The organism is Pseudomonas sp. NBB, from assembly GCF_032701105.1.
GTDB lineage: Bacteria > Pseudomonadota > Gammaproteobacteria > Pseudomonadales > Pseudomonadaceae > Aquipseudomonas > Aquipseudomonas asiatica.
Genome location: NZ_CP103994.1, coordinates 1,878,248 through 1,935,423, shown reverse-complemented (window position 1 = coordinate 1,935,423; position 57,176 = coordinate 1,878,248). Strand labels below are relative to the sequence as shown.

Sequence of the window (57,176 nt, the reverse complement as noted above, 5' to 3'; positions counted from 1 at the left end):
GGGTTTTGTGCCGTTTGCTGGAGTCAATTCACCCAATGAAACTGCTGATCGTCGAAGACCAGGCCCGTACCGGCCAGTACCTGAGCCAGGGTCTGAACGAGGCCGGCTTCGCCACCGAACTGGCCACCGACGGCGAGACCGGCCAGTTCCTCGCCCTGACCGGTGACCACGACCTGCTGATTCTCGACGTGATGCTGCCCGGCCGTGACGGCTGGCAGATCCTCCAGGCCGTGCGCCAGGCCGGCCTGGACACCCCGGTGCTGTTTCTCACCGCCCGCGATGCCGTGGAGGACCGGGTACACGGCCTGGAGCTGGGCGCCGATGATTACCTGGTCAAGCCGTTCGCCTTCTCCGAACTGCTGGCGCGGGTGCGCAGCCTGCTACGCCGGGGCACCAGCCCCAGCCAGGACACCACCCTGGGCCTGGCCGACCTGCGCCTGGACCTGATCCGCCGCCGCGCCGAGCGCGCCGGCCAGCGCATCGACCTGACCGCCAAGGAGTTCGCCCTGCTTGAACTGCTGCTGCGCCGCCAGGGCGAGGTGCTGCCCAAATCGCTGATCGCCTCGCAGGTGTGGGACATGAATTTCGACAGCGACACCAATGTGATCGAAGTGGCGATCCGCCGCCTGCGCCTGAAGATCGACGACCCACACCCCAACAAACTGATCCATACCGTACGCGGCATGGGCTATGTACTCGAAGAGCGCGGGGAGTGATGCGTCGGGTCTCCCTCGGCAGCCGCCTGGCCCTGCTGTTCGCCGCATGCACCGCCGCTGTCTCGCTCGGTGCCGGCCTGATATTCAGCCGGGCCAGCGAGCAGCACTTCGTCGAACTGGACCAGCAACTGCTGGACTCGCGCCTGTCGCTGTTCCGCACCCAGTTGGCCGGCATCTCCACCCCGGCCGAGCTGCAGGCGCGCCTGCCCGCCTTGCGCGATGAACTGGGCCACCAGGCCGACCTGGCCCTGCGCATCAATGGCAGTGACGGCGCCACCTGGTTCGAAAGCCGCACAGGCCTGCCCCGGACACCGCTGCCCGACGGGCTGGCAACCCTGCATGCGCAAGGCACCGACTACCGCAGCCTGGCCGTGCACCTGGCGCAAGGCGCCCCGCAGTCGCCACAACTGACCCTGTACCTCGACATCACTCATCACCAGCATTTCCTGCAGGGCATGCAACGGCTGATCTGGCTGACGGTGGGCCTTTCGGCGCTGGCCACTGCGCTGCTCGGTGCCTGGGCTGCACGCCGCGGGTTGCGCCCATTGCGGCAGATGGGCCAGGTGGCTGCCAGCGTATCGGCGCGCTCGCTCACCACCCGCCTGCCGGTGGCACAGATGCCCGAAGAGCTGGCCGAACTGGCGACGGCCATGAACGCCATGCTGCAGCGCCTGGACGATGCCTTCCAGCGCCTGTCGGCATTCTCTGCCGACATCGCCCACGAACTGCGCACGCCGCTGTCCAACCTGCTGACCCACACCCAGGTCACCCTCACCCGCCCGCGCAGCCTCGAAGAGTACCGCGAAGCTCTGCACGGCAACCTCGAAGAGCTGCAATGGATGGCGCAGATGATCAACGACATGCTGTTCCTGGCCAAGGCCGACCATGGCCTACTGGTGCCGGGGCAAGCACCGCTGGTGCTGCATGAGGAGGTGGATGCGCTGCTGGAGTACTACGCGCCGCTGGCAGAGGACAGCGGCGTGCAGATGCTGCGCGAGGGTGAGGCGCTGCTGCAGGGCGACCGGCATATGCTGCGCCGGGCGCTGTCCAACTTGCTGGACAATGCCTTGCGCTTCACCCCGTCGGGTGGGCAGATAAAGGTGACATTGGGGCCAGGGCCGAGGATTGGCGTGGCCAATACCGGGGCGGCTATCGAGCCGGCGGCGCTACCGCGATTGTTCGACCGCTTCTACCGGGTGGACCCGGCGCGGCGGGAAGGCAGTAGCGAGCATGCCGGGTTGGGGTTGGCGATTACCCGGTCGATCGTGCAGGCCCATGGTGGGCGCATCAGGGCGGAGTGTGCGGACGGGTGGACGCGATTCGTGATCGATTTCACTGAAGACCAGTGACATCGGGGCTGGCACGCCACCCTGTGGGAGCGGGTTTACCCGCGAACACCGGCGAAGCCGGTGCCATGCAACGTGCTGGATTCTTCGCGGGTAAACCCGCTCCCACAGAGCCGCTCAATAACCTGAAGTAGACATTAAACCGCCAGGCCAATCGCCGGCTGCACCTGCGATGCCCGATAAGCCGGGTAAATGGTCGCCAGGAAGCTCATCACCAACCCGGCAGTGCAGATGATCGCCACATCGCCCCACTGCAACTGCGACGGCAAGCTGCTGACGAAGTACACATCCGAAGTAAAGATGTGCTGCCCGCTCACCCGCTCCAGCCAACCGACGATCTGGCTGACGTTGAACGCCGCAACCACCCCAAGCACGCCACCGATCAGTGTCCCGACAATACCGATCAGGCTGCCCTGGACCATGAACGTGCCCATGATCTGCGCCGGCGTGGCGCCCAGGGTGCGCAGGATGGCGATGTCCGGCCCCTTGTCGTTCACCACCATCACCAGGGTGGCGATGATGTTGAACGCTGCCACCGCAATGATCATCAGCAACAGCAGGCCGATCATGGTCTTTTCCATCTTCATGGCGCTGAACAGGCTGCCCTGGGTATGCGACCAGTCATCGGCACGGTAGGCATCACCCAGCCCGGCAGCGATGGCCTTGGACACCTGCGGTGCGGCATACAGGTCGTGCAGCTTCAGGCGCACGCCCTGCACCTGGCCCGGCGCCCAGCGCTGCATGGCGCCAGCATCGGCGACATGGATGTAAGCCTGCGAGCCGTCCAGCTCGGCGCCGACCTTGAAGATACCGACCACGGTCAGGCGCTGCATGCGCGGGGTGATGCCGCCCGGCTCCTTGCTGATTTCCGGCACGATCAGGGTCAGTTTGTCGCCGGTATTCAAGCGGAAGCGCCGCGCAGTCAGCTCACCGATGACCACGCCGAACTCACCCGGCTGCAGGTCCTGCAGCCGGCCCTGGACGATATGCTGGCCGACGATCGAGACCTTGCCCTCTTCGGCCGGGTCGATACCGCCGACCTGGATCGGCTGCATCGCGCCCTTGTACGACAGCATGCCTTCCATTTCGGTAATCGGCGCTGCCGCCATCACCGCCGGGTCGCGCATGGCCGCGTCGGCCACCTTGTGCCAGTCGTCCAGTGGCTGCACGCCGAGGATGGCGGCATGCGGCACCAGGCCGAGGATGCGCGAACTCATTTCGCGCTGGAAACCGTTCATCACCGACAGCACCACGATCATCGCCAGCACGCCCAGCGACAGGCCGATCATCGAGGTCATCGAGATGAACGAGATGAAGTGGTTGCGGCGCTTGGCTCGGGTGTAGCGCGCGCCGATGAAGATGGGCAAGGGTCTGAACATGTACGAAAACACCCAATGAAAACAGGAAAACGGGGCGGCACCGGCCACCCCGTGCAGTCGATCAGATCGCCACCAGGTGGCCGTCGTCGAGCTTCAATACACGGTCCATCTGGCGTGCCAGGTTGAGGTCGTGGGTGACCACCAGGAACGCCGTGCGCGACGCACTGGACAGCTCCTGCATCAACTCCTGGATGCCCTGGGCGGTGTGGTGGTCGAGGTTGCCGGTCGGCTCGTCGAGCATTACCAGGCCGGGGCGGTTGACCAGTGCCCGGGCAATCGCCACCCGCTGGCGCTCACCACCGGACAACTCGGCCGGCTTGTGGTTGAAGCGGTGGGCCAGGCCAACACGCTTGAGCAGCGCCTCGGCACGCTCACGGGCCTCGGGGATGGGCGTGCGGCCGATCAGCAACGGCATGCACACGTTTTCGATGGCCGTGAATTCCGGCAGCAAGTGGTGGAACTGGTAGACAAAGCCCAGCTCGCGGTTGCGCAACAGGCCACGGGCACGCTCGCCCAGTGCCGACAGCTCCTCGCCGGCCAGCCAGACGCTGCCCTGGGTCGGCCGGTCGAGGCCGCCCAGCAGGTTGAGCAAGGTACTCTTGCCCGAGCCGGAGCTACCCACGATGGCTACCCGCTCACCGGCGTGCAGCTCGAGGTTGAGCCCGGACAGCACCTGCACCGACTCCGGGCCCTCGTCGTAGGACTTGCCCAGGTTGCGGCAACTCAGAACGGCTTTATCACTCATGCGCGACTCACTCATAACGTAGCGCCTCTGCAGGCTGGGTGCGGGCCGCACGCCAGGCCGGGTACAGGGTGGCGAAGAAACTCAGGACCAGTGCCGCGCCACAGACCATGTACACGTCCTGGGCCTGGATCTGCGACGGCAGATAATCGATGAAATACACGTCGGCGTTGAGGAACTTGTGCCCGATCAGTTTCTCGATGCCGGCGATCACCGCGCTCACGTTCAGCGCGGCGACGATCCCGACCACGGCGCCGATCAGGGTACCGATCACCCCGATCACCGTGCCCTGGACCATGAAGATGAGCATGATCTGCCCGGGCGTGGCGCCCAGGGTACGCAGGATGGCGATGTCGCCACGCTTGTCGTTGACCACCATCACCAGGGTGGAAATGATGTTGAACGCCGCCACCGCCACGATCAGCAGCAACAGCAGGCCGATCATGGCCTTTTCCATGCGGATTGCCTGGTACAGGTTGCCGTGGGTACGGGTCCAGTCACGGCTGTAGAACTCCTGGTCACCCAGGCGCTGGGCGATGTCCCAGGCCACCCGCGGCGCCTGGAACAGGTCGTCGAACTTCAGGCGCAGGCCCTGGACCTGGTCAGGCTTCCAGCGGTGCAGCCGGGACAGGTCGCTGATGTTGGTCAGGCCCAGGTAGCCGTCGATTTCGCCCGCGCCCACGTGGAAGGTACCGACCACGGTGAAGCGCTTCATGCGCGGGAACATGCCGGCCGGGGTCACGCTGACCTCGGGGGCGACGAAGGTGAGCTTGTCGCCGATGCCCACGCCCAGCTTGGCCGCGGCCTTGTCGCCGATCATGATGCCCCACTCGCCCGGCGCCAGCCGGTCCAGGCGGCCTTGCAGGACGAACTTGTCGATGATCGACACTTCGCGCTCGCGGGCCGGGTCGATGCCGTTGAGCAGCACCTTCTGCACCTTGCCTTCGTGGGTCAGCAGGCCCTGCATCTGGGTGAAGGGCGCAACCGCCACCACCTGCGGATTCTGCTTTACTTGTTGGGCAAGGGCCGGCCAGTCGGCAATGGGCTGGCCGCTCTCCAGCGTGGCATGGGGGATCATGCCCAACACGCGGGTACGCATCTCGTGGTCGAAACCGTTCATGACCGAGAGCACCACGATCATCACCACCACGCCCAGGGCGAGGCCGATCATCGAGGTCAGGGAAATGAACGAGACGAAGTGATTGCGACGTTTGGCACGGGTATAACGCGTGCCGATGAATGCGAAAAGAGGTCTGAACATGTCGGGGCTTGTTCGGATGAAAGGGAACGTCCTTGTGGCGAGGCGCCTACGGCGGCTTTACACTCGGACCACCGCCGCTACCTTGGGTTCGCCATGACGACATTAGACGAAGAAGATCGCCGCGAATACTACCGCATCGAAGATCGGATCGCACTTCAAATCAGCCCCCTCAGCGCGGCCGAAGCCCTTGACCCAGATGTGTTGCAAGATGATTCGCCTCTGTTCAACCTGCTCAGCGAGCTGCACCTGTCCGACTTCGAGTCGCAGCACCTGCTGCGCCAGCTGAGCGAGAAGGACCGCACCCTCGCCGCTTTCCTGCGCGCGCAGAACAAACGCCTCGACCTGCTTAGCGCAGTAGTTGCCCAGACCCTGCTCGGCGAAGTTGGCCAGCCCCAGCCGGTTGTCATTTCCGAAGGCGGCATCGAGTTCGCACAAGCCACAGCGGTTGCCCCCGGCACCCGGGTGAAGGTGAAGATGGTGCTGATGCCGCGCGCCCACGGCCTGCTGCTGCGCGGCAAGGTCACCCATTGCGACCCGCGCCCGGAGGGCGGCTTCGAGGTCGGCACCGAATTCACCGACATGACCGACGCCCAACGGCAATTGCTGGCCCGCTACATCCTGCAACGCCAGCAGCAGCAACGGCGCCAGCAGCTGGAACAGAACGACCCCGCCTCCTGAGCCCATTTTTCTCTGATTTGAAGGAACGAACGTGACCCTGATCTACGGCCACCGCGGCGCCAAGGGCGAAGCGCCCGAGAATACCCTGAAGAGCTTCCAGCAATGCCTCGCCCATGGCGTGACCCGCTGCGAGCTGGACTTGCACCTGTCGGCCGACAACGAGCTGATGGTGATCCACGACCCGACCCTCAAGCGCACCACCGGCAAACGCGGCAAGGTGGTCGAGCACCCGGCCGCAGACCTGGTCAAGATAGATGCCCGCAAAGGCGGCCCGGGCCATGTCCAGCCCTGCCCGATTCCGAGGCTGGAAGAACTGTTCCAGAAGTGCCCGTTCGAGCATTGGCAGCTGGAAGTGAAAAGCGCCTCGCGTACCCGCGCCGCGACCACCGTGCTGGCGATCCGCGAACTGGCCCAGCAGTACGGCCTGCTGGACAAGGTGACCATTACCTCCAGCTCACGCGAAGTGCTGGGTGCCGCCCTGGAGCTGGTGCCGGACGTCAAACGCGGGCTGGTAGCCGAATACGCCTGGCTCGACCCATTGAAGGTGGCACAGAACTACGGCTGCAACCTGCTGGCATTGAACTGGACGCTGTGCACCCCCGAGCGCCTGCTGAAAGCCCAGGCCCAGGGTTTGCACGTGTCGGTGTGGACGGTCAACGAACCGGCACTGATGCGCCGGCTCGCTGACTTCGGTGTGGACAGCCTGATTACAGACTTTCCCGGTTTGGCCAGGACCACCCTCGGGCAGGGTTGAAATCGGTCTCTCCGACCGGCTCAGGCCACCGGTCGGAGCCGCTCAAAAAAGCCGGTTCAGGCCATCGTAGGCAGCTACCCGATAGGCTTCGGCCATGGTCGGGTAGTTGAACGTGGTGTTGACGAAATACTTCAGGTTGTTCAGCTCGCCCGGCTGGTTCATCACGGCCTGGCCGATATGGACGATTTCCGAAGCCTGGTAGCCGAAGCAGTGTACGCCCAGCACCTCCAGTGTTTCGCGGTGGAACAGGATCTTCAGCATGCCTTGCGGCTCGCCGGCGATCTGTGCACGAGCCATGCTCTTGAAGAAGGCTTTGCCCACTTCGTACGGCACCTTGGCCTGGGTCAGTTCCTGCTCGTTCTTGCCGATCGAGCTGATCTCCGGAATGGTATAGATACCGGTCGGCACATCATTGACGAAGCGCCAGCTGCCATTGTCCACGATGCTGCCAGCTGCCGAACGGCCCTGGTCATGGGCAGCACTGGCCAGGCTTGGCCAGCCGATCACGTCGCCGGCACCGTAGATGTTCGGCACGCTGGTGCGGTAGGCCTCGTCGACCTCGATCTGGCCGCGGCTGTTGACCTTGATGCCGATGTTTTCCAGGCCCAGCTTGTCAGTGTTGCCGGTACGGCCGTTGCACCACAGCAAGGCGTCGGCCTTGATCTTCTTGCCCGACTTCAGGTGCAGGATCACCCCGTTGTCCAGGCCTTCGACGCGCTCATACTCTTCGTTGTGGCGCACGGTGATGTTGTTGTTGCTGAAGTGGTAGCTCAGCGCCTGGGAAATTTCCGAGTCGAGGAAGCTCAGCAACTGGCCACGGTTGTCTACCAGCTCTACCAATACACCCAGGCCGCTGAAGATCGAGGCGTATTCGCAACCGATCACGCCGGCTCCGTACACGATCAATTTGCGTGGGGTGTGGCTGAGGCTGAGGATGGTGTCGCTGTCGTAGACGCGCGGGTGGTGGAAGTCGATATCGGCCGGGCGGTACGGGCGCGAGCCGGTGGCGATGATGATGTGCTTGGCGTTGAGCTTTTCCACCACACCGTTCGGGCAGACCACTTCGACGGTCTGCTCGTCGGCGAAGCTGCCGGTGCCGAAGAACACATCCACGCGGTTACGTGCGTAGTAGCCGGTGCGCGACGCTACCTGCTTGGCGATGACCTTTTCGGCGCTTTTCAGCACGTCGGGGAACGAGAACCAGCGCGGCTCACCGATGGCACGGAACATCGGGTTGGTGTTGAACTGCATGATCTGCCGCACCGAGTGACGCAGTGCCTTGGACGGGATGGTGCCCAGGTGGGTGCAGTTGCCCCCGACCTGGCGACGGCTATCGACCATCGCCACCTTGCGCCCTGCTTTGGCGGCGTTCATTGCCGCACCTTCCCCGGCCGGGCCGGAACCCAGCACCACTACGTCGTAGTTGTAGACAGCCATGCGTACTCCTTCAGAACTGGCCCGCAAGCCACGGTCGCTCGCGGGGCGCGATCATGCCGCCGGGGCGTCATGAGAAAATTCGGGTGCAGTCTAATCAAGCGTGAACGCCGCGCACATTAACCCTTGGTCGCGTCGTAGGCCAATTTTGCCCGCACTACATATGTGAACCATTCCCTGGCGGCGATCATCCCTGCTTGTGCTTTCACTCGCCTTTCACTGCCCGTTCGAATGCGGGCGTAGCTCGGGAGACGAAGCCACCCTCGGCCCGAGTCACCAATACCGCGGCAAGGCCATGCGCCACGGCAAAATCCCAGCCACGTTCCGGGCCCAGGATCAACAGCAGCGTCGAATAGCCGTCGGCCTGCAGCGCCGAGGCATCGAGCACGGTGACCGCGGCCAGGTCGTGCTGCACCGGGCGCCCGAGGCGGGCATCGAAGGTGTGCGAATAGCGCCGGCCATTCTCCTCGAAATAGTGCCGATAGTCACCCGAGGTCGATACCGAAAGGCCATTGACCGGGATGATCTGGCGGGCTATCTGGCGATCTTCGCGGGGTAGCTCCAGGGCGATGCGCCAGGGGCTGCCATCCGGTTTGCGGCCGGCGGCCTTGAGCTCGCCGGTGGCTTCGGCGACAAAGTTGGCCACGCCCATGGCCTGCAGGCGCGCGGCGATCAGGTCGACGGCATGGCCGGCGGCGATGCTGTTGAAGTCGAGCTGCACCGGGGCGTCCTTGCACAGGGCCTGGCCGTCGATGTTCAAGTGCCGGTAGCCCACGCGCTGGCGCACCTGGGCCAGGGCCAGCGGGTCGGGCACCTGTTCGTGACGGGCCTGGGGGCCGAAGCCCCACAGGTCGAGCAAGGGTTCGACGGTAAGGTCGAAGGCGCCGCCGCTCTGCTCGGCCAGGTGCTGACCAAGGCTGACCAGTTCGAGCATGTCGGCCGGCAGCACCAGGCACTGGTTGGCGGGCAACTGGTTGAAACGGCTGATGGTGGAGTCGCCGCGGTAGGTCGAGTAGTGCTGATCGATGTCGTGCAGGATGGTTTCAACTGCCGCCTGCACCTGAACCGGCGCCGGGCCGCCGGGTTCGCGCACGTACTGGATGCTGTAGCTGCTGCCCATGGTCGGGCCGCCCAGGCGCTCCAGGGTGGGGCCCTGGTTGCAGGCGGTGAGCAGCATGAGGATGAACAGCAAGGCTGTGCGCAAGGTTCGGACTCTCGGTTGCCTGTGCCGGCTTCTTCGCGGGTAAACCCGCTCCCACAGGTATACCACTGCCCTCACGGACGACGCGGCCCTGTGGGAGCGGGTTTACCCGCGAAGAAGCCGGCACAGGCAACACAAATTCTGGATAAAAAAAAGGGAACCCGAAGGTTCCCGTTTTTTCATTGCCTTACAAGCGTATCAGTGCGGAAACGCTGGCGGGTTCACACCGGCCATCTCTTCCATCACACGAACCACCTGGCAGCTGTAACCGAATTCGTTGTCGTACCAGACATACAGAACAACGCGGTTGTCATTGCAGATGGTCGCTTCGGCGTCAACCACACCGGCGTGGCGCGAACCGACGAAGTCGGTCGAAACCACTTCCTGCGAGCTGACGTAATCGATCTGCTTGTGCAGTTCCGAGTGCATGGCGGTCTGGCGCAGGTACTCGTTGATCTCGTCGCGGCTGGTGGCCTTCTCGAGGTTCAGGTTGAGGATGGCCATCGAAACGTTCGGCGTCGGTACGCGAATGGCGTTGCCGGTCAGCTTGCCCTTCAGCACTGGCAGTGCCTTGGCGGCAGCAGTGGCGGCGCCGGTTTCGGTGATGACCATGTTCAGCGGCGCGGCGCGGCCGCGGCGGCTGCCCTTGTGGAAGTTGTCGATCAGGTTCTGGTCGTTGGTGAACGAGTGAACGGTTTCGACGTGGCCGTTGACGATGCCGTACTGGTCGTTGATGGCCTTGAGCACCGGCACGATGGCGTTGGTGGTGCAGGAAGCGGCCGAGATGATCTTGTCATCGGCAGCGATGTCACCGTGGTTGATGCCGTGCACGATGTTCTTCAGCGCGCCCTTGCCAGGTGCGGTGAGGATCACGCGGGCAGCGCCCGGGCAGGCCAGGTGCTGGCCCAGGCCGTCGGCATCACGCCATACGCCGGTGTTGTCGACGATCAGCGCGTTTTCGATGCCGTACTGGGTGTAGTCGACTTCGCTCGGGCTCTTGGCGTAGATAACCTGGATCAGGTTGCCGTTGGCGGTGATGGTGTTGTTGGCTTCGTCGATGGTGATGGTGCCATCGAACGGGCCGTGCACCGAGTCACGGCGCAGCAGGCTGGCACGCTTGACCAGGTCGTTCTCGGCGCCCTTGCGCACGACGATGGCGCGCAGGCGCAGGCCGTCGCCGCCACCGGTCTTCTCGATCAGGATGCGCGCCAGCAGGCGGCCGATGCGGCCGAAGCCGTACAGGACAACGTCGGTGCCTTTGCGCGCCGAAGCGTTCTGCTGGCCAACCACTTCTGCCAGTTCTTCACGGACGAACTGCTCGGCAGTGCGGCCATTGCCTTCCTGCTTGAACTTGTTGGCCAGCTTGCCCAGGTCGACCGAAGCGGCGCCCAGTTTCAGCTCGCTCATGGCCTTGAGCAGGGGGAATGTCTCGTGGACGGACAGTTCGGTTTCGTCGGCTTGACGATGACGCGCAAAGCGGTGCGCCTTGAGGATCGAGATAACCGAACGGTTGATCAGGCTACGGCCATAAATCGAGCTCACCACGTTGTTGTTGCGGTAGAGCTGACCGATAAGCGGGATCATCGCTTCAGCCAGGGCTTCACGATCGATCCACTCACCAAGACACTGGTCGGGCTTCTGAGTCACGGGAACCTTCCACATGTAGGGACAGAAAAAAGGGGCTACATTATGACGCCCCAACGCGTTGCGGGCAATGAGTGCCTGTCGCGGCCACGCAAGCCAGCGTTCATGCCCTTTCGAACCTGACAGCCGGCACCGTCACCGGTACAATCGATCTCTTTGCCGCAACGCTTGGAGTGCAATCTCCCGTGTCAGTTCTGCGCCTACCGCAAATGTCGGCCACGGCCGGCAAACAAACCTGGGGCAATCTACCCGGTGCCGCCCTCAGCCTGGCCATCGCCGAGGCCGCCAGCAGCGCGGGCCGCTTCACTTTGCTGCTGACTTCCGACAGCCAGGCTGCCGATCGTCTGGAACAGGAACTTCGCTTCTTTGCCCCGGACCTGCCGGTGCTGCCGTTCCCTGATTGGGAAACCCTGCCCTACGACCTGTTCTCGCCGCACCAGGACATCATTTCCCAGCGCATCGCCAGCCTCTACCGCCTGCCCGAGCTGAGCCACGGCATCCTCGTGGTGCCGGTCACCACCGCCCTGCACCGCCTGGCGCCGACCCGCTTCCTGCTGGGCAGCAGCCTGGTGCTGGACGTGGGCCAGACCATCGACGTGGAGCAAATGCGCCTGCGCCTGGAGGCCAGTGGCTATCGCTGCGTCGACACCGTCTACGAGCATGGCGAGTTCGCCGTGCGCGGCGCGTTGATCGACCTGTTCCCGATGGGCAGCAAGCTGCCCTACCGTATCGACCTGTTCGATGACGAGATCGAGACGCTGCGCACCTTCGACCCCGAGACCCAGCGCTCGATCGACAAGGTGGATTCGGTGCGCCTGCTGCCGGCGCGCGAGTTCCCGATGCAGAAAGAGGAAGTGACCCGCTTCAAGGCGCGCTTCCGCGAGCGCTTCGATGTCGACTTCCGCCGCAGCGCGATCTTCCAGGACCTGGCCAGCGGCATCATCCCCGCCGGCATCGAGTACTACCTGCCGCTGTTCTTCGAAGAAACCTCGACCCTGTTCGACTACCTGCCGGCCGACACCCAGGTGTTCTCGCTGCCCGGCGTGGAACAGGCCGCCGAACACTTCTGGAACGACGTGCGCGGGCGTTATGAAGACCGCCGTGGCGACCTGAGCCGGCCGCTGCTGCCGCCGGCCGAGCTGTTCCTGCCGGTGGAAGACTGCTTTGCCCGGCTCAAGCAATGGCCACGGGTAGTGGTCAGCACCGAAGACCTCGACCCGGGCGTGGGTCGCGAGCGCTTCCCGGCACGCGCCCTGCCCAACCTGGCAATCGAAGCCAAGGCCAACCAGCCCCTGGCCGAACTGGCCAACTTCCTCGACCAGTTCCCCGGCCGGGTGTTGTTCACCGCCGAATCGGCGGGCCGCCGCGAAGTGCTGCTGGAGCTGCTCGAGCGGCTGAAACTGCGCCCGCATACCGTCGACGGCTGGGCCGACTTCATCACCGGCAGCGAACGCCTGGCAATCACCATCGCCCCACTGGACGAAGGCCTGCTGCTGGACGACCCAGGCCTGGCCCTGATCGCCGAAAGCCCGCTGTTCGGCCAGCGGGTCATGCAGCGCCGGCGCCGCGACAAGCGCGGCGAAACCGCCAACGACGCGGTGATCAAGAACCTGACCGAGCTGCGCGAAGGCGCGCCGGTGGTGCACATCGACCATGGTGTGGGCCGTTACCTGGGCCTGGCCACCCTGGAAATCGACGGCCAGGCCGCCGAATTCCTCACCCTGGAGTATGCCGAGGGTGCCAAGCTGTACGTGCCGGTGGCCAACCTGCACCTGATCGCCCGCTACACTGGCAGCGACGATGCCCTGGCACCGCTGCACCGGCTGGGCTCGGAGGCCTGGCAGAAGGCCAAGCGCAAGGCCGCCGAACAAGTGCGCGACGTCGCCGCCGAACTGCTCGATATCTATGCCCGCCGCGCCGCGCGCAAAGGCTATGCATTTGCCGACCCGTCCGCCGACTACGCCACCTTCAGCGCCGGCTTCCCGTTCGAGGAAACCCCGGATCAACAGGCTGCCATCGAAGCCGTGCGTGCCGACATGCTGGCGCCCAAGCCGATGGACCGCCTGGTGTGCGGCGACGTCGGCTTCGGCAAGACCGAAGTCGCCATGCGCGCAGCGTTCATCGCCGTACACAGCGGCCGCCAGGTGGCCGTGCTGGTACCCACCACCCTGCTCGCCCAGCAGCACTACAACAGCTTCCGCGACCGCTTTGCCGACTGGCCGGTGACCGTGGAGGTGATGAGCCGCTTCAAGTCGGCCAAGGAAGTGGCCAACGCCGCCGCCGAGCTGGCCGAAGGCAAGATCGACATCCTTATCGGCACCCACAAGCTGCTGCAGGACGATGTACGCTTCAAGGACCTTGGCCTGGCCATCATCGACGAAGAGCACCGCTTTGGCGTGCGCCAGAAGGAACAGCTCAAGGCCCTGCGCAGCGAAGTGGACATCCTCACCCTCACCGCCACGCCGATCCCGCGTACCCTGAACATGGCGGTGGCGGGCATGCGCGACCTGTCGATCATCGCCACGCCACCGGCGCGCCGCCTGTCGGTACGCACCTTCGTCATGGAGCAGAACAAGAGCACGGTCAAGGAGGCGCTGCTGCGCGAGCTGCTGCGCGGTGGCCAGGTGTACTACCTGCACAACGATGTGAAAACCATCGAGAAATGCGCCGCCGACCTTGCCGAACTGGTGCCAGAGGCGCGCATCGGCATCGGCCACGGGCAGATGCGCGAGCGCGAGCTGGAACAGGTGATGAGCGATTTCTACCACAAGCGCTTCAACGTGCTGGTGGCCTCGACCATCATCGAAACCGGCATCGACGTGCCCAGCGCCAACACGATCGTCATCGAGCGTGCCGACAAGTTCGGCCTGGCCCAGCTGCACCAGTTGCGCGGCCGTGTTGGCCGAAGCCACCACCAGGCCTACGCCTACTTGCTGACGCCAACCCGGCAGAAGGTCAGCGCCGACGCCGAAAAACGCCTGGAGGCGATCGCCAACACCCAGGACCTCGGTGCCGGCTTCGTGCTGGCCACCAACGACCTGGAGATTCGCGGCGCCGGTGAGTTGCTGGGCGAAGGCCAGAGCGGGCAGATCCAGGCGGTGGGCTTTACCTTGTACATGGAAATGCTCGAACGCGCGGTCAAGGCGATCCGCAAGGGCACCCAGCCCAACCTTGAGCAGCCGCTGGGCGGCGGACCGGAAATCAACCTGCGCCTGCCGGCACTGATCCCCGAGGACTACCTGCCCGACGTGCATGCACGGCTGATCCTGTACAAGCGCATTGCCTCGGCTGCCGATGAAGAAGGCCTCAAGGACATGCAGGTGGAAATGATCGACCGCTTCGGCCTGCTGCCCGAGCCGACCAAGAACCTGATGCGCCTGACCTCGCTCAAGCTGCACGCGGAAAAGCTCGGCATCAAGAAAGTCGACGCCGGCCCCAACGGCGGCAAGATCGAGTTCGAGGCCGAGACCCCGGTCGACCCGCTGACCCTGATCAAGCTGATTCAGGGCCAGCCCAAACGCTACAAGTTCGAAGGCGCCACCCAGTTCCGTTTCCTGGTGCCCATGGAACGCCCCGACGAACGTTTCAATACCCTGGAGGCGCTGTTCGAGCGCCTGACCCCACAGCCTGCCTAAGGAAGACCCATGCGTGCCATCCGTTGCCTGACCCTGCTGCTGGCGCTGTTCGCCCCGGCCGCCTTCGCCGAAGGCCTGTATCAGGTAGAAATGATCCTGGTGCGGCAGAACAGCGTGCCCGCCTTTACCAGCCCGTTCGCCCCGGAAGACTGGAGCGCCGGCGCTCCGCGCCTGGAAAAGGACGCCGAGCGCCGTCTGGCGCTGGAAGACGAAGCCACCCGCCTGGAAGCCACCGCCGACTACACCGTGCTGCTGCACAAGGCCTGGCAGCAGCAAGTGGGCAGCGAGCCCAGCCGCATCGCCTTGGGTGAAGGCGTCGAGCAGTTTGGGCACTTCCCCATCGAAGGCAACCTGAGCATCGCCGAGGGCCGTTTCATCGCGGTCGAGGCCAATTTCTGGGTCAACCAGCTGGACGGTAACGGCAGCGTGCTGCAAAGCGAGCAGTTCAAGCAGAGCAACAGCAACGTCAAGGGCGGCCAGCTGACCTTCCTCGATGGCGGGCACCTGGCGGTGCTGCTGAAGGTGACACCACCAGGTACGCCTAAAATGCCGGTAATGGACCCGGAGATGATGGAGCAGTGATGCAATGAGCCGTGACGCTCTCCAGTTGCTGCGCGAGTACCCGAACTGGACCCAGTCGTTCACCGGCCCGGTCCTGCAACGCGGCGAGCGTTACGCCCGGGAAGACCGGGTAGAGATCGAAAGCTGCATCGGCGCGCTCGTCGAAGCCAGCTGTCGTGGCAGCGAGGGCAGCCCTTATCGGCAGAAGATAACCCTCACCGCCCTGGCTGGCCGCTGCCATGTACGCGGCCAGTGCAGCTGCCCCGTGGGGCATAACTGCAAGCATTGCGCCGCCGCGCTGTTCGTCCTTAGCGAACAACAGGCAACGATAAAAAGTCATGGTGACGCATTACCGGCCGATCTGCAGCGCTGGCTGAAAGGTCTCGAACAGCCTGCGCAGGAGCCTGCCGAAACCCAAGACAAACGTGGGCGCATGGTTTGCTACCAACTCAGGCTGACCGATGAGCCCGGCTGCGCGCTGCGGGTACGCAAAGGCACTCGCGAAGACCAGGGCGTTCGCTATAGCCGTGTGCAGTCACTCTACGATTTCCTTTACGAACCCCCGCGCTTCGTCAAGGAAGACGATATCCGCATCTTGCGCCTGCTTTCGGCGCTCAATCAGGCCGGCAGCCAGGACCGCGGCTACCAGCTCAAAGGCCGGGAAGGCGGCGAACTGTTCCAGCGCGCGCTGGATACCGGCCGCATGCTCTTTGACGAAAACAAGCCCCTGCTGCGCGAGGGCCCTACGCTTGCGGCCGAGTTTCGCTGGGTGCGGCTGGACAATGGTCACTATCGGGGCATCTGGTACCACGGTGAAACGCCGCTGAACTGCGTGATTGCGCTGCTGCCACTTTACTATTTCGATTTCACCGGCAGCGTGGTGGGCAAGCTCGAGCACAGCCTCGATCCGCACATTGCCCTGCAACTGACCATCGCTCCTGACGTTCCGGAACACCTTGTCGTGCCCCTCAGCCACAAGCTCAACGCCTTGAACCACCAACTCCCTACGCCGACCACGCTGGACGAACAACTCATTGACGACCTGCAACCCAGGCCGTACCTGACCCTGGGCAGCCTCGAATTCAGCGCCTACATGCCCAAGACCGGCCGCATGCAACGGCAGATGCAACACCGTGCCGCGCTGGCATTCGACTACGACGGCCTGCGAACCAGCGGCAGCGACGACAAGCCGCTGACCCGCCTGGTCGGCGATACCTGCCAGCGCATCCGCCGCCAGCCCCAGGCCGAACAGGCGCTTCGCAAGGTGCTGCGCGACCTCGGTTTCAAGGCCGCCACCCGGCAGAGCAAGGCCCTGCCAGACAGTGCCGGCGAGATGCTCCAGTTGCCCGATGACGAAGCCTGGCTGCGCTTTGCCCGAGAAGGCCTGCCGCGCCTGCGCGAAGCAGGTTGGGACATCGACATCCACCGTGACTTCGCTTTCAACCTGCAGGAGGTGGATGACTGGTACGCCACCATCGACGAAGCGCCCGGCCATGAATGGTTCGACCTGGAGCTGGGCATTGTGGTCGATGGCCAGCGCCACAGCCTGCTGCCGATCGTGCTGCAGCTGCTGCGCAGCAACCCGGAACTGCTGCGCCCTAGCGAACTGGCCCGGCGCAGTGACGACGAGCACCTGCTGATCGACCTCAACCGTGGTCGCCTCGATGCCCCGGCCCTGCGCGTTGCCTTGCCCTATGGCCGCATCAAGGCAGTGATGGGCACCCTGGGCGAACTGTACCTGCACGAAGACGCCGCTGGCCCCTCCCTGCGCCTGGACCGTGCCGATGCCGCACGCCTGAATGAAATCGACAGCCTTCCTTTGCACTGGGAAGGTGGCGAGCATGTACGCGACCTGGGCCGACGCCTGCGCGATGCCCGTGACTTGCAGGTAGAACCGCCGACCGGGTTGCAGGCAAGCCTGCGCCCTTACCAGCAACAGGGCCTGAACTGGCTACAGGCGCTGCGCGAGATGGGCACCGGCGGCATCCTCGGCGACGACATGGGGCTGGGCAAGACACTGCAGGCCCTGGCACACCTGCTGCTGGAAAAACAGTCCGGGCGCCTGAGCGCTCCAGCCCTGGCGGTGATGCCGACCAGCCTGGTGCCCAACTGGCTGGACGAAGCCCAACGCTTCGCCCCCGGGCTGCGCGTGCTGGCCCTGCAAGGCCCGGGGCGCAGCAAGCATTTCGCCAAATTGCACGAATACGACCTGGTCCTGACCACCTATGCCCTGGTGCCGCGCGACCTCGAGCACCTGCGCGCCCATGCCTGGCATGTGCTGGTGCTGGACGAGGCGCAGAATATCAAGAGCAGCACTAGCAAGGCCGCCCTCGCAGTTTGCGAGCTGCGGGCCAATCAGCGCGTCTGCCTGACCGGCACGCCAATGGAAAACAACCTGGGCGAGCTGTGGTCGATTTTCCACTTCCTCATGCCTGGCTGGCTGGGTGACCTGAAGCGCTTCAACCAGGACTACCGCACACCGATCGAGCGCCACGGCGACAGCGAGCGCATGGCCCACCTGGCCAGCCGCATCCGCCCGTTCCTGCTGCGCCGCACCAAGGAGCAGGTGGCGACCGAGCTGCCGGCCAAGACCGAGATGGTGCACTGGGTCGAGCTTAGCGATGCCCAGCGTGACACCTACGAGGCCGTGCGGGTGGCCATGGACAAGAAAGTCCGCGATGAAATCGCCCGCAATGGCGCCGCGCGCAGTCAGATCGTCATCCTCGACGCCCTGCTCAAGCTGCGCCAGGTATGCTGCGACCTGCGCCTGGTCAAAGGGGTGGAAAGCAAAGGCAACCAGGCCGACAAGGGCAAACTGGGCGCGCTGCTGGAAATGCTCGAAGAGTTGCTGAGCGAAGGGCGCCGGGTGCTGCTGTTCTCGCAGTTCACCTCGATGCTGGCGTTGATCGAGCAGGAACTGGAGAAGCGCAAGATTCGCTACAGCCTGCTGACCGGCGACACCCGCGACCGGCGCACGCCGGTGCAGCAGTTCCAGCAGGGTGACAGCGAAGTGTTCCTGATCAGCCTCAAGGCGGGTGGCGTGGGCTTGAACCTGACAGCCGCGGACACGGTGATCCACTTCGACCCCTGGTGGAACCCGGCCAGCGAAAACCAGGCTACCGACCGCGCCTACCGCATTGGCCAGGACAAGCCGGTATTCGTGTTCAAGCTGATCACCCGGGGAACGGTGGAAGAAAAGATCCAGCTGTTGCAGCAGGAGAAGGCGGCGCTGGCGGCGAGCCTGCTGGATGGCGGGCAGGCCGGGCAATGGCGGCTGGGGGATGAAGAGATCGAAGCGCTGTTTGCGCCGCTGCCCGGGAAGCGCGGGCGGTAGCCCAGAATCCTTCGCTGCCTGTACCGGCCCCTTCGCGGGTAAACCCGCTCCCACAGGGAGATCAGTGCCCTCAAGGGCGGTGCCGTACCTGTGGGAGATTCTATGGTTTTCAGCAAGCCAGTTTCGCGCCTTTAGTGACGTATTCGTCCTGATTTTTCATCAGGGCGAATGCCACCCGCGCGAGCTTTCTTGCCAGGATTACCAACGCTTGGGTTGTTGCTTTACCACTGCTCCGATGCTGTTCGTAAAGCCCTTTCCAGGCTGCCGATCTGCTGGCCGCCATCGCAGCGTTGTGCAATAAGCGACGAATTTCTGAACAACCTCGCTTGGTGAGGCGACGTCGCCCATTCTTCTGTCCGGAATCACTGACTCGTAAATCCATTCCTAGGAATGCAATGTACGAGTCACTGCTTTTGAACTCGCCCCTTGTAAAAGCCATCACCAATGCTGCGGCGGTGAGAAAACCAATGCCCTCTACTGCCTGGCAGCGAGCGACTTGTTCCTGCAGCCCAGCGTCTCGCAGTACTTCTTTAATCTTCTTTTGAATCAACTGATCCAGCCGATCTATCGACTTCACAAAAGTTTCGAAGGCGGCTTTCAAAAGGCTTTCGTTAGCCCAGCTCTGAGTCATTGCAGTACGAGCAGTCACCAAGGCGGCTCTGCGTCGCAAGAGGCTCTGAAGCTTGCCGTAGACAGCGGGAGGCGGGCTCCAAGGGCGAAGGTCCTCGCCTTCATTTTTTAAAAAACGGGACAGCAACCGAGCATCGGAGGGGTCGGTTTTAACCCGTCCCCCAACACTCTTCCGGTAGTTGCTCAATTGAAAACCATCGATGACATAGACCTCGAAGCCTAGGCTGTGGGCCAATTCAACCAGGTCCAAGTGATAGACGTTGGTCGCCTCAACAGCGATAGCGGTGTTGAGGGGTTGTTGCTTGAGCCACCTTCTGATCTCGAGTTTGGAGTTTTTGAGCCTGATGATCTCGTCGCGATCATCGTGGTGGATAACCAGCTCAGCTTTCGCGACATCCGCACCCACGATCAACTTACCTACCTGCATTGCCATGGGCCGCTCCTCACGTTATGGTTTTTCGGCTTGAAGGGGTTTCACCAAGAGGCGCTGGCTTGTTTCTATCGTCGCTTGCAAACGATGCATTCTTTATCGGCGCTTTGGTGGAAGGGGTGGGGCGATGTCTCCCACGGTCTGTACTGCTGTGAACAGTCAGAATCGGGCATTTAGTCCCACCACCCCTTCAAGTCTAACCATACAAGCGGGCATGCCCGCGAAGGGGCCGGCGCGGTCAATCGACCAACTGCGCCTCTCGCAACGCCCCCAACGCCTCCAGCCACCGCGGCTGCTGGCGATAGTCAGTGCGCGCAAAACTGAAGCCTCGCATCCGAGCAAGGCGCGGCGATGGCTTGACTTTCAAGCGCTGCGCAGCCAGCAGAGCGAGCTCTGCCGAAGCCCGGTCATTACATACCAGGCCCACGTCACATCCCGCACCGAAAGCAGCCTCGACGCGACCAGCAACATCTCCGACCACATGGGCACCGGCCATGGACAGATCATCACTGAAAATCACGCCATCGAAGCCAAGCTCCCCCCTGAGAATGTCCTGAAGCCAGCGCCTCGAAAAACCGGCGGGCTTACTATCGACCTGGGGATAGATCACATGTGCAGGCATCACTGCCGACAGCTGGCGTGCCAATCGGGTAAATGGCACCAGGTCCGTCTTGCGCAGTTCATCCAGGCTGCGATCATCTACGGGAATGGCCACATGCGAATCGGCCTCAGCCCAGCCATGCCCAGGAAAATGCTTGCCGCATGCTGCCATGCCCGCTGCAGTCATGCCACGGATGAACGCCCCACCCAGCTGAGTAACACGCTGAGGATCACCATCGAAGGCACGCGCACCAATGACCGCACTGCGCCCATGATCCAGATCGAGCACTGGAGCAAAACTCAAATCCAGCCCGATCGCCAGCACCTCGGTTGCCATCAACCAGCCACAATGCCCGGCCAAACGCTCGGCATCATCGCTCTGGGCGATCTGCCGCATGGATGGCAACCTGACGAACCCTTCACGCAAGCGTTGCACCCGCCCACCTTCCTGATCGACCGCAATGATCAGGTCAGGGCGCAAAGCACGTACGGAAGCGCACAGCTCCCGCACCTGACGCGGGTGGGCAATATTACGAGCAAAGATGATCAAACCAGCTACTTCAGGCTGGAGCAATAACCGACGATCCTCAGGTGTCAGCCCCGTGCCTTCGATATCGACCATCAAGGCCCCCTGCATACAAACTGTCATTACAAAATCCTCTAATCGAATATCAGAAACCCATTACGGGCGAAGCGGAGAAATCTCCGCTTTGCCCGAGTCTCTGGAATGCGTGCTGCCTGGTACACCGGGGCACATTTCCCGGTGTACTCACGCAATACGCACATCGAAAACGCAGGATCCTGTCTCGGACCGAGCAGGGTGGAGACTCGTCAGTCGACCAGTTGAGCGTCCTTCAACGCGGACAATGCCTGCTGCCAACGAGGCTGCTGACGATAGTCAGTCCGCGCAAACCCTTGCCCGCGCATGCCTGCGATGCGTGGCGAAGGTTTTACCTTCATGCGTTGTGCCGCACTCAGTGCCAGCTCCGCAGCCGCCCGATCATTGCAAACCAGCCCCATATCACAACCGGCGCTCAGTGCTGCTTCGATGCGGCTCGCCGCATCCCCGACAACATGTGCGCCGGCCATCGACAAATCGTCACTGAAGATCACCCCGTCGAAACCCAGCTCGCCACGCAGGATGTCCTGCAACCAGCGCCGCGAGAAGCCAGCCGGCTGGTTGTCAACCTGCGGGTAGATGACATGCGCCGGCATCACTGCCGCCAATTGCCCGCTCAGGCGGGTGAACGGCACCAGGTCGGCCTGGCGCAGCTGTTCGAGGCTGCGCTCATCGGTCGGGATGGCCACATGCGAGTCCGCTTCGGCCCAGCCATGCCCCGGGAAGTGCTTGCCACAAGCCGCCATACCCGCCGCATTCATGCCACGGATGAACGCCCCGGCCAGTTGCGTGGCACGCAGCGGGTCACCCTCGAAGGCGCGGCTGCCCACCACGGCGCTGCGCTGGTGGTCCAGGTCGAGTACCGGGGCAAAGCTGAGGTCCAGGCCAACCGCCAGCACCTCGGTCGCCATCAACCAACCGCACTGCTCGGCCAGGTACTCGGCGTTGTCATTGTCCGCTATCGCCCGCATGGCCGGCAGGCGCACAAAGCCCTGGCGCAGGCGCTGCACCCGGCCGCCCTCCTGGTCCACCGCCAGGATCAGGTCGGGCCGGATGGCACGGATCGACGCGCACAGTTCACGCACCTGGCGCGGGCTGTCGATGTTGCGGGCAAAAATGATCAGGCCAGCCACTTCAGGTTGGCGTAGCAGGTGACGGTCTTCGGCGGTCAGCCATTTACCGGCGATATCCACCATCAGGGAGCCTTGCAGGCTGACAGTCATGGGTAATCCTTCATTGAAGACTGAGAGAAGCCCACTGGGGGCAGGCGGCCTGCTCGATGCGCACCGGGCAATGGGCCGGCACCTGCTCGAACAGGCTTAGCAAATCGATGTTGCGCAGGCGTATGCATCCATGGGACAGCGCTACGCCCAAGGGTTCCGTATCCGGGGTGCCGTGCAGGTAGATATAACGGCGGAAGGTGTCGACCGCACCCAGGCGGTTGACACCCGGCTCGCAGCCACTAAGCCAGAGGATGCGGGTGAGGATCCAGTCCCGGCCGGGGTATTGCGCATGCAAGGCCGGCGACCACACCTCGCCGGTCCAGCGCCGCCCGGCCAATACCGCATTCAGCGGCAAGCCCGCGCCGATCTTCGCTCGCACCTGGTGCAAGCCACACGGCGTGCAACCCGAGCCGTTGCGCTCGCCGGCGCCGTTGCGCGCCGTTGAAACCGGCAGGCGTACGCGCAGCTGGCCATCGGCAAAACCATAAAGGCGCTGATCGGCGAGGGAAATGTGCAGGAAGTCGAGGTCAGGCATGGGCGCTAGCTTAGCCGAAGCGCCCTGCCCCGCCCAGCCTTCAGGCCTTGGCGGTGGTGGCGCCTGCGCTGGTCTTGGTGCGCGGGCGCAGCTGCGCGGCGGCCATGGCGTCGTCGGTTACACCGCTATCGGCACGCATGCCCGCAGCCAGGAACGGCACCATCAGGCGCATTACCTGCTCGATCGAGGTATTGATGCCGAAATCGGTTTCGGCAATCGCCCGCAGGGCCTTGATACCAGACATGCTGAAGGCGGCAGCACCAAGCATGAAGTGCACGCGCCAGAACAGCTCCAGCGGAGGAATGCGCGGCGCGGCCTCGTTGACCAGTAGCATGTAGCGGCGGAACACCTTGCCGTACATGTCTTCCAGGTAACGCCGCAGGTGGCCCTGGCTCTGGCTGAAGGCCAGGCCCAGCAGGCGCATGAAGATCGACAGGTCGTTGTTGCTGCGCGGCTGCACGGCCAAAGCCTGCTCGACCAGCATTTCCAGCAGCTCCTCGAGGCTCGGCTTGTGCTCAGGCTTGGCCTGGCGCCGCTCCAGCTCACGTTCGAGGCTGGCGCAGAACGGCCCGAGGAAGCGCGAAAACACTGCCTGGATCAGGGCCTTCTTGGAGCCGAAGTGATAGTTGACCGCCGCCAGGTTGACCCCGGCCTTGCTGGTAATCAGCCGCAACGAGGTTTCTGCGAACCCCCTTTCCGCGAACAGCTGCTCGGCAGCATCGAGAATGCGTTCAACGGTTTCCGATTGGGCCATGACTACTCCGACTACTCCGCCAGACAAACAGGTGTTTGAAACATACGTTTCAGCCCTGCTTCTGTCAAGGCTCGGTGACCGGCCGGTCGCCATTTAAAAGCGCCAGGAGGGCGGCTGCAAGCGCCATTGCTGCTGTTTATTGCAGGTTTTGGCTTGCAGCGCATCCAGTACTGTATATAATTCCAGTCACTGTACAAAAAGACAGAGCGCTCACCATGTTGAAACTGACGCCACGCCAAGCCGAAATTCTCGCGTTCATCAAGCGTTGCCTGGAAGACAACGGCTTCCCGCCGACGCGCGCCGAGATTGCTCAGGAGCTGGGCTTCAAGTCGCCCAACGCCGCCGAGGAACACCTCAAGGCCCTCGCCCGCAAGGGCGCGATCGAGATGACCCCGGGCGCCTCCCGTGGTATTCGCATCCCCGGCCTGGAAGCCAAGGCCGAAGAAAGCGGCCTGCCGATCATCGGCCGGGTTGCCGCCGGTGCGCCGATCCTTGCCGAACAGCACATCGAGCAATCCTGCAACATCAACCCCGACTTCTTCCACCCCCAGGCCGACTATCTGCTGCGCGTACACGGCATGAGCATGAAGGACGTCGGCATCTTCGATGGCGACCTGCTGGCGGTACACACCTGCCGCGAAGCCCGCAATGGCCAGATCGTCGTGGCCCGCATCGGCGACGAAGTCACCGTCAAGCGCTTCAAGCGCGAAGGCAGCAAGGTGTGGCTGCTTGCCGAAAACCCCGAATTCGCCCCCATCGAAGTCGACCTGAAAGAACAGGAGCTGGTGATCGAGGGCTTGAGCGTCGGCGTCATTCGCCGCTGATCCAGGAGGCGTCATGCAGCAGTTCATTCACGTACCCGAGCAAGCTCAGTTGCCATTGTTCGAAGCATTCCTCGCCCAGCCCGTACTGCCTGGCCTGAAAGCCAGCGAAGTGGCGCGCAAGAGCAGCCAGCCCGAGCTGTTCAGCGAACTGTCGCTGCGCGGAGCCCCCGGGCATTGCCAAAGCCTGCTGGCACCCGTACTGCGCGAACTGAGCGAAGAGGACGAGACCCGCTGGCTGACCTTGATCGCCCCGCCGTCGAGCCTGACCCAGGCCTGGCTGCGCGATGCCGGGCTCAACCGTGAACGCATCCTACTGCTGCAACCTCGTGGCAATCAAAGCCCGCTTCAACTGGCCTGCGAAGCCTTGCGTCTGGGCCGCAGCCACACCGTCGTCAGCTGGCTGGGCAATGTCAACGCCACTGCGCGCCAGCAATTGCTGCGCGCTGCCAGTGCCGGAAACGCACAAAGCCTGAACATCCGCCTCGGCTGATGTTCAGGCTTTGCCTGTCACTGCATGAAACCTGATGCCCTGCTGCACCTCAGTGCAGCACACGCGGCCCTTCATCACGCTCAAGCTCGCCATCCATCAGGCGACCGGCCATCTGTACGCCCACGCTGAGCATGGCCTTGGCCACTTCCACATGCTGACCCTGCAGGAACGCCTTGGCGTCTTCCGAGAAATCCAGGGTTACCAGAGAGCCCTCATCCTCGGCGCGACGCAGTTCGATGCGGCCATCAGGCAACTCGACAATTTCCAGAAACGACGTAGACATAAATGGCAGTTCTCCGCGAAAGGCCAGCATTGTACCAGCCGTAGCAGCTATCAGCACTCACTCAACGCGTCACGGAAACGTCTCACCAGGCCTTTGAGGTCGCTGCGCCAGCTTTCCAGTTCGGCACGCGACAGCGCCGGATGCTCGGGCTCATCGAGATTGACCGCCTGGATCAATGGCTGGGTAACGTCGGTTTTCGGCGTTTTTTTCGCGACCGGTGGTCGGAACAAATCGGCATAAGCACCAAGCATTTGTGCCAGCCAGGTTTCGCGCTGGCGGGCCAGCTCCAACAGCTCGGCCACTTCCGGGATGGCGATGCCATTCAGGGCATCGTCGGCCAGTGCCTGCTCGACCGTTGCAACAACTGGCAGGCGGTAGAAGCCACCAATTTCATGACACAGGCCCAGCAATGCGCCGTAGAGATGGAACAGCGCCGACTCGCGTTCGGCCTGGACCAGGCCTTGTGCATTCATGGCCTGGCTTTGTTCGGCCTTGGCCATGGACTCCAGGGCGAGGCCGGCAAAGAACAGTTTCTGATTGGTGCGGGTGTAGAGTTCCTGGGCCATTTCAGTGACCTCCCTAAGGCTGCAAGGCGGATAGCTGCATCATAAATGATTGGGGCCGCTTTGCGCCCCTTCGCAGGCTTGCCTGCCCCCACAGGAATTGCATCAAGCCCAAGGCCTGCGCTGTACCTGTAGGAGCGGGCAAGCCCGCGAAGGGGCGCAAAGCGGCCCCAATTACAGCACTGACAGATCAGCGCTTGTCTTCAACCTTCCACGCATTGCCGTCGTAGAACGCCTTCCAGCCGGTCGGCTTGCCATCAACCTCGGACTGCACGTACTGCTCCTTGGTCTTGCGGCTGTAGCGGATCACTGCAGGGCGGCCTTCCGGGTCTTTCTGCGGCGCATCGCACAGGAAGTGGTACTTCGGATCAATCTCGTGTTTGTGTGGAACGATTTCCAGCACCAGCGGTGCACGGGTTTCGCGATTCTTGGGGAACTGGCTGGCTGCCAGGAACAGCCCCGAAGCGCCATCACGCAGCACGTAGGTATCGTCGACCTTCTCGCACTTGAGCTCTGGCATGTCCACCTTGTCCATCTTCGGTGGCGCCGCCTCGCCGCTCTTGAGCAGTTTGCGAGTGTTCTTGCACGCCGGGTTGGTGCAACCGAAGAACTTGCCGAAGCGGCCAGTCTTCAACTGCATCTCGCTGCCACACTTGTCGCACTCCAGGCTCGGCCCTTCGTAACCCTTGATGCGGTAGTTGCCTTCCTCGATCTCGTAGCCAGCGCAATCCGGGTTGTTACCGCAGATGTGCAGCTTGTGCTTCTCGTCCAGCAGGTAGGCATCCATCGCCGTGGCGCAGATCGGGCAGCGGTGCTTGCCCAGCAACACGCGGGATTCCGATTCGCCCTCGTCGTCGGCGGCAATCTCGTCGCCCGGCACCAGGTTGACGGTGGCCTTGCAGCGCTCTTTCGGCGGCAGGCTGTAGCCCGAGCAACCGAGGAACACGCCGGTGGAAGCGGTGCGGATCATCATCGGCCGGCCACATTCCTTGCACGGAATGTTGGTCATGGTCGGCTGGTTGGCACGCATGCCGTCTTCGTTGGACTCGGCAGTCTGCAGCTTCTTGCTGAAATCGCCGTAGAACTCGTCGAGCACGTTCTTCCAGTCACGCTCGCCCTGGGCCACGTCGTCGAGGTTCTCTTCCATGTCGGCGGTAAAGCCGTAGTCCATCAGGTTGGAGAAGCTTTCGGACAGGCGCTCGGTGACGATGTCGCCCATCTTCTCGGAATAGAAGCGGCGGTTGTGCAGAGTCACATAGCCACGGTCCTGAATGGTCGAAATGATCGCCGCATAGGTCGACGGGCGACCGATGCCACGCTTTTCCATTTCCTTGACCAGGCTGGCTTCGGTGAAGCGCGCCGGTGGCTTGGTGAAGTGCTGGCTCGGGTCGATCTGGATCAGCTTCAGCGCTTCGCCCTGGACCATTTCCGGCAACACGTCGTCTTCGCCAGGCTTGCTCTGTTGCGGCAGCACACGGGTGTAACCGTCGAACTTGAGGATACGGCCCTTGGCACGCAACTCGAAGTCGCCTGCAGCCACGGTGACGCTGGTGGACAGGTATTGCGCCGGCGGCATCTGGCAGGCCAGGAACTGGCGCCAGATCAGCTCATACAGGCGCTCGGCGTCACGCTCCATGCCACTGAGCTTGCTCGGGTGGGTGTTTACGTCGGAAGGACGAATCGCTTCGTGCGCCTCCTGGGCGCCTTCCTTGCTGCCGTACACCAGCGGTGCCTCGGGCAGGTACTGCTTGCCGAACTCGCGCTCGATGTAGCTGCGCGCCATATCCAGGGCGTCGGCCGACAGGTTGGTCGAGTCGGTACGCATGTAGGTGATGTAGCCGGCTTCGTACAAGCGCTGGGCCATCATCATGGTTTTCTTCACACCGAAGCCCAGGCGGTTGCTGGCGGCCTGCTGCAAGGTGGAGGTAATGAACGGTGCCGAAGGCTTGCTGCTGGTCGGGCGGTCTTCGCGCTTGACCACGCTGTAGCTGGAAGCCTTGAGCTTCTCCAGCGCGGCCATGGCCTGGGCTTCGTTCAGCGGCTTGAAGGCCTCACCCTTCTCGCGGGCCACTTCGAAACGCACCTTGGCGTTCTTGGCGGTGCCGAGGTCGGCGTGGATTTCCCAGTACTCTTCCGGGATGAACGCGCGGATTTCACGCTCGCGCTCCACCACCAGCTTCACCGCCACCGACTGTACACGGCCGGCGGACAGGCCACGTGCGATCTTGGCCCACAGCAGCGGCGAAACCATGTAGCCGACCACGCGGTCGAGGAAACGCCGCGCCTGCTGCGCGTTGACCCGGTCGATATCCAGCTCGCCCGGCTGCGAGAAGGCTTCCTGGATGGCCTTCTTGGTGATTTCGTTGAACACCACGCGCTTGTAGCGGGTGTCGTCGCCGCCGATGGCCTCGCGCAGGTGCCAGGCAATGGCTTCCCCTTCGCGGTCCAAGTCGGTTGCGAGATAGATGGTGTCGGCATCCTTCGCCAGGCGGCGCAGCTCTTCGATCACCTTTTCCTTGCCAGGCAGGATCTCGTACTTGGCCTTCCAGCCGTGGTCGGGGTCGACGCCCATGCGTGCCACCAGCTGGCGGCGGGCCTTTTCCTTCGGCGACAGGGCCGGAGCCTCACCCGCGGCCTTGCCACGCTTGGCGGCTGGCTCTTTGCTGGCGCTGGCCGAACCGCTGGTGGGGAGGTCTCGGATATGGCCGATACTCGACTTCACCACGTACTGGTTGCCCAGGTACTTGTTGATGGTCTTGGCCTTGGCCGGGGATTCCACAATGACCAGCGATTTGCCCATGGATCGGAGTATTCCTGAATCTGAAGATGAAAAACGCGTCAGGTGCCAGACGCGGCACCGCTATATATAGTGGCAAAAGTGTGAGGTCAAGTTCGGACTATCACTCGTGCGACTTGCCCAGCAACCCGGGCAGCCCCTCTTCGGCCTTGACCAAAGCAAAGCGTGGCACCTGCTCGCCGTCAACCTCGACGGACTCCTGGAACATCGAAAGTGGCCGTACCCAGAAGCTGTAATCACCATACAGGCATTGGTAGAACACCATCCACTCTTCGCTCTCGGAGTGCCGCGCAACACTGAAGACACGGTACTCAGGCCCTTTGTAATGCCGGTATACGCCTGGTTGTATCTGCATGTTGCCCACCCTCTTGAATAAAACCTGTAAAAAACAAAACCGGGGCACAAGGCCCCGGTCGCTGTCCCGCTACGCGATCAGACGCGTTCGAAGACAGTGGTGATACCTTGGCCGAGGCCGACACACATGGTCGCCACCCCCAGGGTACCGCCATTCTGCTTCATGACGTTGAGCAGGGTGCCGGAAATCCGTGCCCCGGAGCAACCGAACGGGTGGCCCAAGGCAATGGCGCCGCCGTGCAGGTTAACCTTCTCATCCATCTTGTCGAGTACTTTCAAGTCTTTCAGCACTGGCAGGGCCTGTGCAGCGAAGGCTTCGTTGAGCTCGATGAAGTCGATGTCGGCCATGGTCAGGCCAGCACGCTTGAGGGCTTTCTGGGTCGACGGCACCGGGCCGTAGCCCATGATTGCCGGATCGACACCAGCTACCGCCATGGAACGGATGACCGCCAATGGCTGGATACCCAGGTCCATGGCGCGCTGGCCGGACATGACGATCATGCACGATGCACCGTCGGTGATCTGCGACGAGGTACCGGCAGTGACGGTACCGCCTTTCGGGTTGAACGCCGGCTTCAGCGACGCCAGGCCTTCGAGGGTGGTTTCCGGGCGAATGGTTTCGTCGAAATCGAACACCTTCAGGAAGCCGTTCTCGTCGTAGCCCTGCATCGGGATGATTTCATCCTTGAACTTGCCTTCTACCGTGGCCTTGTGGGCCAGCTGGTGCGAACGCAGGCCGAACAGGTCCTGCTGCTCACGGGTGATGCCGTGCATCTTGCCGAGCATTTCCGCGGTCAGGCCCATCATCCCGGAAGCCTTGGCGGCATGCAAGGACAGGTGCGGGTTGGGGTCGACGCCATGCATCATGCTGACGTGGCCCATGTGTTCCACGCCACCGACCACGAATACATCACCGTTGCCGGTCATGATCGCCTGGGCGGCGGTGTGCAGCGCGCTCATCGACGAGCCGCACAGGCGGCTGACGGTCTGCGCCGCGGAGGTGTGCGGGATCTGGGTCATCAGCGAGGCCATGCGGGCGATGTTCCAGCCCTGCTCGAGGGTCTGGTTGACGCAGCCCCAGATCACGTCCTCGACTTCTTTCGGGTCGACCTTGTCGTTGCGTTCCAACAGCTTGCTGATCAGGTGCGCCGACATGTCTTCGGCGCGGGTATTGCGGTGCATGCCACCCTTGGAGCGGCCCATCGGCGTGCGACCGAAGTCGACAATCACCACGTCTCTTGGATTCAGGCTCATATCAAATCTCTCGCTCTAGCTCGTTGACCGCTCAGTTGAAGAAGCGCTGGCCGTTCTTGGCCATTTCACGCAGCTTGGCGGTCGGGTGGTACAGCGGCCCCAGGTCGGCGTATTGATCGGCCAGGGCAACGAATTCGGCCACACCGATCGAGTCGATGTAGCGCAGCGCACCACCGCGGAAGGGAGGGAAGCCAATGCCGTAGACCAGGCCCATGTCGGCTTCGGCAGCGGTTTCGACGATGCCGTCTTCGAGGCAGCGCACGGTCTCCAGGCACAGCGGGATCATCATCCAGTTGATGATGTCTTCGTCGGTGACTTCACGCTGCTCGAAGACGATCGGCTTGAGCACGTCGAGCACGGTGGCGTCGGCGACCTTCTTCGGCTTGCCGCGCTTGTCGGTTTCGTAGGCGTAGAAGCCCTTGCCGTTCTTCTGGCCCAGGCGGTTGGCCTCGTAAAGTGCGTCAACGGCCGAGCGGCGCTCGTCCTTCATGCGGTCCGGGAAGCCTTCGGCCATCACGTCGCGGCCGTGGTGGCCGGTGTCGATGCCGACCACGTCCATCAGGTACGCCGGGCCCATCGGCCAGCCGAACTTTTCCATGACCTTGTCGATACGCACGAAGTCGACACCGGCGCTTACCAGCTTGGCGAAGCCGCCGAAGTACGGGAACAGCACGCGGTTGACCAGGAAGCCCGGGCAGTCGTTGACCACGATCGGGTTCTTGCCCATTTTCTTGGCGTAGGCCACGGTGGTGGCAACCGCCACTTCACTGGACTTCTCGCCACGGATGACTTCCACCAGCGGCATCATGTGCACCGGGTTGAAGAAGTGCATGCCGACGAAGTTTTCCGGGCGCTTGAGCGCCTTGGCCAGCAGGTTGATGGAAATGGTCGAGGTGTTGGAAGCGAGGATCGCATCGTCCTTCACCTGGGCTTCCACTTCAGCCAGCACGGCCTGCTTGACTTTCGGGTTTTCGACCACGGCCTCGACGACGATGTCGACATTGGCGAAATCGCCATAGGACAGGGTCGGGCGAATGGCGTTGAGTGCCTCGGCCATCTTGGCCGGGGTCAGGCGGCCCTTCTCGACGCGATTGCCGAGCAGCTTGGAGGCCTCGTTCAGGCCCAGCTGGATGGCTTCCTCGCGGATATCCTTCATCAGGATCGGGGTGCCCTTGACCGCCGACTGGTAGGCGATGCCGCCACCCATGATGCCGGCGCCGAGCACGGCGGCCTGCTTCACGTCGTGGGCGATTTCGTCATGCGCCTTGGCCTTGCGCTTGAGTTCCTGGTCGTTGAGGAACAGGCCGATCAGGCTTTCGGCAACCGAGGTCTTGGCCAGCTTGGCGAAGCCTGCGGCTTCCACTTCCAGGGCCTTGTCACGACCGAAGTTGGCAGCCTTCTGGATGGTCTTGATGGCTTCGACCGGGGCTGGGTAGTTAGGGCCGGCCTGGCCGGCGACGAAGCCCTTGGCAGTCTCGAAGGCCATCATCTGCTCGATGGCATTGAGCTTGAGCTTTTCCAGCTTGGGCTGGCGCTTGGCCTTGTAGTCCAGCTCGCCACTGATGGCGCGCTTGACCAGGTCAAGGGCACCGGCCATCAGCAGTTGAGGCGCGACCACGGCGTCGACGGCACCCACTTTCAGGGCGTCCTCGGCACGGTTTTCCTTGCCGGCGGCGATCCATTCGATGGCGTTGTCCGAACCGATCAGGCGCGGCAGGCGCACGGTACCGCCGAAGCCCGGGTAGATACCCAGTTTGACTTCCGGCAGGCCAATCTTGGCGCTGGTGGACATGACCCGGTAGTCGGCGGCCAGGCACATTTCCAGGCCGCCGCCCAGGGCGATGCCGTTGATGGCGGCGACGGTCGGCACTTCGAGGTCTTCGAAGGCGTTGAAAATGCGATTGGCTTCCAGGTTGCCGGCGACCAGTTCGGCCTCGGGCAGCTTGAAGTTGTCGACGAACTCGGTGATGTCGGCGCCGACGATGAACACGTCCTTGCCACTGCTGACGATCACGCCCTTGACCGAGGCGTCGGCCTTGATGGCATCGACGGCCTGGCGCAGTTCGTTCAGGGTCAGGCGGTTGAACTTGTTGACGGACTCACCCTTGAGGTCGAACTTGAGCTCGACGATGCCACTTTCAAGAGCCTTAACCGTGATGGCTTTACCTTCGTAAATCATCAACTGATCTCCACGATATGGAAGCTGAACTGTACACGCCGATCGCTGCAGCAAAAGCAGGCCTAGCTGCCCTGCCCCAGGCACACCCGTCAGCGCGCTAGTCGGAAGTATGGCTTGGCGTCATGACATACAAACGCTCAATTCATACGCCCGTTTGATTTGGGTGTGCACACATTCTCCGAAAAGATCGGCGTTGTCAAATGCTCGCGAGCAAGGTGAAAACACGACTTTCCGGTCATTTTGTAGCGTCCCGGTACAAAACATGATGACAGTGATTGCTGACCATTCATGTCGGCGATTGACCATGAACCGCAGAAGAATGGTGCAGCTTTTACCTTGCGCGGCGGCCTTGAACGGCTACACTGGCACTTGCTTGAATGCATACCCGGCCTGCCTGGCCTTTTCTGCGCAGCAGAACGCAAAGCGGCGACTTGGCACCCCACCCCTTCAGGGGTCGGCCAAGCCGCCGCTTTGTCGTTATGTGCTTGCCTTCGGATGAGAAGACCAATGGGAGGGCTTAGCGGGGCCCTGTGGGAGCGGGTTTACCCGCGAACACCGGCAAAGCCGGTGCCATCCACCGAGTCGCCTTTTTCGCGGGTAAACCCGCTCCCACAGGGGCCGCGCAAAGGCAAATTTCAGGCCAGGGTTTCGAGGACGTGGGCAATATCCTGCAACACAGCGGTATCACCCCGCTCGGTCCAGTACAGCGCGATCATCCGGGCATCGGCCTCGACCTTGTAGACACTCGCCGGCAAGCGCGCCAAGGCCTCCATGAAGCGTGGGTCCTCGCAGGGCTCACGCCACTGGTTCCACCACACCCCCGGGGTGATCTGCCAGAAGCTGAAGCTGTCCTCATGCCCGCGGCGACGGGCCCGGTGGTATTGCGGGCACGGGCTTGGCGGTTCCTTTTCCAGCCAGTGCGGCCACTGCTGCGGCGCCAGCTGCATGGCCAAACCCATGCGCCGAGCCTCCAGGCGCAGCTTCATCTGCTCGCTCTGCTTGCGCGAGGTGCGCAGCCAGGAAAGCGGGCTGAGAATCAGCGCGAGGATTGACACCACCAGCAATACCGTCATATCAGTAGTTCCCATAAAACGTTGCAAATGAGCTGGTTAGCCATTTTTCACGGAAGACCCGCCCGAAAGCGACCATACTTCTTCTATCGCGATTGTCAGGAGTTCCGCTCATGTCCTACGAACATCTTCTGGTCGCCGTCGACCTGACCGAAGAATGCGACCCGGTGATCAAACGCGCCATGGCGCTGGCCGCGCCGTCGAATGCCAAGGTTTCGCTGGTACACATCGTCGAGCCGATGGCCATGGCGTTCGGCGGCGACGTGCCGATGGACCTGTCGCAGCTGCAACAGCAGCAGTTCGACCAGGCCAAGGAGCGCATGGACCGCCTGTTCAACAAATACCCGGACATCCACCGCGGCGACTCGCACCTGACCTATGGCCAGCCGCGCCAGGAGATTCACCAACTGGCCAAGGACCAGAAGTGCGACCTGATCGTGGTCGGCAGCCATGGCCGTCATGGCCTGGCGTTGCTGCTGGGGTCCACGGCCAATGACGTGCTGCATGGGGCGCCCTGCGATGTACTGGCGGTGCGCTTGCAGAAGAAGGAATGATTCAACCGGTGCCGGCCCTTTCGCGGGTGAACCCGCTCCCACAGGTACTGCACCGCGTTCAACAGCGGTGCGGTCCTTGTGGGAGCGGGTTCACCCGCGAACAGGCCGGGCCAGGCTAACGCCGATCAGCCTTCCAGCTCGGCCCAGCGCTCCACCAGCACATCCAGCTCACCCTGCAGCTTCTCGATCTTGGCCAGCACTGCCGAGGTTTCCGCAATCGGCCGCTGATAGAAGCCCGCCGCATTCACTTCTTCCTGGGCCTCGGCCATGCGCTGCTCCAGCTCGTCGATCTGCCCCGGCAGCATTTCCAGCTCACGTTGCAGCTTGTAGCTGAGCTTCTTCTTCGAACCATCAGCCACCACTGCAACCTGCGCAGGCGCCGGCTTGGCCTCTACCTTCTCCACCACCGCGCTGTTGAGCTCGGACTTGCCGCCCTTGCTCTCGGTCACGCCCAACAGCTTCGGCGAGCCCCCTTGGCGAATCCAGTCCTCGTAACCACCGACGTATTCACGCACCTTGCCCTCGCCTTCGAACACCAGGGTGCTGGTGACGACGTTGTCGAGGAAGGCCCGGTCGTGGCTGACCATCAGCACGGTGCCCTTGTAGTTGGACAGCACCTCCTCGAGCAGCTCGAGGGTTTCCACGTCCAGGTCGTTGGTCGGCTCGTCAAGCACCAGCAGGTTGGCCGGCTTGCTGAACAGCTTGGCCAGCAACAGCCGTGCACGCTCGCCACCCGACAGCGCCTTTACCGGCGTACGGGCACGCTGAGGGCTGAACAGGAAATCGCCCAGGTAGCTCAGCACATGGCGGTTCTGGCCGTCGATCTCGATGAAGTCCCGGCCTTCGGCCAGGTTGTCGATAACGGTCTTTTCCAGGTCGAGTTGGTGGCGCATCTGGTCGAAATAGGCCACTTCCAGCTTGGTGCCGCGCTCGACCTTGCCTGCGGTCGGCTCCAGGTCACCGAGCATCAGCTTTAGCAACGTGGTCTTGCCGGTACCATTCGCGCCCAGCAGGCCGATGCGGTCCTCACGCTGCAGGACCATGGAGAAGTCCTTGACCAGCACAGGCCCTTCCGGGTGATGGAAGCTGACGTTCTCCAGCACCATTACCTGCTTGCCGGACTTTTCCGCCGCCTCGATCTGGATGTTGGCCTTGCCCTGGCGCTCGCGGCGTTCGCTGCGCTCCACGCGCAGGGCCTTCAGTGCGCGTACGCGGCCTTCGTTGCGGGTACGGCGGGCCTTGATGCCCTGGCGAATCCATACCTCTTCCTGGGCCAGACGCTTGTCGAACAACGCGTTGGCGGTTTCCTCGGCGGCCAGTGCGGCCTCCTTGTGCACCAGGAAGCTGGCATAGTCGCCGTTCCAGTCGATCAGGCCGCCGCGGTCCAGTTCCAGGATGCGGGTGGCCAGGTTCTGCAGGAACGAACGGTCGTGGGTGATGAACAATACCGCGCCATTGAAGCCGCGCAGGGCCTCTTCGAGCCAGGCGATGGCACCGATGTCCAGGTGGTTGGTCGGCTCGTCGAGCAGCAGCAGGTCGGGCTCCGACACCAGCGCCTGGGCCAGCAGCACGCGGCGGCGCCAGCCACCGGACAGTTCGGCCAGGGTCTTGTCGGCCGGCAGCTGCAGGCGGCTGAGGGTGCTTTCCACCACCTGCTGCAGGCGCCAGCCGTCACGGGCTTCCAGCTCGTGCTGGACGTGCATGAGTTTTTCCAGGTCTTCATCACCCTGGATGTTCAGGCTCAGGTGATGGAACTGCGCCAGCAGATCGCCCACACCATCCAGGCCTGCGGCCACCACATCGAACACCGTGCGCTCGTCGGCCACCGGCAGCTCCTGCGGCAGCTCGCCGATCTTCAGGCCCGGGGCACGCCAGATTTCGCCGTCGTCGCCCTTCTGCTCGCCCTTGACCAGGCGCAGCATGCTCGACTTGCCGGTGCCGTTGCGGCCGATGATGCACACCCGCTCGCCACGAGCGATCTGCCAGGACACTTTGTCCAGCAGCGGCATGGCGCCGAATGCGAGGGACACATCGCTGAATTTGAGCAGGGTCATGTTGGTCTCCATAAATCGGGCGCGCATTCTACCTGACTTGGCCCCCGACGGCATCCGCCTGGTCATCCGGCAAGGGCTTTGCGACATCTGGTCGAACTTAATATCCCGATACAAGCACAGTGCTTTCACCCGCCGCCGGCAAACAGCTAAGCTAAGGCAATAGCTTCCAACAGTGCTGGCTCCGCCGTCACTTCCCCATGGTTCAACTGCCCGGACGTATCATGCGCAGCCGCCTGTTACATATTGCATCCTGCCTGCTGCTCACCGCCGCCACCTGCGCGGCGCAGGCCGCCGATCTTACCCTGCAACGCCAGTACTATGACGAGGCCAAGCGCGCGCTGGCCAAAGGCGACAAAGGCCCATACCTGCGCTATGCCCAGGCCCTCAGCGACTACCCGCTGACGCCCTACCTGGCCTACGACGAACTCACCGCCCGCCTGAAAACCGCGAGCAACCAGGAAATCGAAGGCTTCCTTGCCAAGCATGGCGACCTGCCCCAGGCCAACTGGATGAAACTGCGCTGGTTGCGCTGGCTGGCCGAACGCGGCGAATGGAACACTTTCGTCAAGTACTACGACCCCAAGCTCAACTTCACCGAACTGGACTGCCTCAACGGCCAGTACCAGCTCAGCCACGGCCTGCGCGCCGAGGGTTTTGCCACGGCCGACAAACTGTGGAACGTCGGCAAGTCGCAGCCGGCTACCTGCGACACACTGTTCGGCATGTGGGCGGCCGAGGGCCAACTGACCGAGGCCAAGCGCTGGCAACGCACCAAGCTGGCGGCCCAGGCGCGCAACTACGGCCTGGCCAACAACCTGGTCAAGACCCTGACCACCCTCGCGCCGCAGGGGCGCCTGCTGGTAGAGGTGGCGCAGAAACCCGAGCTGCTCAACCAGCCGTCGCGCTTCACCCCGGCCAACGAAGCCATGTCCGACGTAGTCAGCCTCGGCCTGCGCCGCCTGGCCCGACAGGACCCGGAGCGGGCCATGGCGCTGCTCGACGACTACGCCCAGCGCATGCACTTTTCACGCGACGAGAAGGTGGCCATCGCCCGCGAAATCGGCCTGACCCTGGCGCGCCGCTACGACCCGCGCGCGCTCGACCTGATGACCCGTTACGACCCCGAGCTGCGTGACAACACCGTCAGCGAATGGCGCTTGCGCCTGCTGCTGCGCCTGGGCCGCTGGGAAGACGCCTACGAGCTGACCCGCCGCCTGCCCCAGGACCTGGCCAACAGCAGCCGCTGGAAGTACTGGCAGGCGCGCAGCCTGGAGCTGGCGCAACCGAACAACCCACAGATCCCGCTGCTGTACAAGACCGTGGCGCGTGAACGTGACTTCTACGGTTTCCTCGCCGCCGACCGGGCACAAACCCCTTACCAGCTGAACAACAAGCCGCTGGTGCTCAGCCCGCAGCTAGTCAACAAAGTCCGCAACACCCCGGGCATCCGCCGTGCCCTGGAGTTCCACGCCCGTGGCCAGATCGTCGAAGGCCGCCGCGAGTGGTACCACGTCAGCCGACACTTCACCCGCGACGAAATGGTCGCCCAGGCGCGCCTGGGCTACGACCTGCGCTGGTACTTCCCGGCCATTCGAACCATCAGCCAGGCGCAGTACTGGGACGACCTGGACATCCGCTTCCCGATGGCCCACCGCGACACCCTGGTGCGCGAGGCCAAGGTCCGCGGCCTGCATTCGAGCTGGGTCTTCGCCATTACCCGCCAGGAAAGTGCGTTCATGGAGGATGCCCGTTCCCCGGTGGGTGCCAGCGGCCTGATGCAGTTGATGCCGGCCACGGCCAAGGAAACCGCGCGCAAGTTCAGTATCCCTCTGGCATCACCGGCGCAGGTGCTCAACCCGGACAAGAACATCCAGCTGGGCGCGGCCTACCTGAGCCAGGTGCACAGCCAGTTCAACGGTAACCGGGTGCTCGCTTCGGCAGCCTACAATGCCGGGCCGGGACGCGTGCGACAGTGGCTCAAAGGCGCCAAGCACCTGAGCTTCGATGTGTGGGTGGAGTCGATCCCGTTCGACGAAACGCGCCAGTATGTGCAGAACGTACTGTCGTATTCGGTGATCTATGGGCAGAAGCTGAACTCGCCGCAGCCACTGGTGGATTGGCATGAGCGGTATTTCGATGACATGTGATTGCTACTGAGCCTGCGCCGGCCTCTTCGCGGGTAAACCCGCTCCCACAGATATTTCACCGGTCCTGAATGCGGTGCAGTATCTGTGGGAGCGGGTTTACCCGCGAAGAGGCCGGCACAGGCAACACAGCTACTCCAGGATTTCGACCTTCATCCCTACCTCCAACCGCCCACTGCCATCCACTGCCAGGTTCTGCCCGAACAGCACATCCCCCTCCTTCTCACGGAAGGTCCTGAGCGTGGCCATCGGCTCGCGGTCCTCGGTACGCTCGCCGGTAGCCGGGTCGATGGTGGTAAAGATGCAGCGCACACTGGGCTTGAGCACGCGAAATTCCAGGCTGCCGATACGGATCCGCTTCCACCCATCTTCGGCAAACGGTTCGGCCCCCTGCACCACCAGGTTGGGCCGAAAGCGAAGCACCTCCATGGGCCGGCCGATACGGCGGTCGAGTTCTTCCAGCGATCCCTGGTTGATCAGCAACAACGGGAAACCGTCGGGGAACGCCGCCCGGTCACTGTTGAAGCCATAGCCATTGGGCAGATAACGCGCGCGCTGCTCCGGGCAATACACCAGGCGCACGGCCTTGCCCAGCAACTGGCTGAGCCAGGCCGCCGCCGCATCGCCCGCATCCGGCACACGCAAGGTATCGCGCCAGATGGTCACGCCGCGCAGGGCGTCATCGGTAGGTGGCACAGGTACCCGCAAGGGAATTTGCCCAGGTGATTCCAGCAGCAACTGGCCGCTGTCATCATCACTTGCCTTGATCTGGCCTAGATGAGGCCAGGCGCGCTGGGTAAGGAAGCGTCCGTTTTCTTCCTCCACCACCATCCAGCGCCGGTCGCCCTGCAACCCCAGCAACCCCACCGGTGAAGCCTGCAGGCGTTGCGCCTGCCCGGACTTCACCGGGTACCGATACAGCTCACTGAGAAACATCCCTGCCGCCTCGCGTCATGCCAAAACGCCAAGCTTATACCCGGCAGGGGCCGGGATCACGCAGTAGCGGCATCCAGCAACAGGCGTTGCTTGACCACGTCGACCAGGCGATCGGGCTGGAACTTGGACAGGAAGTTGTCGCAGCCAACCTTCTTCACCATGGATTCGTTGAAACTGCCCGACAGCGAGGTGTGCAACACCACGTACAGCCGGCGCAAACGGGCATCGCCACGGATCTCGGTGGTCAACCGGTAGCCGTCCATTTCCGGCATCTCGGCGTCGGTGAACACCATCAGCAGCTTCTCGCACACATCCTCTCCAGCGTCGGCCCAGCCCTTGAGCATGCGCAGCGCCTTCAGGCCATCACTGGCCACGTGCAGCTTCACGCCCAGCTGGGACAGGGTGTCGCGCAATTGCGCCAGGGCCACGCTGGAATCGTCCACCAGCAGCACTTCGCGGCCGCGGGCCCGGGCCAGCACCGGATCGGCGAGTTTGTCGCCGGAAACCCGGGCGTTGTAGGGCACGATCTCGGCCAGCACCTTCTCCACGTCGATCACTTCCACCAGCTTGTCATCGACCTTGGTGATGGCCGTCAGGTAATGCTGGCGTCCGGCGCTGGACGGCGGCGGCATGATCGCCTCCCAGTTCATGTTGACGATGCGGTCGACACCGCCCACCAGGAAAGCCTGCACCGAGCGGTTGTATTCGGTGACGATGATGGTGCTGTCCGGCCCCGGCTGCAGCGGGCGCATGCCGATCGCCTGGGACAGGTCGATCACCGGCAGGGTCTGGCCGCGCAGGTTGACTACGCCGCAGACGAAAGCGTGGCGCTGGGGCATCAGGGTCAATTTGGGCAGCTGCAGCACTTCCTGCACTTTGAACACGTTGATCGCGAACAACTGGCGGCCGGCCAGGCGAAACATCAGGATTTCCAGTCGGTTCTCACCCACCAGTTGCGTGCGTTGGTCTACCGTGTCGAGAATGCCAGCCATTGGAAAGCCCCCAGGCTTAAGTCGGAAAATGTGAAATCAGCCACCCTGTATCGGCGGCTTCACGCACACCTTGACCCTTGCGGGAAAATGCCGTGAAGGCAATTGATATCACTTTACCATCATGCTTTACTGCGGGAAGCGCGGGTGATTCAGCGGGACAGCAAAAGTTCCCCACCTGAGGCCCTTATCAGGGAAACCCTTAGCCACAATCGGGTGAAACCTGATGTTCGCGATATCCTTTAGCCATTAATGTGACGCCATTCTCATTGCATGAATGGAGTCAGGCTTTTGCTAGCTATCGTTTTGGCGTGCCCGTCCCCTGTGCCAGCCCCACGCGCGGGGGCATCATGATGGACAGCGCCTTGTCGTTCGATAACGCCCTGCAGGGTTTCCTGCTGGATGCCCAGGTACTGCTGACCCAGGCCCAGGAATGCCTGCAGCATCTGGAACTGATCGACAACGACCCGGATGCTTGCCACTACCTGGAAAATGCCCTCGACAACCTCGCTCGACAGGCCGCACATCTGGGCCTGCGCGAAATCGCCCATTACACCACCGCCCTGCAGCAGTTGCTGGCACCGGCCTGTCAGGTCGGTTGCCTGCAGCGCGAAGCCCTGCCCGCGGTAGGGGCTTGCCTGACCCTGCTAGCCTGGCAGCTGGAACTGGTCGACCCTTGCACCGGGCGGCTTAACATGGACATCGGCGAGCAGCTGGTGCTGCTGGGTGAACTGGCCAAGGCCGTGCAGCAAACGTTTGCACAACCTTGCACACCCTGCGACGAGCAAGGCAGCGTATGCATCCACCCGCATTCCGAGACGGCAGGCAGCACGCACTCCGGCCGCTCATCTGCCACCTATTGAACTGGCGCAAAATGCAGCCGGGCACGTTTATTCAGGCCCACCCTGGCCGAACCTGGAAAATTCTCGAGGCTTTTCAGGTTGAGGGGGGCCAAGTTGAATCAACAGCACACAAGTTCCATGGCAAGTGCCTGTTGCGCGATCAAGCAAAGCGGCACTTTGCCACCCTCCAGCGCCCGCCCCGCCGGCGTTTCATGGCGTTACCCGATCGCGACCAATGCACTGCGAAGTGGTAATATGCAGCCCCAAAACGCTTGCGAGCAGCAAGGTCGCAAGATCATGTGTTTGAAAGAAAAAGGCAAGTACTGCTCCAAAGCCTCTGACATGGATTGTGCAAGGCCTCCATCAGCAATACTTCAGTGGCTTCCCTACCTATGTTTCCACGCTTGAACACTTCTTCGCGGTGCTGCTCCCGCACTACCCTGCTGCGCTGGGCAACTGTCGGGCTGTGCATGGCCTCGCTGGTCGCCAACCTGTTGCTGTACCTGGCCGATCAGGTGATCCCGGCCAGCCTGCTGGTGCTGCAACTGGTCGCCACACTGGGCGCTACCGTGCACCTGGCCCTGGGTGCCAGGTCGATCAGCCTGCGCCCGGCGGAACTGGCCGAGCGCATGCTCAAAGTCCAGGAAGGCGAGCGCCAGCACCTGAGCCGGGAACTGCACGACGACATCGGCCAGTTGCTCACCGCCGCCAAGCTGCAGCTGCAGTGGCTGCAGAAGCGCATGCCCGACGAGCTGCAAGGCCACTGCGACGCGCTGCGCAGCACGCTGGATGACACCTTGGGCAACGTGCGCGATGTCTCCGCCCTGCTCAACCCGCGGCAGTTGGCCAGTCTGGGCCTGGAGGCCAGCCTGCGCGCACACCTGGTGCGCACCCTGGGCAACAGCGGCGTTCACTGGAGCCTGGCATGCAACCAGCGCCTGGGGGGCATCGACGAGGCCGTGGCCATGGCGGTGTTCCGCATTACCCAGGAAGCCGTGACCAACATGCTGCGCCACGCCCAGGCACGCAATCTGGTCATCCGCCTGCAGCGCACCCCCGAGGGGTTGGCGCTGTCAATCCAAGACGATGGCCGCGGCTTCGTGCCCGCCAGGCAACCGGCCGAAGCAGGCCAGCGGGGCTTGGCCGGTATGCAGGAGCGGGTAACCGCGTTGCAGGGCAGCCTGGACATCACCAGCCAGCTCGGCCTGGGCACGCACATCGAGGCGATGTTCCCATGGCCACCGCGCACTCAGCAACGCGCCAGGAGCACTGCAACCCATGACCTGTAGACTGCTGCTGGTAGACGACCACTCGCTGATTCGCGCCGGTGTGCGCGCACTGGTGTGCGATATTCCCGGCTATGACGTGATCGGTGAAGCCGACGACGGCAGCCAGTTGCTCGAACAGGTGCGCACGCTGGCGCCGGACATAGTCTTGCTGGACATCTCCATGCGCTCGACCAGCGGCCTGGACGCCCTCACCCAACTACGCGCCAGCGGCAGCACCTGCAAAGTGTTGATCCTGTCGATGCACACCGACCCGGACCTGATCATGCGGGCACTGGAAAGTGGCGCCCACGGCTACCTGCTCAAGGACACCAGCGCCACCGAGCTGGAACAGGCCCTGGCCGCGGTGCGCAACGGCGAGCGCTATCTCAGCCCAGCCGTCGCTCATACGGTCATCAACCAGGCGCTGCTGCACACCAGGCAGGGCAAGCAACCAGCTGGCGAGCGGCATAATCTCACGGCGCGACAGCTGGAGATCCTGCGCCTGATCGTGCGTGGCAAGTCCACCCGGGAAATCGCCACCGGCCTGGGCCTGTCGATCAAGACAGTGGAAACCCACCGCTCGCAAGTAATGAAACGCCTGCAAATCCATGACGTGGCCGGCCTGGTGCTGTTCGCCGTGCGCGAGAAAATCATCAGCCTGGACGACTGAGCAACGGAGACCCCTCTGGCAGGTGTAGCCGCAATGCAGCGGGCTTGGCCTGGAAGCGTAACTTTTCGGCCTGCACTGGCTCGCCATCGAGGTTGATGTCCAGCCCCTGCGAGCACTTGATCTCCACCCAGGGCAACCTGGCCCTGACGAACAGACCGTTACCGGCCAACAGCTCACGCAACGTCCCGACCATCTCCTGAGGTGCCGGCAGGATGGCGATATCGAGCAAGCCGTCGTTCACCAGGGCCTCGGGGCATAGCACTTGCCCACCCCCGGCCTGGCGGCCATTGCCGATCCCCAGCGCCAGCAGGTCACCCTGCCAGTCGAAGCCTGGCCCTTGCAGCTCTACCGAGGCGGCCTGCAGTTCGCTGAAGCGTGACAACCCGGTGAACAGGTAGGCGGCCGCGCCCAGTACTTTCTTCAGGTCTTCGGAGGTACTGGCCGTGACCTGGCTGCCAAAACCGCCCGTGGCCATGTTGAGGAACAACTGGTCGCCGGCCTGGCCCAGGTCTATTGGCCGTGCGGATATGTTTAGCAAGGCCAGGGCCGTGGCAGGCTCCAGGGGTATGCCGGCGGCCTTGGCAAAATCGTTGGCTGTGCCCAGCGGCAACAACGCCAGGCTGGCCTGGGTACCTGCCAGCCCCATGGCCTCGGCGACATCACGCAGCGTGCCATCCCCGCCTCCGGCGACGATGTGGTCGTAGCCGGCGGCCAGCGCCTCGGTGACCAGGCGCTGGGCGTCACCGGCCTCCCAGGTGACCCGCACATCCAGCACCCAGCCGCTGTCGCGCAGGCCATGCACGGCGCTGCGCACGTCTTCGTTCATGGCCTGCTTGCCGTGCAGGATCAGCATTGCCTTGCGCCCTTGCATGTGCGCGCCTCCGTGAAGTGATCAACCCAGATCTCGACCCTTTGCAGTCGCGGATCGTTGCATGCGCCCGAAAAAATAGCAGGCCGCTCCCAGTATTTAATTGCGTAGGCCGGTCTTTTCCCACACGCCTGGCAATGCACGGCTATGCTCAGCAAATACACTTTATTGCCACGGACGCGCCCCCGGCAGTGGTTCTACCACTGCTGCCCACGGGCGCGTCTTGCTATCCGCAGCCTTTAGCGAGGATTCCGGGTCATGCGCATTCTCTGGACACTGCCGTACCTGCCCTGGCCAACCACCAGCGGCAGCAAGACCCGGCAATACCACCTGATACGCGCACTGGCACAGCGGGGCCACCGGATTACCCTGCTGGTGCAATCGAAGATCCCCCTCGACGATGCCGCCCGCGAGGCCCTGGAGCCGCTGCTCGAGCGCCTGATCGTGCTGCCCCGACGGCCCCTGCACAGCCCGCTCAACCTGCTGGCCTCGCCGATTATCGTTTACCCCATGCGGGCAATTATCAATGGTCTGGCCCCTTGCCTGCGGCACCGCTTCGAGCAATTGCTGGACGAGCCCTGGGACGTGATCCAGATCGAGCACAGCTACAGTTTCCAGCCCTTCGAAAAGGCCCTGCAGGCACGCGGACTGCCGTACATGCTCAGCGAGCACACCCTGGAATCGGTGATGGGTGGCGCCAGCCACGATCGCCTGCCGCTATGGCTGCGCCCGCTCAACGCCTTCGACCGCTGGCGCTATCGACGCTGGGAACAGCGGGTATTGCGCCAACCCACCGAACTGGTGGCAGTCAGCGCCCACGATGCCGAATTGATCGCGCAGATCAGCGGGCGCCCGGTGAACGTGGTGGTCAATGGCGTGGACTGTGATTTCTACCAGCACGTGCAACCCGCGCTGCACAGCCAGCGCCTGCTGTTCGTTGGCAACTTCGAGTATGGCGCCAACCTGGAGGCCATCGAATGGGCGCTGGAAGACATCATGCCGCAGGTCTGGATGAGCAACCCGGCGGTGCGCCTGGCGATTGCCGGGCATGCCATGCCGGCCAGCTGGAAACTGCACTGGAACGACCCGCGCATCGAATGGTTCGGCTACCGCCCCGACCTGCGTGAACTGCAGCGGCGCTCGGCACTGTTCTTCGCACCACTGCGCTATGCCGGTGGCTCCAAGGTAAAAATCCTCGAAGCGATGGCCGCCGGCTTGCCGGTAATCACCACCGGCAAGGGCGTTTCAGGCCTGGCCGCGAACAACGGTGAGCACTACCTGGGCAGTGAGGATGGCGACCAGTTGGCGCTGCTGATCACCCAGTTGCTCAACCAGCCCTGGCGCATGAGCCAGTTGAGCGACGCCGGGCGCCAGTTTGCCCGCCAGCGCCACGACTGGAGCGTGGCCGCCCAGCAACTGGAGAACGTGCACATGCGCCTGGCCCTGGCGGCACCGGTCGAGGCCGCGCCGCTGGCCAGTGCCTGGCTGGGCCGCTCAGCCAAGTAGTTCGCTGAAGGGAATGAAGGGCACGCTGTCACCCTGCTTCGGTGTACTGCCTTCACGCACTTCTACAAGCCCCTCGGCCCAGGCCGCACTGCGCAGTACGCCCGAACTCTGGTTCTTGTAGATGCGCACTTGGCCTTGCTCGATGCGGGCGCGCAGGTACTCGCGGCGCGTGCCAGCCCTGGGCCAGTCAAAGCCGGCCGGCATGTCAAAGCGCAACGGCGTAACATCGGTCACGCCCTGACGCCGCAACAAGTAGGGCCGGGTGAGCAGGCCGAAGGTGACCAGGGTCGAGGCCGGGTTACCCGGCAGGCCGATTACCGGCACGCCCTGGAAGTGGCCGAAGGTCAGCGGCTTGCCCGGCTTGATCGCCAGCTTCCACAAGGCCAGCTCGCCGGCTTCGCGCAGGGCGGCACCGAGGTAGTCGGCCTCACCCACCGAGACACCGCCGGTGGACAGGATCAGGTCGACATCGCCCAGTTCAGCCAGGCAGGTGCGGGTACGTGCCAGGTCATCCGGCAGGATGCCCGCATCAACCACCTCGCAGCCCAGCCGCTGCAACCAGCTGACCAGCAGTCGGCGGTTACTGTTGTAGATCTGCCCCGGCCCCAGCGGCAGGCCAGGTTCGACCAGTTCGTCACCAGTGGACAACACCGCCACCCGCACCTTGCGCACCACATCCAGCCGGCCGTGGCCCAAGGTCGCGGCCAGGCCCAGCTCGATCGGCCCAAGCCGGGTGCCGGCGCTCATCACCTGTTCGCCCTTGCGGGTTTCCTGGCCCTGGGGACGAATGTTCTGCCCGGTCTTCAGCGCTTCGAGAAAGCGTACCCGCCCATCCTCCGCCACTTCGGTGTTTTCCTGCATTTCGACGCAGTCGGCACCTTCGGGCAGCGGTGCCCCGGTGAAGATGCGTGCGCAGGTACCCGGCTGCAGCGGCTGCGGCGCATGGCCGGCGAAAATCCGCTGGCTGACCGGCAGTGGTTCGGCCTGCCAGTCGGCCAGGCGCAGGGCGTAACCGTCCATGGCGCTGTTCGGCCAAGGCGGCAGGTCGAGCGAAGCCACCAGGTGGGTGGCCAGCACACGGCCTTCGGCCTCGGCCAGTGGCAGGTTCTCGGTGTCACGGATAGGTGCCGCTTCGGCCAATGCCAGCAGCTGCTCCAAGGCCTGCTCTACCGGCATCAGCGGCCGGGCCTGGGTAACCTCAGCCACGGCTGTCGCAGGCCGCTGCCTGCTTCAGGTGCGGCACGAAGTTGCACGGGCGATGGCGGGCATCCAGCTGCTCGGCGAGGATACCGTCCCAACCGGTGCGCACCGCGTTGGTCGAACCCGGCAGGCAGCACACCAGGGTGCCGTTGGCCAGCCCGGCCAGGGCGCGGGACTGCACGGTGGAGGTGCCGATGTCGGCCACGGAAATCTGCCGGAACAGCTCACCAAAACCTTCTACCTGCTTGTCCAGCAGGCAGGCCACGGCCTCGGGCGTGCTGTCGCGGCCGGTAAAGCCGGTGCCGCCGGTGATCAGCACCACCTGCACGCTGTCATCGGCAATCCAGGTGGCGACCTGGGCGCGAATCTTGTACAAGTCGTCTTTGAGCAGCACGCGCTCGGCCAGGCGATGGCCAGCCGCGCTCAGGCGGTCGACGAACATCTGGCCGGAGGTATCGGTGTCGAAGGTGCGGGTGTCGCTGACTGTGAGCACGGCGATGTTCAGCGGCACGAAGGGGGTATCTGCCTTGGCTTTCATGGGGGTCCGTCACAAGAAGATGGGATGGCCGCAGTTATAACACAGCACGCGCCCATCACAGCTTGACGCCCGTGGCCCTTGCCCTCGATCAATGCCACAGGTTTGCCGCTATGCTGCACTGTAGACGGAACTTGCGTGGACACCCTGCGTCTTAATGTCATCTAGCACCATCGCACTGGAGAAACACGATGATTCAACGGACCCTACCCGCCTTCCTGCTCGCCTTGGGCCTGGGCGCCCTCGCTGGCTGCGCATCGCCAACCGTCATTACCCTGAACGACGGTCGCGAAATCCAGGCCACCGACACACCGAAGTATGATGAAGACTCCGGTTTCTACGAATTCGAGCAGTTGGACGGCAAGCGCACGCGCCTGAACAAGGACCAGATCCGCACCGTCAAAGAGCTCTGATCGCAGCCTGTTTTTTGCAAAGGCCCTTTTAACAACAAGGGCTTGCGTGCAAAAAAAGTATGCAGTAGGATTTCCTTCATCGGAGTGTAGCGCAGCCAGGTAGCGCGTCTCGTTCGGGACGAGAAGGCCGCAGGTTCGAATCCTGTCTCTCCGACCAAATCCTCATCAAAAGGCCCGCCTTGTGCGGGCTTTTTGTTGTGCGTTGAAAAGTGCCCGGCCCCAGCGCCCCCCCCTTGTGGGAGCGGCCTTGTGTCGCGAAAGGGCTGCAAGGCAGCCCCCAACAACTTGTGCAGGTCAGTGCGACACCTCGGCCTCCACCGGCACATACAGCAACTGCAGGCGCTCGCTGCTCCATGCCCGGGTCTGGTTGGTCAGCGCCAGGTTGTTGTTCAGCTTTTGCCCATAGCTCGGCACGATTTCCTTGAGCCTGGCCTGCCAGGCTGGCGACTGGATACGGTCCTTGAAGGTCTTTTCCAGCACGGTCAGCATGATCGGCGCCGCTGTCGAGGCACCCGGCGAAGCTCCCAGCAACGCAGCGATGCTGCCGTCCTGCGCCGCCACCACTTCAGTACCGAACTGCAGCACACCGCCCAGGACCGGGTCCTTCTTGATCACCTGCACCCGCTGGCCGGCCTGCAGCAACTTCCAGTCTTCGTTCTTGGCGTTGGGGAAGTACTCGCGCAGCGCGTTCATGCGGTCATCGAAACTGAGCATCAGCTGCCCCATCAGGTAGGTGCTGAGGTCGATGTTATCGATACCGGCATTGACCATCGGCAGCACGTTGTGGCTGTTCAGCGAGGCGAACATGTCCAGCAGCGAGCCGTGCTTGAGGTACTTGGTGGAGAAGGTGGCGAACGGGCCGAACAGCAGCACCTGCTTGCCATCGATCATCCGCGTGTCCAGGTGCGGTACCGACATCGGCGGCGCGCCAACCGAGGCCTTGCCGTACAGCTTGGCTTGGTGGCGGGCGACCAGGTCGGGGTTGTCGGTCATCAGGAACTGACCACCGACCGGGAAGCCGGCGTAGCCTTCGGCTTCAGGAATGCCCGACTTCTGCAGCAGCTTCAGCGCGCCACCACCGGCACCGATGAACACGAAGCGGGCGTTGACGGCCTTTTCCTCGCCGCCGTTGGCCAGATCGAGCACCCGCACATGCCAGGTGCCGTCGTCGTTGCGCACGATGTCACGCACCTCATGACGCAGGTTCAGCGACACATTGGGGTTGCGGGTCATCGCGGCGAACAACTGGCGGGTGATTTCGCCAAAGTTCACGTCGGTACCGATGGCCATGCGCGTGGCGGCGACCTTCTGCCCCGGGTCACGGCCCTCCATCACCAGCGGCGCCCACTTGCGGATCTGCTCGTGGTCTTCCGAGATTTCCATGCCGCGGAACAGCGAGCTGTGCTGCAGGGCGTCGACGCGCTTGTGCAGGAAGGCGACGTTGTCGTCACCCCAGACAAAACTCATGTGCGGCACGTTGTTGATGAACGACTTCGGGTTGCTCAGCACGCCCTGCTCGACCTGGTAGGCCCAAAACTGCTTGGACACCTCGAACTGCTCGTTGACCCCAACGGCCTTGCTGATATCGATATTGCCGTCCTTGCCCACACTGGTGTAGTTCAACTCGCAGAACGCGGAGTGACCGGTGCCGGCGTTGTTCCAGGCATTGGAGCTTTCTTCGGCCACCTGGTCCAGGCGCTCATAGACGTCGATCTTCCAGGAGGGCTCCAGCTCGGTGAGGTAGGTACCCAGGCTGGCACTCATGATGCCACCGCCGATCAGCAGCACGTCGACGGTCTTTTCCGGTTCCGCGGGTTTGGAGCAGCCGATGACGCCCAGGCAGAGGAACGTCAGCAGGAATTTCTTCATTGATGTTATCCAGTTGTTGTGTACACGCGCGCCGCCTTGAGCAGGGAACGTGCCAACTGGGTCTGGAGCAGTGGATACAGGGGGCGCGCGACGGGATAGATGGCGGCAATCCGCCAGAGGGCATGGAATGAAGCAGTGGAAGTGGCGGGTTTCCCCAGTAGCCAACCTGGCGCCGTACCGTTGTGGGAGCGGCCTTGTGTCGCAAAAGGGCCGCAAAGCGGCCCCGGCAATCTCTGCATGGATGCTGATACCCTGGGGCCGCTGCGCGGCCCTTTCGCGACACAAGGCCGCTCCCACAAGAGCCGCGTCAGGCGGTGAGGCGGGAGGTGACTTCACCCAGCTGCCCCGACAACCCATGCAGGCGCTGCCCCGCCTGTTCGGTATGCTGCACCGCCTGCTGGTTGGCCGTGGCGATGCGGGTGATTTCGATCAGGTTGCAGGAGATGTCCTCGGCCACGCTGGTCTGCTCTTCGGCCGCCGTGGCGATCTGCCGGTTCATGTCGCGGATCGCTTCCACTGCCAGGGTGATGCGCTGCAGCATCTGCCCGGCCTGCTGCACCTGCTCGGCACCCTCCTCGCTGCGCTGCTGGCCGCTTTCGATGGCCTTGACCGCCTCCACCGCCCCCGACTGCACCGCCTCGATGATCTGGTGGATCTCGGCGATCGACGCCGCCGTGCGCTGGGCCAGGCTGCGCACTTCATCGGCGACGACCGCAAAACCTCGCCCGGCCTCGCCGGCACGGGCCGCTTCGATGGCCGCGTTGAGCGCCAGCAGGTTGGTCTGCTCGGCAATGCCGCGGATCACTTCAAGGACTTTGCCAATGCGCGCGCTGTCATGCTCAAGGTCGCGAATCACCGCCGCCGTGCCAGCGATTTCGCGGTTGACCACGCCGATGATGTCGATGGTCTGCTGCATCACCTGCTCGCCCGCCTGGGCACTGTGATCGGCGTCGTCCGCAGCGCGGGCGGCCTCCGCGGCGTGGCGGGCGACTTCCTGGGCAGTGGCGGACATCTCGTGCATGGCCGTGGCCACCTGGTCGGTGCGCTGGAACTGGTCGTGGGTACCACGGGCCATGTCGCCGGCGATGCTGCGCAGCTGGCCGCTGGCGCCTTCCAGTTCCTGGGCGTTGTCCTGCAGCCGGCCGACCGTGTCGGCGAGGAAATCGCGCAGGGTGTTGGCGGCCCGCGCCAGGCGGCCCAGTTCGTCCTCACGGCGGCTGTCTACCCGGGCGGCAAAGCGGCCCTGGCTCAGCTGCGCGACATACTCGATCAACTGGCGGATCGGCTCGATCAGGCTGCGGTTGACCAGCCACAGGCTGAGCAGCCCCACCAGCACGGCCGAGGCCAGCATCACCAGCAAGCCCAGCCATACCGTGCGCTCGGCACCGGCACTGAGGCTGGCGGCGTGCTGACGGGCATCGGCACGCAGTTGCTCGACCAGTTCGCTCATCTGCTCGCTGACGGCGCGGTCCACGCCCTTGACCGCCAGATCGCCGGCCACCGGGTCGCCGCCCGCCGCCTGGAATGCCTGGCGCCCCTGCGCATAGGTCTGGCCCAGCTGCCGGTGGCTGTCACGCAGTTGCTGCAGCGGCGCCTTGAGCCTGGCGTCGCTGCTGTCGATCAATTGCCCGAGCAGTTGCTGCACCTGCTGCTCGCGAGCCTGGAACTGCTGCCAGTACTTGTCCATGTCAGCCGGCTGGCGCCCGCGCAACAACACGTTCTTCCACTCCTGCACCTGGATCTTGAACTGCAGGTTGGCTTCGTCGATCAACTGCGAGGCCCGCAGCGGCCCGTCGACCAGCTCGGCGTAGCCGCGCACGCTGGACGAAAGGAACTGGAAGCACACCAGGGCGATCAGCAACATCGCCACCAGACTGCCGCCGAGCAGGGAGAGAATTTGCACTCTGAGGGATTTACGCAACATCTGGGATCTCGGAAAGCAGGAGGAAGACCGGAGGGCCGCGCAAGCTGGCAACAAGGCGCAACGCAGCCCGGTTACGGGCAGGCCAAAAAAAGGCTGCCATCAAGCAATGGCAGCCAGGTCGAGCACTTACGCAACAGTTGAGCTAGATACTCTCAGGCAAGTACTACAGAAATGTTACGAGGCCACTACAAGCTACCCCGTGGTGAACTGCAAGGCCGCAAGCCGCGCATAAAGCGGGCTCTCTTCGATCAACTGGCGATGCGTCCCCACCGCCACCAGCCTGCCCTTGTCGATGACCGCGATACGGTCGGCATGCTGGACCGTAGCCAGACGATGGGCGATCACCAGTGTGGTGCGCCCGGCCATCAGGCTGGGCAGCGCCTGCTGGATAAGGTGTTCGCTTTGTGCGTCGAGTGCGCTGGTGGCTTCGTCCAGCAACAGGATCGGCGCATCGACCAGCAACGCACGGGCAATGGCCAGGCGCTGCCGCTGCCCGCCGGACAAGCCGATGCCGCCCTCGCCCAGCTGTGTCTGGTAGCCCTGCGGCAATTGCCGGATGAATGCGTCGGCATGGGCACCCCGGGCGGCTGCCTCGACCTCGGCCAGGGTCGCCTCGGGCCGGCCATAGCGGATGTTGGCCTCGACCGTGCCGCGAAACAGCGAGGGGTTCTGTGCCACCAGGGCGAACTGCTGGCGCAGGTGATTGGGGTCAAGTTCGGTGATCGCCTTGCCATCGAGAAGGATGCACCCCTGCTGGGGGTCGTAGAAGCGCAGCAACAAATCGAACAAGGTCGACTTGCCCGCCCCCGACGGGCCCACCAGTGCCACGGTCTGCCCCGGCTCGATGGTCAGGCTCAGGCCATCGACAGCCGCCACCGAGGGCCGTGACGGATAGGCGAACACCAACTGCTGCAGCTCGATACGCCCACTGGCCCGCTGCTGCGGCAGCACCTGCGCCACGGCGGGCGGCAGGATTGCACTGCGCGCCGCCAACAGTTCGGCAATGCGCTCGGCGGCGCCCGCCGCCCTTTGCAACTCGCCGATTACCTCGCTGAGGGTGCCGAAGGCACTGCCGACGATCAGGCTGTAGAACACGAACGCGGCCAGTTCGCCCGCGGAAATGCCTCCGGCGATCACATCCATGCCGCCAACCCACAACATCACCCCCACCGCTCCCAGTACCAGCACGATCACCAGGGTGATAAGCCAGGCACGCTGGGCAATACGCTGCCGGGCCACGGCAAAAGCCGCTTCGACCGTACCGGCGAACAGCTGGCGGTCATGCGCCTGGTGGTTGTAGGCCTGCACGGTCTTGATCTGCCCGAGGGTCTCGGCCACATAGCTGCCCACATCGGCTACCCGGTCCTGGCTCTGCCGCGACAGGCTGCGTACCCGGCGGCCAAACAGCAGGATCGGCGCCAGCACCAGCGGCAGGGCCACCACCACGATGCTGGTGAGCTTGGGATTGGTGATAAACAGCAACACCACACCACCGATGACCATCAGCGCGTTGCGCAGGAACATCGACAGCGAAGAGCCGATTACCGATTGCAGCAAGGTGGTGTCGGCGGTCAGGCGCGACTGGATCTCGGAGCTGCGGTTGTCTTCGAAAAACCCGGGATGCAAACCGATCAGGTGGTCGAACACGGCTCGACGGATATCGGCCACGCAGCGCTCGCCGATCCACGACACCAGGTAGAAGCGGCTGAAGGTACCCACCGCCAGGGCCAACACCAGCAGCAGGAACAGGCCGATGGTCTGGTTGAGCTGATGCGCGGAGCGGGTCATGAAGCCCTGGTCCACCAGCAGGCGGATGCCCTGGCCCATGGACAGGGTGATGGCGGCGGTGACTACCAGGGCCAGCAAGGCAAGCATCACCTGGCGACGGTAAGGACGGACAAACTGCCAACCCAGGCGCAAGGCGCGGCGTTGACGTGGGGAAACCGATTCGGGCATGGCGCTGACCACAATGGTGGGAAACCGCAGCCTACCACTCATCCACGCCTGTGGAACCCTTGCAGGGTTGCTATAGCCTATCGGTCTAACCAGGCTATGGAGCTTTACTGCCGTTTCTGTTGGACTGTGCCTGCCGTGACCCTGCAGGTACTGTCACAGGCCAGTCACGGCACAGGGTTAACCTGCGCTTGAACCTGATGAGGAGACAATACATGAGCTTGCAGCATGGCAGCGACAACCAGAAGCCCCGGACCACACCACCGCCGCAGGTGTGCGGTTCGATCATCGATGCGAAGGGGCGCGAAGTACCGATCACCGAGCAGATGATCCAGCAGGCCTGCAAGGCCCTGGAAGAAAGCCGGGTCGAGCGCGTACGCAAAGGTTGATCGGCGAATTCCTTGCAACCCGGCGCTTGCGCCGGGTTTTTATTTGCCTGAATCCTGTACCGGCCCTTTCGCGGGTAAACCCGCTCCCACAGGGACAACACAAGCCTTGAGGTCAGCGGGCTACCTGTGGGAGCGGGTTTACCCGCGAAGAGGCCGGCACAGCTTTCAAATGGCTGTCAGACCAACACCCCACCCAAGGCACTGACCAGCTGCGCCAACTGCGGCGACTCCCCGCGCACGCGCACCGCCAGCCCCTCGATCTCGCGCCGTGGCGGGTACTGCTTGCGCAACTGGTCGAACGCTGCGCGCTGCTGCTGCGGGTCGTCGCTGAGGCTGCGGCGGAAATCGGCATCGTCGCGGCGTGGGTCGTACACTGCGCGGCAAAGGGTGGCCAAGGCCCAGGCCGGGTCGGTGCTGGCATCCAGTTCGATCTGCGCCAGCGGTGGCCGGGGCAGCAAGTCGGCCAGTTGCACCTGTTCATCCACACCGAGGAAGCGGCACAGCGCCTGGTAGATCTGCGCCGTACCACGCTGGCGGCCGTCAAGGCTATAGCCGGCAATGTGCGGCGAAGCCAATGTGCACAGGTCGGCCAGTTGCAGGTCGACCTGCGGCTCACCCTCCCACACATCCAGCACCGCATGCAGGTCTTCGCGGTCCAGCAGCAATTCGCGCAGGGCGGCGTTGTCCACTACCGGGCCACGGCTGGCATTGACCAGCCAGGCACCCGGGCGCAACTGCGCCAGCTGCGCCTGGCCCAGCAGGTGCCAGGTCGGGTGGTCGCCGCCACGCTGCAAGGGGGTGTGCAGGCTGATCACATCGCACTGTTGCAGGATGGTCTCGAGGCTGACGTAGTCACCGCCCTCGGCGGCCTGGCGCAGCGGGTCGCATACCAGTACCTTCCAGCCAAGGCCGTGCAGCACCCGCACCAGGCGGCCACCCACCTCACCCGCGCCCACTACGCCATACACGCGCTCGGGCAGTGCCACGCCATCCAGCTCGGCCAGGGTCAGCAGGCTGCCCAGAACGTAATCGACCACGCCGCGGGCATTGCAGCCCGGTGCGCTGCTCCAGTGGATGCCGGCTTCGGCAAAGTAGTTCAGGTCGAGGTGGTCGGTGCCGATGGTGCAGGTGCCGACGAAGCGCACGCGGCTGCCTTCGAGCAACTGGCGGTCGACCTTGGTCACCGAGCGCACCAGTAGAATGTCGGCGTCCCTTACGCTGGCGGCATCGAGGCTTCGGCCGGGGTAACGGCGGATTTCGCCGAAACCCTGGAAGAAGGCATCGAGCAGCGGGATGTTCTCGTCGGCAACTATCAGCATGGCGCTCTCCTGTCTGGGGAACGCAGTGTAGGCGCAACGCCGGGCGTGTTCCAGAGCGGTTCAGTCGGCTTTCTTGCGGATCCAGTACAGGAAGGTACCGGCGTCTTCCTGCTGCTGCAGCAGTTCGTGGCCGAGGAAGTTGCAGAACTTGGGGATATCGCGGCGGGTCGAGGGGTCGGTGGCGATGACCTTGAGCAGGCCGCCAGCGGCCAGGTTGCGCACGTGCTGGTGCAGCATCATTACCGGTTCCGGGCAGTTCAGGCCGGTGGCGTCGAGGATGGCGTCGGGGGTGAAATCGGTCATGGGGGGCTCCGCAAATGATCGCTATTGTCGCGCATCGCGCGACGTGGTCCAAGCACCGCCTGTGAAGACGCGCCCTGCTCCTGCTCCTGCTCCTGCTCCTGCTCCTGCTCCTGCTCCTGCTCCTGCTCCTGCTCCTGCTCCTGCTCCTGCTCCTGATTTTGATTTTGATCTTGATCTTGATCTTGATCTTGATCTTGATCTTGATCTTGATCTTGATCTTGATCTTGATCTTGATCTTGATCTTGATCTTGATCTTGATCTTGATCTTGATCTTGATCTTGATCTTGATCTTGATCTTGATCTTGATCTTCGCGACTTCAGGAGGCCGAGCAGAGGGCTTGCGGAGGGAGGTGACGGGCATGGATGCCCGTCAAGCGCTGAGGCCCCATGGATGGGGCCTGCAGCGCGTACTCCCGGGAGCAAGACCGGCGCGAGGGGACCCCGGAGCGCAGCGCAGGGGCCGGATGATGGGAGCGCAGCGTTTTTTGGTTACTTTTTGCCGCGTTTGGCAAAAAGTGACTCGCCGTAAGGGCGAAAAGGTGAGTATGCGTCGCCATCGTAAATGGACTATGCGCGAGATCAAGACCAGTACTTTTCCGCTCTTCGCTCTTCGCTCTTCGCTCTTCGCTCTTCGCTCTTCGCTTTCAAGCGTGGGCATCAACAACAAGGTCAACATTCATTTGCGAAGGTGGCGCTTAATCACCTTTCCGCCCTTACGGCGGGTCACTTTTTGTCAAACGCGACAAAAAGTAACCAAAAAACGCTGCGCTCCCATCATCCGGCCTCTACGCTGCGCTCCGGGGTCCCCTCGCTACGGGCCTGCTCCCGGGAGTACGCGCTGCAGGCCCCATCCATGGGGCCTCAGCGCTTGACGGGCATCCATGCCCGTCACCTCCCTCCGCAGTCCCTTCGCTCGGCCTCCTGAAGTCGCAATCGGCGGCGCCTGAACTATCGCGCGCTTAGAAGCAAAAGCCGAAGCAAGAGCAAGAGCAAGAGCAAAGCAGTTCGCTGTGCTAGCGCGGCTTCAAGTCCAACCGGCGCAGATGGCAGGTCACTTCCTCACGGTCGTGATACAACTGCTTGCAAGCAATCGACACCTTGATCTTGCGCGCCTTGAAGGTCGCCTCCATGCGGTCGAGCAGCCGGCGTACTTCGGCATAACGCTGTTTCATCGGCAGCTTCAGGTTGACCACAGCTTCACGGCACAACCCCTCGCCCAGCCAGGTCTCGATCAGCGAGGTGGTACGGGCCGGTTTCTCGACGATGTCGCACACCATCCAGTCCACCGGCTGCTTCGGTTGCCAGGTGAAACCATCGGCCATCAGGTGCTGGACCAAGCCGGTGTCCATCAGGCTCTCGGCCATCGGCCCGTTGTCGATGGCGGTCACCAGCATGCCCCGGCGCACCAGCTGGTAGGTCCAGCCACCCGGCGAGGCTCCTAGGTCGACACCGGTCATGTCATCGCCCAGGCGCTGCTCCCACTGCTCGCGCGGGATGAACTGGTGCCAGGCCTCTTCCAGTTTGAGCGTCGAGCGGCTGGGCGCCTCGCGGGGGAATTTCAGGCGCGGGATGCCCATGGGCCACAGTGCACTGTTGTTGGCCGGGGCAACACCGGCAAATACCCGGCGGCCGCTGATGAAGGTGAGCAGCAGGCGTGGGCGGCTGGCATCGTCGACCAGGCGGCCGGCCTTTTCCAAAGCCTTGCGCAGCGGCACCTCGAACTTGCGGCAGAAGGTGGACAGTTCCTTGCCCTCGTTACTGTCCAGCACCTCCAGCCACAGGCTGCCGAACACCGGGAACCCGGCCAGATGCGCCAGCAGCACACTGATACGGTCGCTTTCCGGCAGTTCGACATAACCGCCACGAGCCCACTGCCGCGGGAAAATCAGCTGGTTGAAGCGCAGTTCCCCCATCAAGCGCTCGGCACCGCCCTCCTCGCTACAGACAAACTCGGCACTGGCACTCTGCGGCTTGCCTTTGGCATAGCCGGCAACGCCCAGGCGGGCGGCATGTTCGCTGATTTCGGCGCACACCTCACCCTCGAAACCGGGCCGGCAATGCATGAACAGGGTATTCATTTCTCACTCCACTACGGCTGGCGCGCCACAGGCGCCGGCAGGGCGGCGATGATAAAGGAAGATCGGAACCTG

Annotated in this window: 48 protein-coding genes, 1 tRNA gene and 1 pseudogene; 19 read left to right on the top strand and 31 right to left on the bottom strand. The window is 63.4% G+C overall.

Annotated features, from left to right (window positions below; genetic code table 11):
* Nucleotides 1-35: 35 nt before the first annotated feature.
* Entirely contained in the window at nt 36-716 is a 681-nt protein-coding gene (gene cinR / locus NY023_RS08995; protein ID WP_013971734.1) for a two-component system response regulator CinR, read from the top strand.
* On the top strand, nt 713-2,065 hold the full coding sequence (locus tag NY023_RS08990; protein ID WP_044046933.1) for a heavy metal sensor histidine kinase: 1,353 nt from the start codon (nt 713-715) through the stop codon (nt 2,063-2,065). Before cinR ends, NY023_RS08990 begins: the two co-directional genes overlap by 4 nt.
* 134 nt (nt 2,066-2,199) lie before the next feature.
* On the opposite strand, the gene NY023_RS08985 is transcribed toward NY023_RS08990, so the two are convergent.
* The 3 genes from NY023_RS08985 to NY023_RS08975 form a co-directional block, all read right to left on the bottom strand.
* Nucleotides 2,200-3,441, bottom strand: a complete 1,242-nt coding sequence (locus NY023_RS08985; protein ID WP_013971731.1) for a lipoprotein-releasing ABC transporter permease subunit — start codon at nt 3,439-3,441, stop codon at nt 2,200-2,202.
* 61 nt (nt 3,442-3,502) lie between these two features.
* Nucleotides 3,503-4,186, bottom strand: coding sequence for a lipoprotein-releasing ABC transporter ATP-binding protein LolD (lolD, locus tag NY023_RS08980; RefSeq protein ID WP_169774647.1), 684 nt, complete (start codon nt 4,184-4,186; stop codon nt 3,503-3,505).
* Between the two features lie 7 nt (nt 4,187-4,193).
* Nucleotides 4,194-5,444: a lipoprotein-releasing ABC transporter permease subunit gene (locus tag NY023_RS08975; RefSeq protein WP_044046932.1), complete on the bottom strand. Its 1,251-nt coding sequence runs from the start codon at nt 5,442-5,444 to the stop codon at nt 4,194-4,196.
* A 93-nt stretch (nt 5,445-5,537) separates the two neighbouring features.
* Between NY023_RS08975 and NY023_RS08970 the strand changes: the two genes are divergently transcribed.
* Nucleotides 5,538-6,122: a PilZ domain-containing protein gene (locus tag NY023_RS08970; RefSeq protein WP_013971728.1), complete on the top strand. Its 585-nt coding sequence runs from the start codon at nt 5,538-5,540 to the stop codon at nt 6,120-6,122.
* Nucleotides 6,123-6,153: 31 nt separating this feature from the next.
* Nucleotides 6,154-6,876 carry a glycerophosphodiester phosphodiesterase gene (locus NY023_RS08965; protein WP_013971727.1) on the top strand — a complete coding sequence of 241 codons (723 nt, stop codon included), beginning with the start codon at nt 6,154-6,156 and terminating at the stop codon, nt 6,874-6,876.
* A gap of 42 nt (nt 6,877-6,918) precedes the next feature.
* Here the strand turns inward: NY023_RS08965 and sthA are convergent, their stop codons facing one another.
* The 3 genes from sthA to NY023_RS08950 all read right to left on the bottom strand — a co-directional run bounded on the left by sthA (nt 6,919) and on the right by NY023_RS08950 (nt 11,173).
* Nucleotides 6,919-8,313 (bottom strand): Si-specific NAD(P)(+) transhydrogenase, encoded by a 1,395-nt coding sequence (gene sthA, locus NY023_RS08960; protein ID WP_013971726.1) that lies wholly within the window; start codon nt 8,311-8,313, stop codon nt 6,919-6,921.
* Between the two features lie 202 nt (nt 8,314-8,515).
* Nucleotides 8,516-9,514, bottom strand: coding sequence for an FAD:protein FMN transferase (locus NY023_RS08955; RefSeq protein WP_044046931.1), 999 nt, complete (start codon nt 9,512-9,514; stop codon nt 8,516-8,518).
* A gap of 195 nt (nt 9,515-9,709) precedes the next feature.
* Nucleotides 9,710-11,173: a glyceraldehyde-3-phosphate dehydrogenase gene (locus NY023_RS08950; protein ID WP_031324543.1), complete on the bottom strand. Its 1,464-nt coding sequence runs from the start codon at nt 11,171-11,173 to the stop codon at nt 9,710-9,712.
* A 167-nt stretch (nt 11,174-11,340) separates the two neighbouring features.
* Between NY023_RS08950 and mfd the strand changes: the two genes are divergently transcribed.
* Genes mfd through NY023_RS08935 form a run of 3 tightly spaced genes read left to right on the top strand, consistent with a single transcriptional unit; the run spans nt 11,341 to nt 18,685 of the window.
* Nucleotides 11,341-14,790, top strand: coding sequence for a transcription-repair coupling factor (gene mfd / locus NY023_RS08945; RefSeq protein WP_316927893.1), 3,450 nt, complete (start codon nt 11,341-11,343; stop codon nt 14,788-14,790).
* A gap of 9 nt (nt 14,791-14,799) precedes the next feature.
* Nucleotides 14,800-15,372, top strand: a complete 573-nt coding sequence (locus tag NY023_RS08940; RefSeq protein WP_013971723.1) for a CsiV family protein — start codon at nt 14,800-14,802, stop codon at nt 15,370-15,372.
* Nucleotides 15,373-15,376: 4 nt separating this feature from the next.
* On the top strand, nt 15,377-18,685 hold the full coding sequence (locus tag NY023_RS08935) for a DEAD/DEAH box helicase (protein ID WP_013971722.1): 3,309 nt from the start codon (nt 15,377-15,379) through the stop codon (nt 18,683-18,685).
* A gap of 109 nt (nt 18,686-18,794) precedes the next feature.
* Here the strand turns inward: NY023_RS08935 and NY023_RS08930 are convergent, their stop codons facing one another.
* From NY023_RS08930 to NY023_RS08910, 5 genes are all read right to left on the bottom strand, one after another.
* Entirely contained in the window at nt 18,795-19,748 is a 954-nt protein-coding gene (locus tag NY023_RS08930) for an IS110 family transposase (RefSeq protein WP_013970314.1), read from the bottom strand.
* 235 nt (nt 19,749-19,983) lie between these two features.
* Complete coding sequence (gene nagZ, locus NY023_RS08925; RefSeq protein ID WP_013971721.1) at nt 19,984-20,982, bottom strand: beta-N-acetylhexosaminidase; 999 nt, start codon at nt 20,980-20,982, stop codon at nt 19,984-19,986.
* 194 nt (nt 20,983-21,176) lie between these two features.
* Nucleotides 21,177-22,175 carry a beta-N-acetylhexosaminidase gene (gene nagZ, locus NY023_RS08920; RefSeq protein ID WP_169774649.1) on the bottom strand — a complete coding sequence of 333 codons (999 nt, stop codon included), beginning with the start codon at nt 22,173-22,175 and terminating at the stop codon, nt 21,177-21,179.
* A 22-nt stretch (nt 22,176-22,197) separates the two neighbouring features.
* On the bottom strand, nt 22,198-22,722 hold the full coding sequence (locus tag NY023_RS08915) for a L,D-transpeptidase (protein ID WP_013971719.1): 525 nt from the start codon (nt 22,720-22,722) through the stop codon (nt 22,198-22,200).
* 40 nt (nt 22,723-22,762) lie between these two features.
* A complete protein-coding gene (locus tag NY023_RS08910) occupies nt 22,763-23,476 on the bottom strand; it encodes a TetR/AcrR family transcriptional regulator (protein WP_013971718.1) in 714 nt (237 codons plus the stop codon).
* Nucleotides 23,477-23,691: 215 nt separating this feature from the next.
* On the opposite strand from NY023_RS08910, the gene lexA reads away from it, so the two are divergent.
* Both lexA and sulA read left to right on the top strand, forming a co-directional pair.
* On the top strand, nt 23,692-24,300 hold the full coding sequence (gene lexA / locus NY023_RS08905; RefSeq protein WP_004376420.1) for a transcriptional repressor LexA: 609 nt from the start codon (nt 23,692-23,694) through the stop codon (nt 24,298-24,300).
* Nucleotides 24,301-24,313: 13 nt separating this feature from the next.
* The gene (gene sulA, locus NY023_RS08900) at nt 24,314-24,790 is read left to right on the top strand and encodes an SOS-induced cell division inhibitor SulA (RefSeq protein ID WP_013971717.1); all 477 of its coding nucleotides are present in this window, start codon (nt 24,314-24,316) and stop codon (nt 24,788-24,790) included.
* A 49-nt stretch (nt 24,791-24,839) separates the two neighbouring features.
* Here sulA and NY023_RS08895 read toward each other — a convergent pair whose 3' ends face one another.
* From NY023_RS08895 to NY023_RS08865, 7 genes are all read right to left on the bottom strand, one after another.
* Nucleotides 24,840-25,073, bottom strand: coding sequence for a hypothetical protein (locus NY023_RS08895; protein WP_004376430.1), 234 nt, complete (start codon nt 25,071-25,073; stop codon nt 24,840-24,842).
* Between the two features lie 50 nt (nt 25,074-25,123).
* On the bottom strand, nt 25,124-25,639 hold the full coding sequence (locus NY023_RS08890; protein WP_013971715.1) for a DUF6586 family protein: 516 nt from the start codon (nt 25,637-25,639) through the stop codon (nt 25,124-25,126).
* Between the two features lie 187 nt (nt 25,640-25,826).
* Nucleotides 25,827-28,436, bottom strand: coding sequence for a type I DNA topoisomerase (gene topA / locus NY023_RS08885; protein WP_013971714.1), 2,610 nt, complete (start codon nt 28,434-28,436; stop codon nt 25,827-25,829).
* A gap of 100 nt (nt 28,437-28,536) precedes the next feature.
* Nucleotides 28,537-28,788: a DUF1653 domain-containing protein gene (locus NY023_RS08880; RefSeq protein ID WP_023661154.1), complete on the bottom strand. Its 252-nt coding sequence runs from the start codon at nt 28,786-28,788 to the stop codon at nt 28,537-28,539.
* Between the two features lie 77 nt (nt 28,789-28,865).
* Nucleotides 28,866-30,041 carry an acetyl-CoA C-acyltransferase FadA gene (gene fadA / locus NY023_RS08875; protein WP_013971712.1) on the bottom strand — a complete coding sequence of 392 codons (1,176 nt, stop codon included), beginning with the start codon at nt 30,039-30,041 and terminating at the stop codon, nt 28,866-28,868.
* A gap of 31 nt (nt 30,042-30,072) precedes the next feature.
* The gene (gene fadB, locus NY023_RS08870) at nt 30,073-32,220 is read right to left on the bottom strand and encodes a fatty acid oxidation complex subunit alpha FadB (RefSeq protein WP_013971711.1); all 2,148 of its coding nucleotides are present in this window, start codon (nt 32,218-32,220) and stop codon (nt 30,073-30,075) included.
* A gap of 635 nt (nt 32,221-32,855) precedes the next feature.
* On the bottom strand, nt 32,856-33,293 hold the full coding sequence (locus NY023_RS08865; protein WP_013971710.1) for a hypothetical protein: 438 nt from the start codon (nt 33,291-33,293) through the stop codon (nt 32,856-32,858).
* Between the two features lie 110 nt (nt 33,294-33,403).
* Between NY023_RS08865 and NY023_RS08860 the strand changes: the two genes are divergently transcribed.
* Nucleotides 33,404-33,844 (top strand): universal stress protein, encoded by a 441-nt coding sequence (locus NY023_RS08860; RefSeq protein WP_013971709.1) that lies wholly within the window; start codon nt 33,404-33,406, stop codon nt 33,842-33,844.
* A gap of 125 nt (nt 33,845-33,969) precedes the next feature.
* Here the strand turns inward: NY023_RS08860 and NY023_RS08855 are convergent, their stop codons facing one another.
* Entirely contained in the window at nt 33,970-35,898 is a 1,929-nt protein-coding gene (locus NY023_RS08855) for an ATP-binding cassette domain-containing protein (RefSeq protein ID WP_024086579.1), read from the bottom strand.
* A 221-nt stretch (nt 35,899-36,119) separates the two neighbouring features.
* Here NY023_RS08855 and NY023_RS08850 point away from each other — a divergent pair, with 221 nt between their 5' ends.
* On the top strand, nt 36,120-38,045 hold the full coding sequence (locus NY023_RS08850; RefSeq protein ID WP_013971707.1) for a transglycosylase SLT domain-containing protein: 1,926 nt from the start codon (nt 36,120-36,122) through the stop codon (nt 38,043-38,045).
* A gap of 129 nt (nt 38,046-38,174) precedes the next feature.
* On the opposite strand, the gene NY023_RS08845 is transcribed toward NY023_RS08850, so the two are convergent.
* Together NY023_RS08845 and NY023_RS08840 are read right to left on the bottom strand one after the other, a co-directional pair.
* Nucleotides 38,175-38,978 carry an MOSC domain-containing protein gene (locus NY023_RS08845; RefSeq protein ID WP_013971706.1) on the bottom strand — a complete coding sequence of 268 codons (804 nt, stop codon included), beginning with the start codon at nt 38,976-38,978 and terminating at the stop codon, nt 38,175-38,177.
* Nucleotides 38,979-39,034: 56 nt separating this feature from the next.
* Entirely contained in the window at nt 39,035-39,970 is a 936-nt protein-coding gene (locus NY023_RS08840) for a chemotaxis protein CheV (protein ID WP_013971705.1), read from the bottom strand.
* 350 nt (nt 39,971-40,320) lie between these two features.
* Between NY023_RS08840 and NY023_RS08835 the strand changes: the two genes are divergently transcribed.
* From NY023_RS08835 to NY023_RS08825, 3 genes are all read left to right on the top strand, one after another.
* Entirely contained in the window at nt 40,321-40,830 is a 510-nt protein-coding gene (locus NY023_RS08835) for a histidine kinase (protein WP_031324484.1), read from the top strand.
* A 371-nt stretch (nt 40,831-41,201) separates the two neighbouring features.
* The gene (locus NY023_RS08830; protein WP_013971703.1) at nt 41,202-42,098 is read left to right on the top strand and encodes a sensor histidine kinase; all 897 of its coding nucleotides are present in this window, start codon (nt 41,202-41,204) and stop codon (nt 42,096-42,098) included.
* Entirely contained in the window at nt 42,088-42,747 is a 660-nt protein-coding gene (locus NY023_RS08825; protein ID WP_013971702.1) for a response regulator, read from the top strand. Before NY023_RS08830 ends, NY023_RS08825 begins: the two co-directional genes overlap by 11 nt.
* Here NY023_RS08825 and yegS read toward each other — a convergent pair.
* Nucleotides 42,731-43,618 carry a lipid kinase YegS gene (yegS, locus tag NY023_RS08820; protein ID WP_013971701.1) on the bottom strand — a complete coding sequence of 296 codons (888 nt, stop codon included), beginning with the start codon at nt 43,616-43,618 and terminating at the stop codon, nt 42,731-42,733. The two genes, NY023_RS08825 and yegS, sit on opposite strands and share 17 nt — an antisense overlap.
* Before the next feature lie 255 nt (nt 43,619-43,873).
* On the opposite strand from yegS, the gene NY023_RS08815 reads away from it, so the two are divergent.
* Nucleotides 43,874-45,121, top strand: a complete 1,248-nt coding sequence (locus NY023_RS08815; RefSeq protein ID WP_013971700.1) for a glycosyltransferase family 4 protein — start codon at nt 43,874-43,876, stop codon at nt 45,119-45,121.
* On the opposite strand, the gene glp is transcribed toward NY023_RS08815, so the two are convergent.
* Nucleotides 45,110-46,297: a gephyrin-like molybdotransferase Glp gene (glp, locus tag NY023_RS08810; protein WP_044039961.1), complete on the bottom strand. Its 1,188-nt coding sequence runs from the start codon at nt 46,295-46,297 to the stop codon at nt 45,110-45,112. The two genes, NY023_RS08815 and glp, sit on opposite strands and share 12 nt — an antisense overlap.
* 22 nt (nt 46,298-46,319) lie before the next feature.
* Nucleotides 46,320-46,859, bottom strand: coding sequence for a molybdenum cofactor biosynthesis protein B (gene moaB / locus NY023_RS08805; RefSeq protein WP_013971698.1), 540 nt, complete (start codon nt 46,857-46,859; stop codon nt 46,320-46,322).
* A 188-nt stretch (nt 46,860-47,047) separates the two neighbouring features.
* Between moaB and NY023_RS08800 the strand changes: the two genes are divergently transcribed.
* Nucleotides 47,048-47,269, top strand: coding sequence for a YgdI/YgdR family lipoprotein (locus NY023_RS08800; protein ID WP_013971697.1), 222 nt, complete (start codon nt 47,048-47,050; stop codon nt 47,267-47,269).
* Nucleotides 47,270-47,349: 80 nt separating this feature from the next.
* Nucleotides 47,350-47,426, top strand: a tRNA-Pro gene (locus tag NY023_RS08795).
* A 137-nt stretch (nt 47,427-47,563) separates the two neighbouring features.
* Here the strand turns inward: NY023_RS08795 and mqo are convergent.
* The 4 genes and pseudogenes from mqo to NY023_RS08780 all read right to left on the bottom strand — a co-directional run bounded on the left by mqo (nt 47,564) and on the right by NY023_RS08780 (nt 53,018).
* Nucleotides 47,564-49,138 carry a malate dehydrogenase (quinone) gene (gene mqo / locus NY023_RS08790; RefSeq protein WP_013971696.1) on the bottom strand — a complete coding sequence of 525 codons (1,575 nt, stop codon included), beginning with the start codon at nt 49,136-49,138 and terminating at the stop codon, nt 47,564-47,566.
* A gap of 307 nt (nt 49,139-49,445) precedes the next feature.
* The gene (locus tag NY023_RS27700; protein ID WP_410479882.1) at nt 49,446-50,150 is read right to left on the bottom strand and encodes a methyl-accepting chemotaxis protein; all 705 of its coding nucleotides are present in this window, start codon (nt 50,148-50,150) and stop codon (nt 49,446-49,448) included.
* A gap of 228 nt (nt 50,151-50,378) precedes the next feature.
* A pseudogene (locus tag NY023_RS27695) lies at nt 50,379-50,489 on the bottom strand (hypothetical protein); the annotation flags it as partial.
* Between the two features lie 765 nt (nt 50,490-51,254).
* Nucleotides 51,255-53,018, bottom strand: a complete 1,764-nt coding sequence (locus NY023_RS08780) for an ABC transporter transmembrane domain-containing protein (RefSeq protein ID WP_013971694.1) — start codon at nt 53,016-53,018, stop codon at nt 51,255-51,257.
* Nucleotides 53,019-53,230: 212 nt separating this feature from the next.
* Here NY023_RS08780 and NY023_RS08775 point away from each other — a divergent pair, with 212 nt between their 5' ends.
* On the top strand, nt 53,231-53,404 hold the full coding sequence (locus NY023_RS08775) for a PA1571 family protein (protein WP_013971693.1): 174 nt from the start codon (nt 53,231-53,233) through the stop codon (nt 53,402-53,404).
* Nucleotides 53,405-53,580: 176 nt separating this feature from the next.
* Here the strand turns inward: NY023_RS08775 and pdxB are convergent, their stop codons facing one another.
* Together pdxB and tusA are read right to left on the bottom strand one after the other, a co-directional pair.
* Entirely contained in the window at nt 53,581-54,723 is a 1,143-nt protein-coding gene (gene pdxB / locus NY023_RS08770) for a 4-phosphoerythronate dehydrogenase PdxB (protein ID WP_013971692.1), read from the bottom strand.
* Nucleotides 54,724-54,783: 60 nt separating this feature from the next.
* Entirely contained in the window at nt 54,784-55,026 is a 243-nt protein-coding gene (gene tusA, locus NY023_RS08765) for a sulfurtransferase TusA (RefSeq protein ID WP_003248727.1), read from the bottom strand.
* Between tusA and NY023_RS08760 the strand changes: the two genes are divergently transcribed.
* The gene (locus tag NY023_RS08760) at nt 55,013-55,555 is read left to right on the top strand and encodes a hypothetical protein (RefSeq protein WP_316927892.1); all 543 of its coding nucleotides are present in this window, start codon (nt 55,013-55,015) and stop codon (nt 55,553-55,555) included. The two genes, tusA and NY023_RS08760, sit on opposite strands and share 14 nt — an antisense overlap.
* A gap of 484 nt (nt 55,556-56,039) precedes the next feature.
* On the opposite strand, the gene rlmM is transcribed toward NY023_RS08760, so the two are convergent.
* Entirely contained in the window at nt 56,040-57,104 is a 1,065-nt protein-coding gene (gene rlmM, locus NY023_RS08755) for a 23S rRNA (cytidine(2498)-2'-O)-methyltransferase RlmM (protein ID WP_013971691.1), read from the bottom strand.
* Between the last annotated feature and the right edge of the window lie 72 nt (nt 57,105-57,176).

Excerpts from the sequence above, each read along its gene's own strand:
- NY023_RS08985 (WP_013971731.1), bottom strand. The coding sequence starts at position 3,441 with ATGTTCAGACCCTTGCCCATCTTCATCGGCGCGCGCTACACCCGAGCC.
- fadA (WP_013971712.1), bottom strand. The coding sequence starts at position 30,041 with ATGAGCCTGAATCCAAGAGACGTGGTGATTGTCGACTTCGGTCGCACG.
- cinR (WP_013971734.1), top strand. The coding sequence starts at position 36 with ATGAAACTGCTGATCGTCGAAGACCAGGCCCGTACCGGCCAGTACCTG.
- NY023_RS08940 (WP_013971723.1), top strand. The coding sequence starts at position 14,800 with ATGCGTGCCATCCGTTGCCTGACCCTGCTGCTGGCGCTGTTCGCCCCG.
- rlmM (WP_013971691.1), bottom strand. The coding sequence starts at position 57,104 with ATGAATACCCTGTTCATGCATTGCCGGCCCGGTTTCGAGGGTGAGGTG.
- yegS (WP_013971701.1), bottom strand. The coding sequence starts at position 43,618 with ATGCAAGGGCGCAAGGCAATGCTGATCCTGCACGGCAAGCAGGCCATG.
- NY023_RS27700 (WP_410479882.1), bottom strand. The coding sequence starts at position 50,150 with ATGTCCGCCACTGCCCAGGAAGTCGCCCGCCACGCCGCGGAGGCCGCC.
- NY023_RS08975 (WP_044046932.1), bottom strand. The coding sequence starts at position 5,444 with ATGTTCAGACCTCTTTTCGCATTCATCGGCACGCGTTATACCCGTGCC.
- NY023_RS08915 (WP_013971719.1), bottom strand. The coding sequence starts at position 22,722 with ATGCCTGACCTCGACTTCCTGCACATTTCCCTCGCCGATCAGCGCCTT.
- tusA (WP_003248727.1), bottom strand. The coding sequence starts at position 55,026 with ATGACCGATTTCACCCCCGACGCCATCCTCGACGCCACCGGCCTGAAC.
- sulA (WP_013971717.1), top strand. The coding sequence starts at position 24,314 with ATGCAGCAGTTCATTCACGTACCCGAGCAAGCTCAGTTGCCATTGTTC.
- NY023_RS08830 (WP_013971703.1), top strand. The coding sequence starts at position 41,202 with ATGTTTCCACGCTTGAACACTTCTTCGCGGTGCTGCTCCCGCACTACC.
- NY023_RS08840 (WP_013971705.1), bottom strand. The coding sequence starts at position 39,970 with ATGGCTGGCATTCTCGACACGGTAGACCAACGCACGCAACTGGTGGGT.
- lolD (WP_169774647.1), bottom strand. The coding sequence starts at position 4,186 with ATGAGTGATAAAGCCGTTCTGAGTTGCCGCAACCTGGGCAAGTCCTAC.
- moaB (WP_013971698.1), bottom strand. The coding sequence starts at position 46,859 with ATGAAAGCCAAGGCAGATACCCCCTTCGTGCCGCTGAACATCGCCGTG.
- NY023_RS08780 (WP_013971694.1), bottom strand. The coding sequence starts at position 53,018 with ATGCCCGAATCGGTTTCCCCACGTCAACGCCGCGCCTTGCGCCTGGGT.
- sthA (WP_013971726.1), bottom strand. The coding sequence starts at position 8,313 with ATGGCTGTCTACAACTACGACGTAGTGGTGCTGGGTTCCGGCCCGGCC.
- lexA (WP_004376420.1), top strand. The coding sequence starts at position 23,692 with ATGTTGAAACTGACGCCACGCCAAGCCGAAATTCTCGCGTTCATCAAG.
- NY023_RS08800 (WP_013971697.1), top strand. The coding sequence starts at position 47,048 with ATGATTCAACGGACCCTACCCGCCTTCCTGCTCGCCTTGGGCCTGGGC.
- pdxB (WP_013971692.1), bottom strand. The coding sequence starts at position 54,723 with ATGCTGATAGTTGCCGACGAGAACATCCCGCTGCTCGATGCCTTCTTC.
- NY023_RS08970 (WP_013971728.1), top strand. The coding sequence starts at position 5,538 with ATGACGACATTAGACGAAGAAGATCGCCGCGAATACTACCGCATCGAA.
- fadB (WP_013971711.1), bottom strand. The coding sequence starts at position 32,220 with ATGATTTACGAAGGTAAAGCCATCACGGTTAAGGCTCTTGAAAGTGGC.
- NY023_RS08890 (WP_013971715.1), bottom strand. The coding sequence starts at position 25,639 with ATGGCCCAGGAACTCTACACCCGCACCAATCAGAAACTGTTCTTTGCC.
- NY023_RS08815 (WP_013971700.1), top strand. The coding sequence starts at position 43,874 with ATGCGCATTCTCTGGACACTGCCGTACCTGCCCTGGCCAACCACCAGC.
- topA (WP_013971714.1), bottom strand. The coding sequence starts at position 28,436 with ATGGGCAAATCGCTGGTCATTGTGGAATCCCCGGCCAAGGCCAAGACC.
- NY023_RS08825 (WP_013971702.1), top strand. The coding sequence starts at position 42,088 with ATGACCTGTAGACTGCTGCTGGTAGACGACCACTCGCTGATTCGCGCC.
- nagZ (WP_013971721.1), bottom strand. The coding sequence starts at position 20,982 with ATGCAGGGGGCCTTGATGGTCGATATCGAAGGCACGGGGCTGACACCT.
- NY023_RS08850 (WP_013971707.1), top strand. The coding sequence starts at position 36,120 with ATGCGCAGCCGCCTGTTACATATTGCATCCTGCCTGCTGCTCACCGCC.
- NY023_RS08855 (WP_024086579.1), bottom strand. The coding sequence starts at position 35,898 with ATGACCCTGCTCAAATTCAGCGATGTGTCCCTCGCATTCGGCGCCATG.
- NY023_RS08880 (WP_023661154.1), bottom strand. The coding sequence starts at position 28,788 with ATGCAGATACAACCAGGCGTATACCGGCATTACAAAGGGCCTGAGTAC.
- NY023_RS08835 (WP_031324484.1), top strand. The coding sequence starts at position 40,321 with ATGGACAGCGCCTTGTCGTTCGATAACGCCCTGCAGGGTTTCCTGCTG.
- NY023_RS08860 (WP_013971709.1), top strand. The coding sequence starts at position 33,404 with ATGTCCTACGAACATCTTCTGGTCGCCGTCGACCTGACCGAAGAATGC.
- glp (WP_044039961.1), bottom strand. The coding sequence starts at position 46,297 with ATGCCGGTAGAGCAGGCCTTGGAGCAGCTGCTGGCATTGGCCGAAGCG.
- NY023_RS08775 (WP_013971693.1), top strand. The coding sequence starts at position 53,231 with ATGAGCTTGCAGCATGGCAGCGACAACCAGAAGCCCCGGACCACACCA.
- NY023_RS08865 (WP_013971710.1), bottom strand. The coding sequence starts at position 33,293 with ATGACGGTATTGCTGGTGGTGTCAATCCTCGCGCTGATTCTCAGCCCG.
- NY023_RS08935 (WP_013971722.1), top strand. The coding sequence starts at position 15,377 with ATGAGCCGTGACGCTCTCCAGTTGCTGCGCGAGTACCCGAACTGGACC.
- NY023_RS08845 (WP_013971706.1), bottom strand. The coding sequence starts at position 38,978 with ATGTTTCTCAGTGAGCTGTATCGGTACCCGGTGAAGTCCGGGCAGGCG.
- NY023_RS08950 (WP_031324543.1), bottom strand. The coding sequence starts at position 11,173 with ATGTGGAAGGTTCCCGTGACTCAGAAGCCCGACCAGTGTCTTGGTGAG.
- NY023_RS08930 (WP_013970314.1), bottom strand. The coding sequence starts at position 19,748 with ATGGCAATGCAGGTAGGTAAGTTGATCGTGGGTGCGGATGTCGCGAAA.
- NY023_RS08910 (WP_013971718.1), bottom strand. The coding sequence starts at position 23,476 with ATGGCCCAATCGGAAACCGTTGAACGCATTCTCGATGCTGCCGAGCAG.
- NY023_RS08895 (WP_004376430.1), bottom strand. The coding sequence starts at position 25,073 with ATGTCTACGTCGTTTCTGGAAATTGTCGAGTTGCCTGATGGCCGCATC.
- mqo (WP_013971696.1), bottom strand. The coding sequence starts at position 49,138 with ATGAAGAAATTCCTGCTGACGTTCCTCTGCCTGGGCGTCATCGGCTGC.